Annotated in this window: 47 protein-coding genes and 1 pseudogene (1 of these 48 running past the window's edge); 32 read left to right on the top strand and 16 right to left on the bottom strand. The window is 60.7% G+C overall.

Going from position 1 to position 57,671, the window contains the following annotated elements:
* The 4 genes in view from PMI24_RS09180 to qhpG are tightly spaced (each overlapping or abutting the next) and all read left to right on the top strand, a layout consistent with a single transcriptional unit that may run on beyond the window.
* Positions 1 to 314: the end of a sigma-54-dependent Fis family transcriptional regulator gene (locus PMI24_RS09180; RefSeq protein ID WP_007953106.1), read on the top strand. It extends 1,591 nt beyond the left edge of the window; the window shows 314 of its 1,905 coding nt (coding positions 1,592-1,905); the start codon falls outside the window, past its left edge; the stop codon is at positions 312 to 314.
* Positions 314 to 2,032, top strand: a complete 1,719-nt coding sequence (locus PMI24_RS09175; RefSeq protein WP_007953104.1) for an ABC transporter ATP-binding protein — start codon at positions 314 to 316, stop codon at positions 2,030 to 2,032. The genes PMI24_RS09180 and PMI24_RS09175 overlap by 1 nt, the downstream gene beginning before the upstream one ends.
* The gene (gene qhpE, locus PMI24_RS09170; RefSeq protein ID WP_007953102.1) at positions 2,022 to 2,699 is read left to right on the top strand and encodes a subtilisin-like serine protease QhpE; all 678 of its coding nucleotides are present in this window, start codon (positions 2,022 to 2,024) and stop codon (positions 2,697 to 2,699) included. The genes PMI24_RS09175 and qhpE overlap by 11 nt, the downstream gene beginning before the upstream one ends.
* Complete coding sequence (gene qhpG / locus PMI24_RS09165; protein ID WP_007953100.1) at positions 2,696 to 3,991, top strand: flavin-dependent monooxygenase QhpG; 1,296 nt, start codon at positions 2,696 to 2,698, stop codon at positions 3,989 to 3,991. Before qhpE ends, qhpG begins: the two co-directional genes overlap by 4 nt.
* Before the next feature lie 16 nt (positions 3,992 to 4,007).
* Here the strand turns inward: qhpG and PMI24_RS09160 are convergent, their stop codons facing one another.
* Complete coding sequence (locus PMI24_RS09160) at positions 4,008 to 5,498, bottom strand: aldehyde dehydrogenase family protein (RefSeq protein WP_007953099.1); 1,491 nt, start codon at positions 5,496 to 5,498, stop codon at positions 4,008 to 4,010.
* 356 nt (positions 5,499 to 5,854) lie between these two features.
* On the opposite strand from PMI24_RS09160, the gene PMI24_RS09155 reads away from it, so the two are divergent.
* The 5 genes from PMI24_RS09155 (at position 5,855) to peaD (ending at position 11,217) form a co-directional block, all read left to right on the top strand.
* Positions 5,855 to 6,052 carry a hypothetical protein gene (locus PMI24_RS09155; protein WP_007953098.1) on the top strand — a complete coding sequence of 66 codons (198 nt, stop codon included), beginning with the start codon at positions 5,855 to 5,857 and terminating at the stop codon, positions 6,050 to 6,052.
* Between the two features lie 602 nt (positions 6,053 to 6,654).
* Positions 6,655 to 8,235: a quinohemoprotein amine dehydrogenase subunit alpha gene (gene peaA / locus PMI24_RS09145; protein WP_007953096.1), complete on the top strand. Its 1,581-nt coding sequence runs from the start codon at positions 6,655 to 6,657 to the stop codon at positions 8,233 to 8,235.
* 81 nt (positions 8,236 to 8,316) lie between these two features.
* Entirely contained in the window at positions 8,317 to 9,747 is a 1,431-nt protein-coding gene (gene peaB / locus PMI24_RS09140; protein WP_007953095.1) for a quinohemoprotein amine dehydrogenase maturation protein, read from the top strand.
* A 1-nt stretch (position 9,748) separates the two neighbouring features.
* Positions 9,749 to 10,072 (top strand): quinohemoprotein amine dehydrogenase subunit gamma, encoded by a 324-nt coding sequence (gene qhpC / locus PMI24_RS09135; protein WP_007953094.1) that lies wholly within the window; start codon positions 9,749 to 9,751, stop codon positions 10,070 to 10,072.
* Between the two features lie 23 nt (positions 10,073 to 10,095).
* Complete coding sequence (peaD, locus tag PMI24_RS09130) at positions 10,096 to 11,217, top strand: quinohemoprotein amine dehydrogenase subunit beta (protein WP_007953092.1); 1,122 nt, start codon at positions 10,096 to 10,098, stop codon at positions 11,215 to 11,217.
* Between the two features lie 122 nt (positions 11,218 to 11,339).
* Here peaD and PMI24_RS09125 read toward each other — a convergent pair whose 3' ends face one another.
* A complete protein-coding gene (locus PMI24_RS09125) occupies positions 11,340 to 11,744 on the bottom strand; it encodes a lysozyme inhibitor LprI family protein (protein ID WP_007953090.1) in 405 nt (134 codons plus the stop codon).
* 58 nt (positions 11,745 to 11,802) lie between these two features.
* Positions 11,803 to 12,720 (bottom strand): ADP-ribosylglycohydrolase family protein, encoded by a 918-nt coding sequence (locus PMI24_RS09120; RefSeq protein WP_007953089.1) that lies wholly within the window; start codon positions 12,718 to 12,720, stop codon positions 11,803 to 11,805.
* Positions 12,721 to 12,916: 196 nt separating this feature from the next.
* Between PMI24_RS09120 and PMI24_RS09115 the strand changes: the two genes are divergently transcribed.
* Together PMI24_RS09115 and PMI24_RS09110 are read left to right on the top strand one after the other, a co-directional pair.
* Complete coding sequence (locus PMI24_RS09115; protein ID WP_007953087.1) at positions 12,917 to 13,405, top strand: SRPBCC family protein; 489 nt, start codon at positions 12,917 to 12,919, stop codon at positions 13,403 to 13,405.
* Positions 13,398 to 14,213, top strand: coding sequence for an aminoglycoside phosphotransferase family protein (locus PMI24_RS09110; protein ID WP_007953084.1), 816 nt, complete (start codon positions 13,398 to 13,400; stop codon positions 14,211 to 14,213). The genes PMI24_RS09115 and PMI24_RS09110 overlap by 8 nt, the downstream gene beginning before the upstream one ends.
* A gap of 289 nt (positions 14,214 to 14,502) precedes the next feature.
* Here PMI24_RS09110 and acnA read toward each other — a convergent pair whose 3' ends face one another.
* Positions 14,503 to 17,244 carry an aconitate hydratase AcnA gene (acnA, locus tag PMI24_RS09105; RefSeq protein ID WP_007953083.1) on the bottom strand — a complete coding sequence of 914 codons (2,742 nt, stop codon included), beginning with the start codon at positions 17,242 to 17,244 and terminating at the stop codon, positions 14,503 to 14,505.
* Positions 17,245 to 17,466: 222 nt separating this feature from the next.
* Between acnA and rlmM the strand changes: the two genes are divergently transcribed.
* Both rlmM and tusA read left to right on the top strand, forming a co-directional pair.
* Positions 17,467 to 18,540: a 23S rRNA (cytidine(2498)-2'-O)-methyltransferase RlmM gene (gene rlmM / locus PMI24_RS09100; RefSeq protein ID WP_007953081.1), complete on the top strand. Its 1,074-nt coding sequence runs from the start codon at positions 17,467 to 17,469 to the stop codon at positions 18,538 to 18,540.
* A gap of 65 nt (positions 18,541 to 18,605) precedes the next feature.
* A complete protein-coding gene (gene tusA, locus PMI24_RS09095) occupies positions 18,606 to 18,857 on the top strand; it encodes a sulfurtransferase TusA (protein ID WP_007953079.1) in 252 nt (83 codons plus the stop codon).
* A 50-nt stretch (positions 18,858 to 18,907) separates the two neighbouring features.
* On the opposite strand, the gene PMI24_RS09090 is transcribed toward tusA, so the two are convergent.
* Positions 18,908 to 20,317: an MATE family efflux transporter gene (locus PMI24_RS09090; protein ID WP_007953077.1), complete on the bottom strand. Its 1,410-nt coding sequence runs from the start codon at positions 20,315 to 20,317 to the stop codon at positions 18,908 to 18,910.
* Between the two features lie 179 nt (positions 20,318 to 20,496).
* Between PMI24_RS09090 and pdxB the strand changes: the two genes are divergently transcribed.
* The gene (pdxB, locus tag PMI24_RS09085; protein WP_007953072.1) at positions 20,497 to 21,639 is read left to right on the top strand and encodes a 4-phosphoerythronate dehydrogenase PdxB; all 1,143 of its coding nucleotides are present in this window, start codon (positions 20,497 to 20,499) and stop codon (positions 21,637 to 21,639) included.
* Between the two features lie 57 nt (positions 21,640 to 21,696).
* On the opposite strand, the gene PMI24_RS09080 is transcribed toward pdxB, so the two are convergent.
* Positions 21,697 to 21,876 (bottom strand): PA1571 family protein, encoded by a 180-nt coding sequence (locus tag PMI24_RS09080; RefSeq protein ID WP_007953070.1) that lies wholly within the window; start codon positions 21,874 to 21,876, stop codon positions 21,697 to 21,699.
* Positions 21,877 to 22,134: 258 nt separating this feature from the next.
* On the opposite strand from PMI24_RS09080, the gene PMI24_RS09075 reads away from it, so the two are divergent.
* A complete protein-coding gene (locus PMI24_RS09075; RefSeq protein ID WP_007953068.1) occupies positions 22,135 to 23,940 on the top strand; it encodes an ABC transporter transmembrane domain-containing protein in 1,806 nt (601 codons plus the stop codon).
* Positions 23,941 to 24,081: 141 nt separating this feature from the next.
* Here PMI24_RS09075 and PMI24_RS09070 read toward each other — a convergent pair whose 3' ends face one another.
* Positions 24,082 to 26,010, bottom strand: a complete 1,929-nt coding sequence (locus tag PMI24_RS09070; RefSeq protein ID WP_007953066.1) for a transglycosylase SLT domain-containing protein — start codon at positions 26,008 to 26,010, stop codon at positions 24,082 to 24,084.
* A gap of 215 nt (positions 26,011 to 26,225) precedes the next feature.
* Here PMI24_RS09070 and PMI24_RS09065 point away from each other — a divergent pair, with 215 nt between their 5' ends.
* Positions 26,226 to 28,148: an ATP-binding cassette domain-containing protein gene (locus PMI24_RS09065; protein WP_007953064.1), complete on the top strand. Its 1,923-nt coding sequence runs from the start codon at positions 26,226 to 26,228 to the stop codon at positions 28,146 to 28,148.
* Between the two features lie 75 nt (positions 28,149 to 28,223).
* On the opposite strand, the gene PMI24_RS09060 is transcribed toward PMI24_RS09065, so the two are convergent.
* Positions 28,224 to 28,661, bottom strand: coding sequence for a universal stress protein (locus tag PMI24_RS09060; protein WP_007953063.1), 438 nt, complete (start codon positions 28,659 to 28,661; stop codon positions 28,224 to 28,226).
* A 103-nt stretch (positions 28,662 to 28,764) separates the two neighbouring features.
* On the opposite strand from PMI24_RS09060, the gene PMI24_RS09055 reads away from it, so the two are divergent.
* The 7 genes from PMI24_RS09055 (at position 28,765) to PMI24_RS09025 (ending at position 37,212) form a co-directional block, all read left to right on the top strand.
* Positions 28,765 to 29,202 carry a hypothetical protein gene (locus tag PMI24_RS09055; protein WP_007953062.1) on the top strand — a complete coding sequence of 146 codons (438 nt, stop codon included), beginning with the start codon at positions 28,765 to 28,767 and terminating at the stop codon, positions 29,200 to 29,202.
* Between the two features lie 540 nt (positions 29,203 to 29,742).
* The gene (fadB, locus tag PMI24_RS09050; protein WP_007953061.1) at positions 29,743 to 31,890 is read left to right on the top strand and encodes a fatty acid oxidation complex subunit alpha FadB; all 2,148 of its coding nucleotides are present in this window, start codon (positions 29,743 to 29,745) and stop codon (positions 31,888 to 31,890) included.
* Positions 31,891 to 31,919: 29 nt separating this feature from the next.
* The gene (gene fadA, locus PMI24_RS09045; protein ID WP_007953060.1) at positions 31,920 to 33,095 is read left to right on the top strand and encodes an acetyl-CoA C-acyltransferase FadA; all 1,176 of its coding nucleotides are present in this window, start codon (positions 31,920 to 31,922) and stop codon (positions 33,093 to 33,095) included.
* 99 nt (positions 33,096 to 33,194) lie between these two features.
* Positions 33,195 to 33,431 carry a DUF1653 domain-containing protein gene (locus PMI24_RS09040; RefSeq protein ID WP_007953059.1) on the top strand — a complete coding sequence of 79 codons (237 nt, stop codon included), beginning with the start codon at positions 33,195 to 33,197 and terminating at the stop codon, positions 33,429 to 33,431.
* Positions 33,432 to 33,545: 114 nt separating this feature from the next.
* The gene (gene topA / locus PMI24_RS09035; protein ID WP_007953057.1) at positions 33,546 to 36,176 is read left to right on the top strand and encodes a type I DNA topoisomerase; all 2,631 of its coding nucleotides are present in this window, start codon (positions 33,546 to 33,548) and stop codon (positions 36,174 to 36,176) included.
* Between the two features lie 171 nt (positions 36,177 to 36,347).
* Positions 36,348 to 36,872 carry a DUF6586 family protein gene (locus PMI24_RS09030; protein ID WP_007953055.1) on the top strand — a complete coding sequence of 175 codons (525 nt, stop codon included), beginning with the start codon at positions 36,348 to 36,350 and terminating at the stop codon, positions 36,870 to 36,872.
* A gap of 106 nt (positions 36,873 to 36,978) precedes the next feature.
* The gene (locus PMI24_RS09025) at positions 36,979 to 37,212 is read left to right on the top strand and encodes a hypothetical protein (RefSeq protein ID WP_007953047.1); all 234 of its coding nucleotides are present in this window, start codon (positions 36,979 to 36,981) and stop codon (positions 37,210 to 37,212) included.
* 86 nt (positions 37,213 to 37,298) lie between these two features.
* On the opposite strand, the gene sulA is transcribed toward PMI24_RS09025, so the two are convergent.
* Both sulA and lexA read right to left on the bottom strand, forming a co-directional pair.
* The gene (sulA, locus tag PMI24_RS09020; RefSeq protein ID WP_007953046.1) at positions 37,299 to 37,772 is read right to left on the bottom strand and encodes an SOS-induced cell division inhibitor SulA; all 474 of its coding nucleotides are present in this window, start codon (positions 37,770 to 37,772) and stop codon (positions 37,299 to 37,301) included.
* A 10-nt stretch (positions 37,773 to 37,782) separates the two neighbouring features.
* Positions 37,783 to 38,391 (bottom strand): transcriptional repressor LexA, encoded by a 609-nt coding sequence (gene lexA, locus PMI24_RS09015; protein ID WP_007953044.1) that lies wholly within the window; start codon positions 38,389 to 38,391, stop codon positions 37,783 to 37,785.
* A 230-nt stretch (positions 38,392 to 38,621) separates the two neighbouring features.
* Here lexA and PMI24_RS09010 point away from each other — a divergent pair, with 230 nt between their 5' ends.
* From PMI24_RS09010 to PMI24_RS09000, 3 genes are all read left to right on the top strand, one after another.
* Positions 38,622 to 39,329, top strand: a complete 708-nt coding sequence (locus tag PMI24_RS09010; RefSeq protein WP_007953037.1) for a TetR/AcrR family transcriptional regulator — start codon at positions 38,622 to 38,624, stop codon at positions 39,327 to 39,329.
* A 170-nt stretch (positions 39,330 to 39,499) separates the two neighbouring features.
* Positions 39,500 to 40,498, top strand: coding sequence for a beta-N-acetylhexosaminidase (gene nagZ, locus PMI24_RS09005; RefSeq protein WP_177323241.1), 999 nt, complete (start codon positions 39,500 to 39,502; stop codon positions 40,496 to 40,498).
* Between the two features lie 12 nt (positions 40,499 to 40,510).
* A complete protein-coding gene (locus PMI24_RS09000) occupies positions 40,511 to 41,248 on the top strand; it encodes an S-methyl-5'-thioinosine phosphorylase (protein ID WP_007953033.1) in 738 nt (245 codons plus the stop codon).
* Positions 41,249 to 41,362: 114 nt separating this feature from the next.
* Here the strand turns inward: PMI24_RS09000 and PMI24_RS08995 are convergent, their stop codons facing one another.
* From PMI24_RS08995 to mfd, 3 genes are read right to left on the bottom strand one after another with little or no spacing between them, the layout of a single operon-like run.
* Positions 41,363 to 44,053 (bottom strand): DEAD/DEAH box helicase, encoded by a 2,691-nt coding sequence (locus PMI24_RS08995; RefSeq protein ID WP_007953031.1) that lies wholly within the window; start codon positions 44,051 to 44,053, stop codon positions 41,363 to 41,365.
* Positions 44,054 to 44,064: 11 nt separating this feature from the next.
* Positions 44,065 to 44,631 carry a CsiV family protein gene (locus PMI24_RS08990; protein ID WP_007953029.1) on the bottom strand — a complete coding sequence of 189 codons (567 nt, stop codon included), beginning with the start codon at positions 44,629 to 44,631 and terminating at the stop codon, positions 44,065 to 44,067.
* 10 nt (positions 44,632 to 44,641) lie between these two features.
* Complete coding sequence (gene mfd, locus PMI24_RS08985) at positions 44,642 to 48,091, bottom strand: transcription-repair coupling factor (protein ID WP_007953027.1); 3,450 nt, start codon at positions 48,089 to 48,091, stop codon at positions 44,642 to 44,644.
* A gap of 354 nt (positions 48,092 to 48,445) precedes the next feature.
* Here mfd and PMI24_RS08980 point away from each other — a divergent pair, with 354 nt between their 5' ends.
* Positions 48,446 to 49,909 (top strand): glyceraldehyde-3-phosphate dehydrogenase, encoded by a 1,464-nt coding sequence (locus PMI24_RS08980; protein WP_007953026.1) that lies wholly within the window; start codon positions 48,446 to 48,448, stop codon positions 49,907 to 49,909.
* A 65-nt stretch (positions 49,910 to 49,974) separates the two neighbouring features.
* Here the strand turns inward: PMI24_RS08980 and PMI24_RS08975 are convergent, their stop codons facing one another.
* Positions 49,975 to 51,267 carry an MFS transporter gene (locus PMI24_RS08975; RefSeq protein ID WP_007953024.1) on the bottom strand — a complete coding sequence of 431 codons (1,293 nt, stop codon included), beginning with the start codon at positions 51,265 to 51,267 and terminating at the stop codon, positions 49,975 to 49,977.
* A gap of 53 nt (positions 51,268 to 51,320) precedes the next feature.
* Between PMI24_RS08975 and PMI24_RS08970 the strand changes: the two genes are divergently transcribed.
* Both PMI24_RS08970 and sthA read left to right on the top strand, forming a co-directional pair.
* A complete protein-coding gene (locus PMI24_RS08970) occupies positions 51,321 to 52,370 on the top strand; it encodes an FAD:protein FMN transferase (protein WP_238553814.1) in 1,050 nt (349 codons plus the stop codon).
* Positions 52,371 to 52,567: 197 nt separating this feature from the next.
* Positions 52,568 to 53,962 (top strand): Si-specific NAD(P)(+) transhydrogenase, encoded by a 1,395-nt coding sequence (sthA, locus tag PMI24_RS08965; protein ID WP_007953019.1) that lies wholly within the window; start codon positions 52,568 to 52,570, stop codon positions 53,960 to 53,962.
* A 42-nt stretch (positions 53,963 to 54,004) separates the two neighbouring features.
* Here the strand turns inward: sthA and PMI24_RS08960 are convergent, their stop codons facing one another.
* Positions 54,005 to 54,727, bottom strand: coding sequence for a glycerophosphodiester phosphodiesterase (locus PMI24_RS08960; protein WP_007953017.1), 723 nt, complete (start codon positions 54,725 to 54,727; stop codon positions 54,005 to 54,007).
* Positions 54,728 to 54,741: 14 nt separating this feature from the next.
* Complete coding sequence (locus PMI24_RS08955) at positions 54,742 to 55,323, bottom strand: PilZ domain-containing protein (protein ID WP_007953015.1); 582 nt, start codon at positions 55,321 to 55,323, stop codon at positions 54,742 to 54,744.
* 94 nt (positions 55,324 to 55,417) lie between these two features.
* Between PMI24_RS08955 and PMI24_RS08950 the strand changes: the two genes are divergently transcribed.
* The 3 genes and pseudogenes from PMI24_RS08950 to PMI24_RS08940 all read left to right on the top strand — a co-directional run.
* Positions 55,418 to 56,668, top strand: a complete 1,251-nt coding sequence (locus PMI24_RS08950; protein WP_007953013.1) for a lipoprotein-releasing ABC transporter permease subunit — start codon at positions 55,418 to 55,420, stop codon at positions 56,666 to 56,668.
* A gap of 7 nt (positions 56,669 to 56,675) precedes the next feature.
* Complete coding sequence (lolD, locus tag PMI24_RS08945; RefSeq protein WP_162831788.1) at positions 56,676 to 57,359, top strand: lipoprotein-releasing ABC transporter ATP-binding protein LolD; 684 nt, start codon at positions 56,676 to 56,678, stop codon at positions 57,357 to 57,359.
* Between the two features lie 63 nt (positions 57,360 to 57,422).
* Positions 57,423 to 57,671 (top strand): annotated as a pseudogene (locus tag PMI24_RS08940) (ABC transporter permease); the annotation flags it as partial.

Raw genomic sequence — 57,671 nt, 5'->3', positions numbered from 1 at the left:
ACGACGACCTCAATCGCCTGCTCGGCGCGTATCACTGGCCGGGCAACATCCGCCAACTGGAAATGGTCTTGCGCACTGCGCTGGCGATGCGCGAACCGGGGGAAACCGTGCTGACCCTCGATCACCTGCCCGACAGTATGCTCGACGAACTCTGCGCCACCGAGAAACCCCAGACCGGCAGCATTCGCGAGAACGAACTGGAGATGATCCGCCAGTCCCTCGACACCCATCAGGGCAACGTCTCGGCCGCGGCCGACGCCCTCGGCATCAGCCGCGCGACCCTGTACCGCAAACTCAAACAGTTGCGCTCGTGATGCAGCGCCTGTTCGTGCGACTGATCGACAGCCAGAACCCCGCCGCACTGCAAGCGGCGTTGCGTTGGTTATATGGTTTTGTGCGGCCGCAGCGGTTGGCGATTGCCGGCCTGCTCGGTCTTTCGGTGTGCGCGTCGCTGCTGGTGCTGGTGCAGCCGTGGCTGATCAAACTGCTGATCGACGACGGGCTGCTGGCGCGCAACTTTCCGATGCTGGTACTGATCGCGGTGTTGATGATCATCGCCGGCCTGCTCGGCACCGCGTTGTCGGGGATCAATCGCTATCTGCACACGCGCCTTTCCGGGCGGATTCTGTTTGCCCTGCGCGATGACCTTTACCGGCATTTGCAGAAGCTCTCGCCGAGCTTCTACGGTCAGCGCCGGATCGGCGATCTGATGTCGAGGCTCGACGGCGATGTGGCGGAAATTCAGCGCTTCGCCGTGGACTCATTGTTCTCGGCGGTGTCGAGTGTGATCGGCCTGGTGGTCGCGATCGCGATGTTGTTCACGCTGTCTTGGAAACTCTCGTTGCTGGCGCTGGTGCTGATTCCGCTCGATGTGCTGTGGCTGCGCTGGATGCGGCGCAAGGTCGAGCGTGATGTGCGGCAATTGCGTGAACGTTCGGCGGATATGTCGTCGTTCATGGTCGAGACTTTGCCGGTGATGAAATTCATCCAGTCTGCCGGCCAGCAACAGCGTGAAGCGAGGCGTCTGGAGAACCTCGGGCAGGGCTATATGAACCAGTTGCTGCGCCTGCAAGTCACCGAGTTTTTCACTCAGGCTGTACCGGGCACTTTGACGTCCCTGTCCCGTGCCTGCGCGTTTTTGATCGGCGGTTATTGGGTGGTTCATGGCACCTGGCAATTGGGCGCGTTGATTGCCTTTTCAACCTACCTGGGCATGGCGGTCGGGCCGGTGCAGAGCCTGCTGGGATTGTACGTGGCGATCCAGCGCATGACGGTCAGCCTCGGTCGGGTCATGGAGTTGCGTGGCGAAGAGCCCACCGTGTTTTCGCCGGTCGTGCCAAAACCGTTTCCGACCTCGGGCGAGCTGCGTTTCGAGGCTGTGCACTTCAGCCATCCTGGCCGTTCGAGCACGTTGAATGGTATCGAAGCAACGATTCCCTACGGTTTGAAGGTCGCCTTGAGTGGCGGCTCCGGCGTCGGCAAATCGACGTTGATCGATCTGCTGCAACGGCATCACGATCCACAGTCCGGGCGGGTGTTGCTCGGCGAAGTGGATCTGCGTGAACTGGAGCTGTTCGAGCTGCGCCGACGCATCGCCGTGGTCAGTCAGGACATCGTGCTGTTTCGCGGCAGCCTCGCCGACAACCTGGCTTACGCAGTGCCGGACGCCAGCCGCGAAGCCATCGCCGAAGTCGCACGGCTGGCGCAACTCGACAGCCTGATCGGGTCGTTACCCGAAGGCCTCGACAGCCCATTGGGCGAGCGCGGTCAGCAGTTGTCCGGCGGACAGAAACAGCGGATCGCGATTGCCCGGGCGCTGTTGCAGGATCCGCTGATTCTGGTGCTCGACGAGGCTACATCGGCCGTCGACGAAACTACCGAGCGCGAGGTGATCGAAGCCATCGACCGGTTGTTTGCCGGGCGCACGCGGATCCTCATAAGCCATCGTCCGTCGACCCTGGCCGATGCCGATCTGCGCTTTGAATTGCTCGACGGTGTGCTCATTTCGAAAACGGTGCTGCATGAAGCCTGAATTGCGGATTGGTGTGGTCGACAGCGGGCACTCGGCGGCGCAGCGGGTGCAAGTGATTGCCGGGCGGCGATTCTCGTTGCTGGAGGATGGACTGGCCGAATCCGATCTGCGCGATGATCCCCTCGGGCATGGCAGCGCGGTGATCGAAGCAATCAGCCGTCGTGCACCGGCCGCGCAAATCTGCGTGGCTCAGGTGTTCGATCAGCGCGGCGTTACCAGCGCCTTGCAGATCGCCTCGGCCATCGACTGGCTGGTGGCGCAGGATGTACGGCTGATCAATCTGAGCCTCGGCCTGCGCCAGGATCGCAGCCTGTTGCGCGAGGCCTGCGCGGCGGCGGTGGCCCATGGAGTGTTGCTGTGTGCATCGAGCCCGGCGCAGGGCGCGGCGGTGTTTCCAGCGAGTTATTCGCAGGTGTTGCGGGTGACCGGCGATGCTCGTTGCACCGATGAGCAATGGTCATGGCTCGACAGTGCGCAGGCGGATTTTGCCGCGTGTGTTCGCGGCACTTATCCGGGGCAGTCCGGGGCCAGTCTGGGGTGTGCCGCGTTGAGCGGGCATATTGCAGGTTATCTGCTGGAGCATCCGCAAGCGAGCAACGCTGAAGTTATCGATTGGCTGAAACAGCACGCTCGTTATCGCGGCCCGGAACGGCGTTTCGATCCATGACTTCGATCCTGATTCTCGGTGCCGGACCGGCCGGCGCGGCGGTGGCGTTGGGGCTGCGACGACTGGGTTACGCCGTGACGCTGGTCAGCGAATGGCGGCGGTTTGCGGCGTTTGAAGGTGTGTCGCAACGGGTGTTGGAGGCATTGCGCGGTGCCGGGTTGAATCATGCTTTGGCGAATGCCACGTTGCCGTCCCAAAGGCAGGTTTCATGGAACGGCCAGCAACATGCGCAGAACATCGAGTTTCTGCTGGATCGTCCGACTTTTGATCGCGGTTCGCGGGAAGACTTGCGAAGGGTCGGGGTCGAGGTGATTGAAGGGCGAGTCCTGAATGTTCATTCCTCAGTCGAAGGCCATCAGGTAGAACTTGATGGCGGACAGAGGCTGACGGCGGATTTTCTGGTGGAAGCCCGTGGGCGACAGGCGCCGGCGTCCGGTAAAGGTCTGCGCGGGCCGGAGACGGTCAGCCTGCTCAATCGCTGGCAAGGCGCGCCGGGTGTGACTTCCAGCGCCGTGGAAAGCCTTGAAGACGGCTGGGCGTGGATGGCCCGACGGGACGATGGCCAGTGTTATTGGCAGTGGACGGTGGATGTGGCCAGCGCCCAGTTACCGGGCAAGGCGCAGTTGCTCGACTACTGTCGCGCGCGGCGTAAGGCCTCGGATTTTGCTCAAGCCTTCTTTGCCGCCGGGCAGGAATTGGAGTTGCAACTGCACGCTCGCAGCAGCACCGCGATTCTTGCGCCCCAGGTCTGCGGTGATAACTGGATTCGTGTCGGCGATGCCGCGATGGCAGTGGACCCGCTGTCGGGTAACGGGATTTTTCAGTCGCTGTCCTCGGCGTTGCAGGCGCCGGTGGTGATCAACACGCTGTTGCGAAAACCCGAGCGGACGGCGCTGGCCCAGCGTTTTCACCGTCAGCGTGTGGAGCAACTATTCCTGCGTTTTGCGCGGATCGGCCGGGACTTTTATGCCGATGAACAGCGTTGGCTCGATCAGCCGTTCTGGCAGGCGCGGCGGCAGTGGCCGGACGCTGAAGTGACCCATGCGGCTGCGGATTTCGCCGCGTTGCGGATCGAACGAATGCCGGTGCTGCGTGACGGGTTTGTCGATGAAGCCGAGGTGGTGATCACGGCGGATCAGCCGCTGGGGATCTGGCATGTGCAAGGTGTCGAGCTGGCTCCGCTGTTGCGGCGCTTGCGCGATGAGCCGGCGGATAAGGTGTTGGCGGGATTGACGCTTGAGCAGGGGCGGGCGGTTCGTGGGTGGCTGTTGGCCCAGGGTTTCAAACCCTGAGCCGTGAGCGCAGTCATTACAACTTGATCAACACCGACTTCAGCTCGGTGTAATGCTCGATCGCCGCATACCCCATCTCGCGCCCGACCCCGGACATCTTGTAGCCGCCAAACGGCAGCGCCGGGTCCAGCGCACTGTGGCAGTTGACCCACACCGACCCTGACTTGATCCGCGGAATCATCCGGTGCACCGCCGCCAGGTCGTTCGACCAGATGCTCGCGCCCAAACCGTAAGGGCTGTCATTGGCCATGCGCAGCGCATCGGCCTCGTCATCGAACGGAATCGCCACCAGCACCGGCCCGAAAATCTCTTCCTGAACCAGCGAATGCCGCTGATCGACATCGACAATCACCGTCGGCTTGACGAAGAACCCCGGCCCGAACTGCTCGCCACCGCAGGCGATGGTCGCGCCGCTTTGGCGGCCCATTTCGATGTAGTTGTAGACCCGCTCCTGCTGCCGCGCGGAAATTAGCGGGCCCATATCGATGCTCGGGTCGAGGCCGTTGCCGAGTTTCATCGCATTGGCGATGTCGCTGATGTCGGCCACCACATTGTCGAAATGCTTGCGCTGCACATACAGCCGCGAACCGGCGCAGCAGACCTGGCCCTGGTTGAAGAAAATCGCACTGGCCGCACCCGCCGCAGCTGTTTTCAGGTCGGCGTCGGCCATGACGATGGTCGGTGATTTGCCGCCCAGTTCCAGGGTGACCCGGGTCATGGAGTCCATGGCGATCTTGCCGATTTGCTTGCCGACGGCAGTGGAGCCGGTAAAGGTCAGCTTGTCGACCAGCGGGTTGTGAGTCAGGGCGGATCCGGCGGTGATGCCGGTGCCGGTGACGACGTTGAACACGGCTTCCGGGTAACCCGCCTCCAGCACCAGTTCCGCCAGTTTCAGCGCGGTCAGCGGGGTTTCGTCGGCGGGTTTGAGCACCACGGTGCAACCGGTGGCCAGCGCCGGGCCGAGCTTCCAGCAGGCCAGCAGCAACGGGAAGTTCCAGGCGACGATGGCGCCGACCACGCCCACCGCCTCGCGCCGGATGAAGCTGTGGAACTGATCGCCGGGCATCAGCGGCAACGAGACGTCGACGCTGGAACCTTCGATCTTGGTCGCCCAACCGGCCATGTAACGCAGGAAGTCGATGGCCAGTTGCACGTCCATTACCTGCGCCACCGCCGCGCTCTTGCCGTTGTTCAGGCATTCCAGTTGCGCCAGCAGTTCGGCGTCGCGCTGCATCAGGTCGGCAAGTTTCCACAACAGGTTCTGCCGCTCGCGCGGGCGGGTGCGGCTCCAGGCCGAATCATCGAAGGCTTGCCGGGCGGCGAGCACCGCGCGATCGACATCTTCCGGGGTGGCGCGAGGCACCACGCACAGCACTTCGCCGGTGGCGGGGTTGTGCAGCGGCATGGTCTGGCCGTCGTTGGCTTCGACCCAGTCGCCGCCGATCAGCATGCGCGGCGGGCGCTGGATAAAGGCCGAAGTGGCAGGGAGCAGATAGGGCAGGGGCATGGCGAAACCTCTTGTTGTTCGATGGGATCGAGAGGGGCTTTCGCAATGGTTGTGCCAAATGCTCGAAGGAGGCACACGGCCCGGTTGCACGGGCGGAAGGAGGAAGAGTTTGAGTGGCAATGAAGGTGAATTTGTCTCAAAACGCGACACCCGTTGAGATGCAGGATACGCGTCCTACAAAGCCAACGCCGCTGTGACGGGGCTTGAGCAAAATCGGGCCGTTTCAGGTGTAGGAAAAGCCGCGCGTCTGACAGTTTTTACCGACTGGTGGAGGCATGAGGTACGAGCTAAGTTGCTTTGTGTATAGGGTTTTCCTGCCATGGATTTGGCGGGTCAGTGTCTTCACAGGGATGTCGATGAACAACTTAACCATTCGATGGCTAACCAATTTTACGATGGGCGTGGGGACTGGATTTCTGGTGACGGGGATTGCGGCGCTGTTGATCGGCGACCTGACCGATGTCGATACGATTCGGGCAGGTGCGTGGATGGCTTCAACCAGTTTTTTCGTAATCGTTACCTCATTCGGTGTTGCCATGATGGAGGGGAAATGATGGCGGCTTTAATTGTGGGACTGTGGTGTATGGGCGTCAGTTTGCTGCTCATGTATGCGTATCACCGGGATCGTCGAATTCAAGCGGCCCAGCGTGATTCCGCGGCATTGGCAGCCAAGGCCGGCGCCCACTGTGAATGCTCGATGGTTTGCAACCATTGTGGGCGTTACAAGGTTCACCCGGACAATTCCGTTCGCTAGGCGCGGGTAAACAACCAATACAAGAGCCCCGTCATTGGCGGGGCTTGTTTTCGTGTGGGTTCGACAGGCGTCCCCCTCCTGGGAGTTTTTCATGGGGATGCTGCCAGCTCCGGGTCATCTGTCGCGCGACGCAATGTCGCTGACGCCGCAACAACTATGCTTGTCTCAGACTGCAACAGCTGTCGCGAAATTGGACGCCGGCAAGCACCGCCGGCACCGCCACTTCGCTTTGATCTTCACGTAACTGCTTGATTGAAAAGCTTATCGGCAAGCTGGCACGCTCCGTGTATTGCTCACAGCAGACGTTTCGCTTGCCTCCGTTCGTGCATCGCCACGAACGGCAGAAACCATAAAAACGATAAGCCACAACAATAAGAAAGCACCGTGCGAGGTTCGACGTTGATGAAGAGAAAACTCCGATCAGGCATGAGCGCCAGCCTGCTGGCCGTGGCCGCTTGCGTGGCCCTGCATTCGCCGTACAGCCTGGCAGCCCGCGATGCCCAGACCATCCTCAAGGAAACCTGCCAGGGCTGTCACACCCCTGAAACCGGCGACCAGTTGAGCCGCATCAGCCACCAGCGCAAGACCCCGGAAGGCTGGCTGATGAGCATCGCCCGGATGCAGACCATGCACGGTTTGCAGATCAGCGATGACGACCGTCGCACGCTGGTCAAATACCTCGCCGACACCCAGGGCCTGGCGCCCAGCGAAACCGATGGCGTGCGTTACGCGCTGGAACGGCGGCTGAACACCGTCGAGCAGTTTGACGAGAAAACCGCGCAGATGTGCGGCCGCTGCCACTCCGGTGCGCGGATCGCCCTGCAACGGCGTCCGGCTCAGGAATGGGAACGACTGGTGAATTTCCACCTCGGTCAATGGCCGTCACTGGAATATCAGGCCATGTCCCGCGATCGTGACTGGTTCGATATCGCCCGCAAGGAAATGGTCCCGCTGCTGGCCAAACGTTTTCCGCTGGATAACCCGGCGTGGCAGTCCTGGATCAAAACCGCACCGAAAGCGGAAGCTTTGGTCGGCGACTGGAGCTTCAGCGGCCACTTGCCGGGCAAGGGTGAACTGGCCGGCACCATGAGCGTCACCGCCGATGGCAGTGACACCTTCAAGGTCGCCGTCAGAGGTCAGTACGCCGACGGCAGCCCGTTCAACGGCGACGGCAGTGCGATCCTCTACAGCGGCTACGAATGGCGCGGCAACGTGACCGTCGATGGCGTGACCATGCGTCAGGTGTTTGCCGCACAAGGCAACGCCATGCAGGGCCGGATGTTCGAGGCCGAGCACGATGAGCGCGGTTTGGATTTCGTTGCGGCTAAACAGGGTTCGCAGCGCTTGCTGGCGGTGCAGCCGGGTTATGTGAAGGCCGGCAGCGAAACCGAAGTGACCCTGATCGGCAGCGGTCTGAGCGGCAAACCGAACTTCGGCAAAGGCGTGGACGTGGTCGAAGTGGTCGAGCAGAACGCCGACCGGATCAAGGTCAAAGTCAAAGCGGCAGCCAATGCCCAGCCAGGTCTGCGCGCGGTCAGCGTCGGCAGCCTGAAAGGCCCGAGCCTGTCGGTGTACAGCAAGATCGCCTCGGTCAAAGTGGTGCCGGAATTCTCGGTGGCACGGATCGGCGAGGGTGGCGGTTCGACGCCGAAAGTCCAGGGCCGCTTCGACGCCGAAGCCTGGGGCAAGGGGGCCGACGGCAAGCCGTATCGCATCGGCGTGTTCCCGGCGCAGTGGAAAGTCGAAGCCTTCGACGAGCGCGCCAAAGAGGACGAGGACGTCAAGTTCGCCGGCACCATGCAGGCTGACGCGGGCGTGTTTACTCCGGGCGATGCCGGGCCGAATCCGGCACGCAAGATGTCCACCAACAATGCCGGCAACCTCAAGGTGATCGCCGCCGTCGACGACGCGGGGAAATCCCTGACCGGCGAAGGCCACCTGATCGTCACCGTGCAACGCTGGAACAATCCACCCATTCCTTGAGTTGTCCTGAACCACAGCGATTCAGACACTTTTCGGAATGACCGCAAGTCCCCCAGGCGGGGCTTGCACAGGAGGTTTGCAATGGGCGCTATCTTGAATCTGGTCGAACGTAATCTGCACGAAGTGCACGTCGACGCCGACCGCATGCTGTTTCACATCCCCAGCAGTTCGCTGTTCGCCAGCGATGAACTGACCGGCACCATCATCGATGCGTTGCGCGGCCACGGCTGCTCCTCGGAAGACCTGATCCAGCGCCTCGGCGCGCGGTTCAACGGCGAGGAAATCAACGAGACCCTGCGCGAGCTGATTTCGCTGGAACTAGTCAGCGACGGCTCGCCGCTTACGCCGGACATCGCGGTCAAACGCGTCGAGCGCACGGCGATCAACACCGTGGTGCTCAACGTCAACACCGGCTGCAACCTGAGCTGCACCTACTGCTACAAGGAAGACCTCGACAAGCCGTCCGCCGGCAAGAAAATGGACGTCGAAACCGCCATCGCTTCGGTGGAAATGTTGCTGCGTGAGTCCCCCGACGAAGAACGGTTCACCGTGGTGTTTTTCGGCGGCGAGCCGCTGAGCAATCGCAAGCTGATCGAGTACATGGTCGATTACTGCGAGAAGCGATTTGCCGAGGCCGGCAAGTTTGTCGAATTCGTGATGACCACCAACGCCACGCTGCTTACCGAAGAAACCGTGGACTACCTGAATGCCCACCGCTTCGGGTTGTCAGTGAGCATCGACGGGCCGAAAACCGTGCACGACCGTAATCGCATCACCGTGGGCGGTCAGGGCACTTATGACGTGGTGCGGCGCAAGGCCGAAATGCTGCTGTCGCGCTACAACAGCCGTCCGGTCGGCGCGCGGGTGACCCTGACCACCGGCGTCACCGACGTTGAAACCATCTGGGATCACCTGTTTAACGAACTGGGGTTTGCCGAAGTCGGATTTGCTCCGGTCACGTCCGGTGATATCAGCAGCTTCAACCTGACCACTGACGAGTTGATCGAAGTGTTCGCCAGCATGAAACGCCTCGGTCGGCGTTATCTGGAAGCCGCGCTGGAACACCGCAATATCGGTTTCTCCAACCTGCATCAACTGATCACCGACATCCACGAAGGCCATAAAAAGGCCCTGCCGTGCGGCGCCGGATTGAAGATGCTGGCGGTCGATCACAAGGGCGAACTGAACCTGTGCCATCGTTTCACCGGCTCGTCGCTGCCGACCTTTGGCAACGTCCACAGTGGCGTTAAACAGGTCGAGTTGAACGACTTCCTGTCCCAGCGCCTGGATCGCACCAACACCGGTTGTCATGACTGTCAGATCCGCAACCTGTGTTCCGGCGGCTGCTACCACGAGAGCTATGCCCGCTACGGCGATCCGGCCCATCCGACTTATCACTACTGCGAACTGATGCGTGACTGGGTCGACTTCGGCATCGAGGTCTACACCCGGATCATGGCCAACAACCCTGCGTTCATCAGCAGCTACATCACTCCGCGCAAGGCTCACTGATATGAAACATCTCAAGGCAATCAATAACAAAGCGTTGAAGCTGGATCAGGCCGCGATTGATAACCGCATCGAAGAAGTGGTGGCGATGAGCTCCGTCGCCGGCTGTGCCTCGACCACCGACCCGGGCTGGGAAATCGATGCGTTCGGCGGGGTGTCGTCGCTGTGCCAGCCGATGGAAGCTGACCTCTATGGCTGCTCCGATCCGTGCTGGTGGCCGGCCCAGGTGCCGGACATGATGAGCACCTACCCGGACTGGAACAAGGATGCCCAGGCGTCCAACGACAACTGGCGCAACCTCGGCACTGTCTTCCCGAAAGACAAGTGATCCCCAAGAAGAAGGATTCCAGCATGCCTAGCCTCAACAAAGCCTGCGGCCTTGCCGCATTCGCGGTTCTGAGCGCCTGTTCGCTTCCGGTTCTGGCCGATGAAAACACCGCGCTGCAAGACGGTCACGAGTACATGTTGACCACCAATTACCCGAACAACCTGCACGTCATCGACCTGGCGACCGAAAGTTTGTACAAGACATGCAAGATGCCTGACGCCTTTGGCCCCGGCACTGTGCAGCTTTCGCCGGATCGCAAGACCGCGTATGTGCTGAACAACCATTACGCCGATGTCTACGGTGTTGAACTGGACAGTTGCAAGCAGGTGTTCCACGCCAGCATCACCCAGCAGCCGGGGGAAAAGGCGCGGTCAATGTTCGCCTTTACCGTCAGCCATGACGGCAAGGAGCTGTACACCATCGCCAACCCGACCCAGATGCTCAATGACCGATACGAGGTCAAACAGCCGCGTCTGGACGTGTACGCCACCGACGCCGGGATGGACGCCAAACCGGTGCGCAGCTTCCCGGCGCCACGGCAGTTGACGATCATGCAGAGCGGCGATGACGGCACGCTCTACGTCGCCGGTGCCGATGTGTACAAGGTCGATGTGACGAGCGGCAAGTTCGACGTGCTGATCCCCAGCCGTCACTGGAAACGCCCGAACTACAGCGCGCCGGACGTGCTTTACGTGTGGAACCAGCAGACTTACCGCCACGATTTCTCTCTGCTGTACACCGCCGCCAAGTTCAAGGACAAGAAGCAGGATCCGGCCACCGCTGAATACCTGTACGGCTTGTTCAGCGTCGATCTGAAAACCGGCAAGACCGAAACCACCGATTTCGGCCCGCTGACCGAGATCTACTTCAGCGGCATGCGCTCGCCGAAGGATCCGAACCTGATGTTCGGCGTGCTCAATCGTCTGGCCAAGTACGACATCAAGCAGAAAAAGCTGATTCAGGCGGCGACACTGGACCATTCCTACTACTGCATTTCGTTCAACAAGGAAGGGAGCAAGATCTATCTGGCCGGGACGTTCAACGACGTGGCGATCTTTGATGCCGAGACCATGAAACAGACCGGCAGCATCAAATTGCCGGGTGGGGATATGGCGATTACTACGGCGCAGATTTTTGTTCGGTAATTAGCGGCGTCAGGGATGACGCCTTCGCGAGCAAGCTCGCTCCCACAGGGAATTTGTGAACGGCACAAAACCAATGTGGGAGCGGGCTTGCTCGCGAAGAGGCCTTCAAAAACTCTGGAAAATCAGGCCCCGGGCACCGGGCAGCTCATGTCACCTTCCTCACATTTCAAATACTGTTTGAGCGCTTCGGTTCGCGTCTTCGTCACCGATGCGATGCAATTGTTGTAGATCAACGGATAAACACTCCCGCCTGCCACGCCGGATGCCGAAAACTTGCACTCGGCATCACGAAAGCCAATCCACGCCCGTTGCGCGCTCACCAGCAGTTTCTTGCCATCAGGGTTGTCCTTCAACCGGGCGGTAATCTGCTGATAAACCGTGTTCAACTCCTTGTCCGCCGCTTTGTTTTCCTGCGCGGCGCACTGATTCATCGTCGCCTGATCGCTGGCATTGGCGCAGTCCACGGCAGCGTGAGCAACAGAAGTGAAAAGAAAGGGTGTCAGGGCCAGAAGCAGGCGTGGGGACATGAGTCATCTCGCTTTGATGAATGAACGTGCCGGGCAGTTTAGCGACTTCGTGGCGCCATCAGGGTTTGTGCTGTCTCGATGCGTTGAGCAAGCGTTCGGCGGTCGCGGCAATTTCCTCTCCGTCATGCAGTTTTTCCAGCCATCCGAACGGGATTCCCTGCACGCCGTAATGGGCGCCGGCCAACTGGCCGACGATGGCAGCCGTGGTGTCCGCGTCATCGCCCAGATTCGCCGCTTGAAGGACGGCCGCGGCAAAACTGTCGGTGTGCTGGAAGCACCATAACGCCGCTTCCAGGGATTCGACGCAGTAACCACTGCCGCGAATGTCGCGCTCGGTCTTGTGCAGGTACTCGCCCCGGGCAATTGCCGCCACCTTGGGCTGGCTGAAGGCTGTTGGCGGCAGGGTGCGCAATTCTGCTTTCGATGCGCCTTCCAGGGCCTTGCCGAGCAGTTCGGCAAACAGCTGGCAACATTCAACGGCCTCGGGCGCCGCGTGCGTGGTGCGCGAACTGTCGGCGGCGAATCGCCTGACTTTCCGGGCATCGGGGAAATAAAACAGAACCACGGGCACCAGTCGCATCAACGAGCCATTGCCGGCACTGTGCGGGTCAGTAGAGCCGGCAAACGGCTCTCCGGTGTGTTGGTAGCGATCCAGCGCCTGACTCACGGTCATGCCGACATCGAAACATTCGCCGGTCGAACTCAGATAACCCCATTGCCACCAGTTCAGGTAGCGGCCCATCTGGTCAGCGGCATCGAAGCCGTTTTTGTTCAGCAGACTTTCCGCCAGGCACAACGCCATCGAGGTGTCGTCGGTCCATTGACCGGGCTTGAGGCGAAACGGCCCGCCACCAACCATGTCGGTCAGGGGCTGGAAGCTGCCGCGCGGCTGGAATTCGACGGTGGTTCCCACGGCATCGCCGCAGGCCAGGCCGAGCAGGGCGCCACGGTAACGTTCGGGGAGAGAGAGCTGCATGATGACGTCCTTGTGTCGTTCAGTTCGCTGCGAACGTTATCAGTTTCGCCGCGCTTATCCGTGCGCATTCTGACGAACCGGCGCCGCAAAATACTGCCGGATATTTCAATCAGTCCCGACCGTTGCACTGGATTGATACAACTTCGGATTGGACATGTGGTCATACAAGCCTACTGTTCAAAACAGGAGGTGACGTATGAAACCAGTACCCAACAGCTTTGAACGTAAAATCATGCTCAGGTCGCCGCGCTCCCATGTCTGGCGCGCCCTGGTCGATGCCGAGGCGTTCGGCCAGTGGTTCGGCGTTGCGCTGGAGGGCCGGCGGTTTATCGCGGGTGAATGGACGCAGGGGCAGGTGACGTACCCCGGTTATGAACATGTGCTCTGGAACGTGCTGGTGGAACGGGTCGAGCCGCAGCAGCTGTTTTCCTTCCGCTGGCACCCGTACGCGGTGAACCCGAAAATCGACTACTCCCAGGAGCCGACCACGCTGGTCAAATTCGAACTGCAGGACTACGAGAACGGCACACTGCTGAAAGTCTCCGAGTCAGGTTTCGCGCACATTCCAGACGTGCGCCAGAAGGAGGCGTACTACATGGACAGTCGGGGATGGGAGGAACAGCTGAGTCGACTTGAGCACTTCCTCACGGAGAGCGACCGGGCCCGCGAGCGTGAAGGTGGCTGATCTCGACCTGTTCACGCCGTGGCTGGAACGCTGGGCGCTGGCGCCGGACGGCAAGCCGATCATCACCCCGGGCAGCCGTCTGTTGCCGGTGCGTCAGGGCGATGCACCGGCGATGCTGAAAGTCGCGGTGGACGACGAAGAAAAGTACGGCAACCTGCTGATGACCTGGTGGGACGGTGACGGCGCCGCCCGGGTGCTCGCTCACCACGACGAAGGCCTGTTGCTGGAGCGGGCGATGGGCCCGCGTTCGTTGATGCACATGGCGCTCAACGGTGAAGACGACGAGGCCACGCGGATCATGTGCCGAGCCTTGGCCCGGCTGCACGCACCGCGACCGACGCCGCCACCGCCGTTGGTGGAACTGGCACCGTGGTTCGCTTCATTACGAGTGGCGGTGGCCCGATACGGCGGCCAATACGCCGAATGCCTGCAAACCGCCCAAACCTTGCTTGCTGAACCGCAGGACGTAGTGGTGCTGCACGGCGACATGCACCACGACAACGTTCTCGATTTCGGCCCACGAGGCTGGCTCGCCATCGACCCCAAGCGGGTGCAGGGCGAGCGCGGTTACGACTATGCCAACCTGATCTGCAACCCGGAATTGCCCACCGCCACCGACCCTGAGCGCTTTCGGCGACAAGTCGACGTGATCTGCGAGGCAGCGGCAATCGAGCGAAAACGCCTGCTGCAATGGGTGCTGGCGTTCGCCGGACTGTCTGCCGCGTGGTTCATGGAGGATGACGAGCAAACCGCGGCAAAAGGACAGCTGAAAGTCGCGCAACTGGCGGCTTCTGCGCTCGATGCCTGACACGCCTAGGGGTTTTCGGAAGGCTCGCTATGGCGAATGTCTTACACGCGATGGTAGCTATTTCGACTATTGCCGATTGGATCCACAGCGTAATCTAGCCTCATCAACTGAAGCACAGGGAGTGTTTCAGGATCACGGATGATCGACCATTAGCAAGGATCGCTGCCGACAGGGAGTCGATAATGGTCTTGGGAAAAACCCGCTTCGGCGGGTTTTTTTTCGTCCGCAGAAAAGTGCCGTGCCCAAACAGAAACACCGCCAATCGGCGGTGTTTCTGCATCTGCAGGTTTTAAGAGGCGATCAACTGGCGCAACACGTAATGCAGGATCCCGCCGGACTTGAAGTACTCGACCTCGTTCAAGGTATCGATGCGGCACAGCACTTCGATTTTCTCCTGACGCCCGTTTTCACGGGTGATGACCAGGGTCAGGTTCATCCGTGGCGTCAGCTCGACACCGCTCAGGCCCTGAATCTCCAGGGTTTCCTTGCCGGTGAGGTTCAGGCTCTTGCGGTTCTGATCCAGCTTGAATTGCAACGGCAACACGCCCATGCCCACCAGATTGGAACGGTGGATGCGCTCGAAGCTTTCGGCGATCACCGCTTTCACGCCCAGCAAGTTGGTGCCCTTCGCCGCCCAGTCGCGGCTGGAACCGGTGCCGTATTCTTGCCCGGCAATCACCACCAGCGGCGTGCCCGAGGCTTGATAGCGCATGGCTGCGTCGTAGATCGCCAGTTTCTCGCCGGTCGGAATGTAGATCGTGTTGCCACCTTCTTCGCCGCCCAGCATTTCGTTGCGGATACGGATGTTGGCAAACGTGCCGCGCATCATTACTTCGTGGTTGCCCCGGCGCGAGCCGTAGGAGTTGAAGTCCCGTGGCTCGACGCCTTGCTCGCGCAGGTAACGCCCGGCCGGGCTGTCGGCCTTGATATTGCCGGCGGGGGAGATGTGGTCGGTGGTCACCGAGTCGCCCAATAACGCCAGCACTCGCGCGCCTTTCACATCGGCGATCACCGGCAAAGGCCCAGAAATGTCGTCGAAGAACGGCGGGTGCTGGATGTAGGTCGAATCCGCCTGCCAGACGTAAGTCGCCGCTTGCGGCACTTCGATAGCTTGCCACTGTTCGTCACCGGCAAACACCTCGGCATATTCCTTGTGGAACATGGCGGTGTTGACCTGATTCACCGCATCGGCGATTTCCTTGCTGCTCGGCCAGATGTCACGCAGGTACACCGGATTGCCCTGCTGGTCATTGCCCAGCGGTTCGCTGCTGATGTCGGTGCGTACCGTACCAGCCAAGGCATAGGCGACTACCAGCGGCGGTGACGCCAGCCAGTTGGTTTTCACCAGCGGATGCACCCGGCCTTCGAAATTGCGGTTGCCGGACAACACCGAAGCCACGGTCAGGTCGGCTTTCTGGATGGCTTTCTCGATCGGTTCCGGCAGCGGTCCGGAGTTGCCGATGCAAGTGGTGCAGCCGTAGCCGACCAGCGAAAAACCGAGCTGATCGAGGTACTGCGTCAGCCCGGCGGCTTTGTAGTAATCGGTGACGACTTTCGAACCCGGAGCCAGCGAACTCTTCACCCACGGCTTGCGGGTCAGGCCCTTTTCCACGGCTTTTTTCGCCAGCAGGCCGGCAGCCATCATCACGCTCGGATTGGAGGTGTTGGTGCAAGAGGTGATTGCGGCAATCACCACCGCGCCGTTTTTCAGACGATAGGTGTGGCCGTCGTACTCGTAATCTGTTTCGCCGACCAGATCGGCGTTGCCCACCGCGACACCGCCACCGCCTTCGCTTTCCAGACGTCCTTCTTCTTTGCTGGTAGGTTTGAATTGCAGGTCTAGGAAGTCGCTGAAGGCCTGGCCGACATTCGGCAGCGAGACGCGGTCCTGCGGACGTTTCGGCCCGGCGAGGCTGGCTTCGACGCTGCCCATGTCCAGCGCCAGGCTGTCGGTGAACACCGGTTCCTGACCGGGCAGGCGCCACAGGCCCTGAGCCTTGGTGTAGGCCTCGACCAGTTTCACCACTTCCGGCGGACGGCCGGACAGGCGCAGGTAGTCCAGCGTCACGTCATCCACCGGGAAGAAGCCGCAGGTCGCGCCATATTCCGGGGCCATGTTGGCGATGGTCGCGCGGTCGGCCAGCGGCAGGTCGGCGAGGCCGTCGCCATAGAACTCGACGAATTTGCCGACCACGCCTTTCTTGCGCAGCATCTGGGTCACGGTCAGCACCAGGTCGGTGGCGGTGATGCCTTCCTTGAGCTTGCCGGTGAGTTTGAAACCGATCACTTCCGGAATCAGCATCGACACCGGTTGCCCGAGCATTGCGGCTTCCGCCTCGATCCCGCCGACGCCCCAGCCGAGTACGCCGAGGCCGTTGATCATGGTGGTGTGGGAGTCAGTGCCGACCAGCGTGTCGGGGAAGGCATAAGTGCGGCCGTCTTCGTCCTTGGTCCACACCGTGCGGCCGAGGTATTCGAGGTTGACCTGGTGACAGATCCCGGTGCCCGGCGGCACCACGCTGAAGTTGTCGAAAGCGCTCTGGCCCCAGCGCAGGAAGGCGTAGCGTTCGCCGTTGCGCTGCATTTCGATGTCGACGTTCTGTTCGAAAGCGCTGGCGCTGGCGAATTTGTCGACCATCACCGAGTGGTCGATCACCAGATCCACCGGCGACAGCGGGTTGATCCGCTGCGGATCACCGCCGGCCTTGGCCATGGCGGCGCGCATCGCGGCCAGATCGACCACGGCGGGAACGCCGGTAAAGTCCTGCATCAGCACGCGGGCAGGGCGGTACTGTATTTCGCGCTCGGAGCGGCGCTCCTTGAGCCACGCGGCAATTGCCTTGAGGTCGGCGCCGGTGACGGTTTTTTCATCTTCCCAGCGCAGCAGGTTTTCCAGCAGGACTTTCAGCGACATCGGTAGCTTGTCGAGATCGCCCAAGGTCTTGGCGGCATCCGGCAAGCTGAAATAGTGATAAGTCTTGTCGTCTATTTTCAGGGTTTTAAGGGTGTTCAGACTATCGAGGGACGGCATTACGATCACTCCTTTGAATCCGCACGGCTACGGATAGAGGGGACGAATAGAGCTTTAAACCTAGCCCTGTTTTAGGTAGCTGGCTAATAACTGGACTCTATGGACAGAACCAAGGTTCCGACATGGGCTATCATGCGCCGGTTTTCGTGACAGGCTTTGCTTCAACGCAGGGTCTGGGCATCGCGCAGGGGATGAATGATCGCCCTCTGCCCAGGAGTAAGAATGAACACCCTATTCATGCATTGCCGGCCAGGCTTCGAAGGCGAAGTCTGCTCGGAGATTTCCGACCTCGCCGCCCAATTGAACGTGGCCGGCTACGCCAAGGCCAAACCGGCCACCGCTTGCGCCGAGTTTGTCTGCACCGAAGAAGACGGTGCCGAGCGCCTGATGCGCGGTCAGCGTTTCGCCGAGCTGATCTTCCCGCGCCAGTGGGCGCGCGGTTTTTTCATCGATTTGCCGGAAAACGATCGCATCAGCGTGATCCTCGCGCACATGGCTGAATTCCCGGTCTGTGGCAGCCTGTGGCTGGAAGTCGTCGACACCAACGACGGCAAGGAACTGTCGAACTTCTGCAAGAAGTTCGAAGGCCCGCTGCGCAAGGCGCTGACCGGCGCCGGCAAACTGGTGGAAGACGCCAGCAAGCCGCGTCTGCTGCTGACCTTCAAAAGCGGTCGTGAGGTGTTCCTCGGTCTGGCCGATGCCGGTAACTCGGCGATGTGGCCGATGGGCATTCCGCGCCTGAAGTTCCCGCGCGAAGCGCCGAGCCGTTCGACCCTGAAACTGGAAGAGGCCTGGCACCACTTCATCCCCCGTGATCAGTGGGAAGATCGCCTGCACAGCGACATGACCGGTGTCGACCTCGGCGCGGCGCCGGGCGGCTGGACCTGGCAACTGGTCAATCGAGGCATGCTGGTGACCGCCATCGACAACGGCCCGATGGCCGAAAGCCTGATGGACACCGGCCTGGTGCAGCACTTGATGGCCGACGGTTTCACCTTCAAGCCCAAGCAACCGGTGGACTGGATGGTCTGCGACATCGTCGAGAAACCGGCGCGCAACGCCGCGATGCTCGAAGAGTGGATCGGCGAGGGGCATTGCCGGGAAGCGGTGGTCAACCTCAAGTTGCCGATGAAGCAGCGTTACGCCGAAGTGACGCGCTTGCTCGAACGCATCGCCGATGGTTTCAAGGCCCGTGGGATCAAGGTCGACATCGGCTGCAAGCAGCTGTACCACGACCGCGAGGAAGTGACCTGCCATTTGCGCCGCCATGACGTGAAGAAAACCAAAGCCCGCTGAGCACGCGACAGGTGACCGAACACCCGGCATTGGGCGACAATGCCGGCCAGTTTCAGGAGTAAATCATGAGTGAAATGATTGATACGCCGGTCGACGGCACCCTCGACGCCACGGGCCTCAACTGCCCGGAGCCGGTGATGATGCTGCACCAGCACATCCGTGACCTGGTGCCCGGCGGCCTGCTCAAGGTGATCGCCACCGACCCGTCGACCCGCCGCGACATCCCCAAGTTCTGCGTGTTTCTCGACCATGAACTGGTGGGGCAGCACGAAGAGGCCGGGACCTATCTGTACTGGATCCGCAAGAAGTCCGGTTGATCGGAAGGCAAAAAAAAGACCTGCATGTGCAGGTCTTTTTTTATGGGCGATCAGCCCATCGAACGGCTGATGCGAATGCGTTTGCGTGCACTGCGCGTCAGGCGGATCGACAGCATCAGCGCCGCGCAGCTGAGGCCGACGATCAGGCCTTCCCACAAGCCGCTCGGGCCGCGTGGCTCGCCGAGCCAGTCGGTCAGGCCGAGGGCGTAACCCACCGGCAGGCCTATGCCCCAATAGGCGAACAGAGTCAGGATCATCGTCACCCGGGTGTCCTGATAACCGCGCAGGGCGCCGGCGGCGGTGACCTGGATCGCGTCGGAAAACTGGAACAGCGCCGAGTACACGATCAGCATCGCCGCGATGTGAATCACCATCGGATCCGACGTGTAGATCGCCGCAATGTGTTCGCGCATCAGCAGCATCATGCTCGCCGACAGGCAGGCGTAAGCCAGCGCGGTGCCCATGCCGACACCCGCAGCGAATCGCGCTTCACGGGGTTCTTCACGGCCCAGAGCCTGGCCGACCCGCACGGTCACGGCCATGCCCAGTGAATACGGAATCATGAACACCAGCGAGCTGACGTTCAGCGCGATCTGGTGCCCGGCAACGACCGTGGCGCCGAGGCTGCCGATCAGCAGCGCGATCACCGCGAAGATGCTCGACTCGGCAAACACCGCGATGCCGATCGGCAGACCGATGGCCAGCAAACGCTTGATCACCGCCCATTGCGGCCAGTCGAAACGGCTGAACAGTTCGCTCGACTTGTAGGCCGGCGCCCAGCGCTCGTAACCGGCCAGACCCAGTGCCATCACCCACATCACGATCGCCGTGGCCCAGCCGCAACCGACGCCGCCCATGGCCGGTACGCCGAAGTGGCCATAAATGAACACGTAGTTCAGCGGAATGTTCAGCGCCAGGCCGCACAGGCCCAGCACCATTGCCGGCCGTGTGCGGCCGAGGCCGTCACTGGTGCAACGCAACACATGGTAGAAGGCAACGGCCGGCAGACCGCTGGCGATGCCGTGCAGGTATTGCATGCACGGGCCGATCAGCTCCGGATCGACTTTCATCAAGTGCAGGATCGGTTCGGCGCTGAACAGCATGGTGGTCGCCATCAGTCCGACTACCAGAGCCAGCCACAGGGCCTGACGCACGATCGGGCCGATTTCACTGTGGGTGCCGGCGCCGAAGCGCTGGGCGACTTTCGGCGTGGTGGCCAGCAGGGTGCCGGTCATCAGCAGGAACACCGGCACCCAGATCGAGTTGCCCAGCGCCACGGCCGCCAGATCCTTGGGCCCCACGCGCCCGGCCATCACCGCATCGACGAAGCCCATGGCGGTGGTTGCCAGCTGCGCGATCATGATCGGCAGGGCGAGGCCGAGCAGATTCTTCAGCTCCAGGCGAACCCGGGCAGGGCGGTTGAGGGAAACGGCGGCAGGGCGGTCAGTCACGGAATTCACAGGCAAAGCGTCCACAGGGGTTGATGCGCAAGGCCGGGCATTCTACGCCGCTGACGTTATGGTCAGGAAAAATCCTCTGTTGCGGATTTGTAATCGCCGCGTCCCATCAAGAAATCACAGCCTGCTGGCTCATCGCAGTCCCAGCGCCTACACTGCCGATCCGCCCAAGGAGCCCCGCCATGCTGATTGTTGCCGACGAAAATATCCCGCTGCTCGATGCCTTTTTTGCCGGTTTCGGCGAGATCCGCCGGGTGCCGGGCCGTTCCATCGACCGGGCCACGGTCGAACAGGCCGACGTGCTGCTGGTGCGCTCGGTGACCAACGTCAACCGTGCACTGCTCGAAGGCAGCAAGGTGCGTTTTGTCGGCACCTGCACCATCGGCACCGATCATCTGGATCTCGATTACTTCAACGAGGCCGGGATCACCTGGTCCAGCGCGCCCGGCTGCAATGCCCGGGGCGTGGTCGATTACGTGCTTGGCAGCCTGATGACCCTGTCTGAAATCGAAGGCGTCGATTTGCGTGAACGCACTTACGGTGTGATCGGTGCCGGTGAAGTCGGCGGTCGCCTGATCAAGGTGTTGAAAGGTCTGGGCTGGAACGTGAAGGTCTGCGACCCGCCACGCCAAGTGGCTGAAGGGGGCGACTATGTCAGCCTGGAGCAGATCATCGCGCAGTGCGACGTGATCAGCCTGCACACCCCGCTGACCCGCACCGGCGATGGCGCGACCTGGCATTTGTTCGACGAGCAGCGTTTGCAGCAGCTCAAGCCCGGCGCCTGGTTGATCAACGCGGCTCGCGGTCCGGTGGTGGATAACACCGCGTTGCGCGAAGTGCTGCTGGAGCGTGAAGACCTGCAAGCGGTGCTCGATGTCTGGGAAGCCGAGCCGCAAGTCGATGTCGCGCTGGCCGAACTCTGCGTACTGGCGACGCCGCACATCGCCGGTTACAGCCTCGATGGCAAACAGCGGGGCACCGCGCAGATCTATCAGGCGTACTGCGAATTTATCGGTGAGCCCGCCAGCATTCAGCTCGGCGATCTGCTGCCGGCGCCGTGGTTGTCGGAAGTTTCCCTGCATGCCGACAGCGATCCGGCCTGGGCGCTGGCGATGTTGTGCCGTGGCGTATACGACCCGCGCCGGGACGACGCGGATTTCCGTCGTACGCTGCTGGGCAGCGTCGGTGAGCAACGTGCTGCGTTTGATCTACTGCGCAAGCAGTATCCGTCGCGACGCGAAATCGAAGGTTTGAAGGTGCGGATCGAGGGCGACTCGCCGGCCCTGCGCCAGATCGTGACCGCGTTGGGCGCTGTGGCTGTATAAACCGCAGGCAGAAAAAACCCGGCCTCTATGGGTCGGGTCAGGAAGACGGTGGCGATATCACTCTTGTTCGGCAGGCTTGACCAATCGCTTCTCCAGTTCGCGGCAGGCGTCCTGGATCATGTCTTCAGTGATCTCGATTTCACGCCCGTTTTCATCGATGATCGAGCAACCCAGAGGTTGGCCGGGCTTGGTGCGGATCACTTCAATCTTGTCTTCGCTGCTGTTTTGCAAGGACATGGCCTGTCTCCTCATCAGGTTGTGTGCCTAGATTAAAACCGTCAGGTGACCAGGCTGTGACAACTCCCTGCGGTCGGTCCGGAACGGCATCTCCACTCAAACAGAAATGACCGTCTGTCTCAACCCGGACCTTAGACCAATAGCATCTAGGGGGTAGTCTTGCCGGTCATATTTAACCTGACTCATTGTGATTTACAGAGTTCCACCCCATTGAGTGTCCAGGCTGGCCCCATTAATCAGCACACGACGTGAACCTGAATGATCCCGATGCTTTCCTCGCGCCACCGCCGGGCCCTGCGCCTGACCAGTCATTTCCTTGCCCCTTATCGCTGGCCGGCTTTCGGCGCACTGCTCGCGCTGATCGTCACGGCGGGCATCACCCTGTCGATGGGGCAGGGCATCAAGTTGCTGGTCGATCAAGGCTTCATGACCCAGTCGCCGCACCTGCTTAACCAATCCATCGGCCTGTTCATGCTGTTGGTGTTCGGTCTTGCGGTCGGCACCTTTGCGCGGTTTTATCTGGTGTCCTGGATCGGTGAACGCGTGGTGGCTGACATTCGCCGGCAGGTGTTCAACCATCTGGTGTACCTGCATCCCGGCTTTTACGAGGACAACCGCAGCTCGGAAATCCAGTCGAGGTTGACCGCTGACACCACGCTGCTGCAGTCGGTGATCGGCTCGTCGCTGTCGCTGTTCCTGCGCAATTTACTGATGGTTATTGGCGGTGTGGTGCTGCTGTTCATCACCAACCCAAAGCTCACCAGCATCGTGGTGATCGCACTGCCGTTGGTGATTGCGCCGATCCTGATTTTCGGCCGCCGCGTGCGTAACCTCTCCCGGCTGAGTCAGGACCGGATCGCCGACATTGGCAGCTACGTCTCGGAAACCCTCGGCCAGATCAAGACCGTGCAGGCCTACAACCATCAGGTGCAGGACGAGCAGCGTTTCGCCAGCACCGTCGAGCAAGCGTTCGAGACCGCGCGCAAACGGATTTTCCAGCGGGCCTGGCTGATCACGCTGGTGATCGTGCTGGTGCTTGGCGCCGTCGCGGTGATGTTGTGGGTCGGCGGCATGGACGTGATTGCCGGGCGGATTTCTGCCGGTGAACTGGCGGCGTTCGTGTTCTACAGCCTGATCGTCGGCAGTGCGTTTGGCACGTTGAGTGAGGTCATCGGTGAATTGCAGCGAGCAGCCGGCGCCGCCGAGCGCATCGCTGAATTGCTGCGTTCGGAGAACATCATCCAGCCACCGACCACGGGAATGGTGACGCTGCCGGAACGGGTCAAAGGCGAGCTGGAGTTGCAGGATGTGCGTTTTTCCTACCCTTCGCGTCCCGAAAGCCTTGCTGTCGATGGTTTGAGTCTGACGATTAATGCGGGGGAAACTCTGGCGCTTGTGGGGCCGTCCGGCGCGGGCAAGTCCACGGTGTATGACTTGTTGCTGCGTTTTTACGATCCCCGGGAGGGGCGGATCCTGATCGATGGCGTGCCACTGACGAGCCTCGATCCTCTGGACCTGCGTCGCTGCTTCGCGCTGGTCTCGCAAACCCCGGCGCTGTTCTTCGGCAGTGTCGAAGAGAACATTCGCTACGGCTGCCCGACCGCCACGCTGGAGCAGGTGCGGGAAGCCGCGAAAATCGCCCACGCCCATGATTTCATCGAACAGATGCCCGACGGTTATCAGACCCATCTGGGTGACGGCGGCCTCGGCCTGTCTGGTGGACAACGCCAGCGCCTGGCAATCGCCCGGGCGCTGCTGGTCGACGCGCCGATCCTGCTGCTCGACGAAGCCACCAGCGCCCTCGACGCCCAGAGCGAACACCTGATCCAGCAAGCGCTGCCGAGCCTGATGCAAAACCGCACCACACTGGTCATCGCCCACCGGTTGGCCACGGTGAAAAACGCCGACCGGATCGCGGTGATGGATCAAGGCAAACTGGTTGCGATCGGCACGCATCAGGAGTTGATTGCGAGTAATCCGTTGTATGCGCGGTTGGCGGCGTTGCAGTTCAATGATGGTCATCAGGCTTCGACCGACCAAGTAACCGACCAAGTAACCGACTAAGTAACCGACTAAGTAACCGACTAAGTAACCGACTAAGTAACCGACCTAGTAATCGACCTAGTAGAACGCCATAAAAAATGCCCGCATCTCTCGATGCGGGCATTTTTGTTTACGTCGATCTATCGGAGAAACACGCCCCGATCACTGATCGTCGAAATACCGCTCATGCCAGTCCACCAGCGGTTGCGGTGAGTTGAGTTTCTGGCCGTAGATCACCGAGTAGGACAGCACGTTCTGCACGTACTGGCGGGTTTCGTCGAACGGGATGCTTTCCACCCAGACGTCGAAGCTCAGGTGGTCGGCGCCGCGCAGCCACTGGCGCACACGGCCGGGGCCGGCGTTGTAGGCGGCAGAGGCGAGCACGCGGTTGCCGTTGAACTGGCTGTGCACCTGGCTCAGGTAAGCGGCACCGAGCTGGATGTTTTTATCCGGATCGAGCACCTGCTGTGGCGAGGCCAGCGGAATGCTGAACTTGCGCGCGGTTTCCTTGGCGGTGCCGGGCATCAGTTGCATCAGGCCGCTGGCGCCGACGCTGGAGCGGGCGTCGTCCATGAATGCACTTTCCTGACGGGTGATGGCGAATACCCAGCTCGAATGCAGGCCACGCACCTTGGCTTCGCGCACCAGAGTGTCGCGGTGGGCCATCGGGAAACGGATGTCCAGATCATCCCAGTACTGCGCCTGACTGATGGTGCGGATGGCCGGGAAGTACCATTTCAGGTCGTAGGCCAGTTTCGCCTGGGCGACCATTTCGTCGCGGCTGAAATGCCGGCTGACGTGATACCACTCGCGGCGACCGTCGACGATCTGCCCACGGGCGTGGAACTCCAGCGCACGACGCACGCCAGGGGTGTTGCGCACCTTGTTGATCAGCGCCTGACTGAGCACCAGCGGCTTGTTGTTCAGCGAGTAAGGCGACTGCGAGCGGTCGGCGGCGAGGAAACCGTAGAAATCACGCTCCCGCGACAGATTCTTGTACAGCGTCTGCGCTTCCGGGTTCTGCGGTTGCGCCAGTTCCAGACTGCGGGCCTGCCAGTAGCGCCAGCGGTTGGTAGTGGCCAGATCCTGCGGCAGACGGCGGGTCAACTGGTAGGCGTCGTCCCAGCGCGCCAGACGCAGCAGCAGGCGCAGGCGCCATTCGGACACCGTGTTGTCGCGCAGTTCAGGGTCGTATTTGGTCATCACGTCCAGCGCGCGGCTGTCGAAGCGACGGGCGAGGGTCAGGCCGATTTCCCGGGCGATCGCGACTTTTTCATCCCGTGAGAAATGCATGCTGCTGGCATAACCGTCGAGCAGGGCCATGGCCTTGTCCGGGTCCTGGCGCGCGAGGCGGCGCAGGCCGAGGCTGACCACGTCAGACATCGGTTCATCGGCCGGCGTGAAGCGCGACGGCTGGTTGAGCAGTTCCGGTTTCTGCGCCACGTCTACCAGCAGGCGACCGCGCGGGGCGAGGGTGGTCAGGCCGTTGACCAGGCTGTTGGCCAGCGGATAGTTGCGGTGCTGGGCGGCAAGTTTGGCGCGTTCCCAGCGTTTCTGTTCGGTCAGTTGACCCTCGGCGGCCCACATGCCGAACAGCGCATCACAGGCAGCGGGCTGGGATTTGCCGGTCAGCCAAAGCTTCTCGGCGTTGGCGTAGCCCTCGGCCTTCTTGTTGTGGCTGATCTGGTACTGCGCGTTCAGGCAGTCCAGTTCGGTGAAGTTCAGCTTGGGGTCGTAATACTTGACGAACGTCGCCCAATCGCCGCGATCGGCCAGCCAGCGCAGCCAGCGCAACTTCATCCAGTTGGCCTGGGGCAGGTCGCCGTGTTCGGCGAGGAATTTTTCGATCTCCGCGTTGCTGGCGGTTTTCAGCCGGGCGGTCAGCTCGTCGTAAGCCAGGTATGGCTCCAGCGGATAATCGGCGAGGGCCTGGCTGTAACGGAAATACGGGCCGGTGTCGCCCTTGGCCAGGGCGCGCTTGGCTTCATCGTAATACTGGCGTTGGGTGGACAGGTCCACCGCCTGGGCGGATTGAACGGCAGCGGCGGAAAGCAGCAAACATGACAAAACACTGAAGAGGCGACTGCGCATGAGACATCCGGGCAGAGAAATCATGACAAGTGCCGGCCCAAAACCCGCACTGAATTGTCTGTAGCTTAGCCTTTTGCCAGCAGGGGGCGAAAGCTTTGCCGGCCTTGCAGCACAAGTTCGCAACAATTGTTGTGCAGAGTGCGTCAGCGGCGAAATTGCCGGCCTGCTCGGGCCCCGATTCAGGTAGAATGCGCGCCCGGTTTTTGGAGAAGCTCATGACCCTGCTCAAATTCAGCGATGTGTCCCTTGCATTCGGCGCGATGCCGTTGTTGGACAAGGTGTCCTGGCAGATCGCCCGTGGTGAGCGGGTGTGCATCATCGGCCGCAACGGCACTGGCAAATCCAGCATGATGAAACTGGTCAAGGGCGACCAGAAGCCTGATGACGGCTCGGTGTGGCGTGCCCCCGGTCTGAAAATCGGTGAATTGCCACAGGAATTGCCGGTGGCCGACGAGCGGACAGTGTTCGACGTGGTTGCCGAAGGCCTCGACGGCGTTGGCGCCTTGCTCGCCGAATACCATCACCTGAGCCAGAACATCGTCACCGATGCCGATCTGGACAAGTTGATGCACGTTCAGCACGACCTCGAAGCGCGCGATGGCTGGCGCTTGCAGACCCTGGTCGACAGCACCCTGAGCCGCCTGCAACTGCCGGCCGACAAGACCCTCGCCGAACTGTCCGGCGGCTGGCGTCGTCGCGTGTTGCTGGCGCAGGCGCTGGTGTCCGAGCCGGATCTGCTGCTGCTCGACGAGCCAACCAACCACCTGGACATCGGTGCGATTGCCTGGCTTGAAGAAGCGCTGAAGGATTTCCAGGGCGCCGTGCTGTTCATCACGCACGACCGTTCTTTCCTGCAAAACCTCGCCACCCGCATCCTCGAACTGGATCGCGGTGGCCTGATCGACTGGAACGGCGACTACGCCAGTTTCCTCGTCCATAAAGAAGCCGCACTGGCCGCCGAAGAAACCGCCAACGCGCTGTTCGACAAGCGTCTGGCCCAGGAAGAAGTGTGGATTCGCCAGGGCATCAAGGCCCGTCGCACCCGTAACGAAGGCCGCGTACGTGCGCTGAAAGCATTGCGCGTGGAGCGCAGCGAACGTCGCGAGCGCACCGGCAAGGCCAACATCCAGCTGGAAACGGCGGAGAAGTCCGGCAAGCAGGTGATGGTGCTGGATAACGTGAGCTTCGCGCATCCGGGCGGCCCGTTCCTGATCCGCGACTTCTCCATGGTGCTGCAACGCGGCGACCGGATCGGCCTGCTCGGCGCCAACGGTACCGGCAAGACCACCCTGTTGAAACTGATGCTCAGCGGTCTGCAACCGACCAGCGGCAAAGTGGAAGAGGGCACCAAGATCGACGTGGCCTACTTCGACCAGTTGCGTCATCAGCTGGATCTGGAAAAGACCGTGATCGATAACGTCGCCGAAGGTCGCGACTTCATCGATATCGACGGCCAGAGCCGCCACGTGCTGAGCTACCTCGGCGACTTCCTGTTCAGCCCGCAGCGTGCCCGCACGCCGGTGAAGGCGTTGTCCGGTGGTGAGCGTGCGCGTCTGTTGCTGGCCAAATTGTTCAGCAAGCCGGCGAACCTGCTGGTACTCGACGAACCGACCAACGACCTCGACGTGGAAACCCTCGAGCTGCTCGAAGAAGTGCTGCTGACCTTCAACGGCACTGTGCTGATGGTCAGCCACGACCGGGCATTCCTCGACAACGTGGTTACCAGCACTCTGGTCTTTGAAGGTGAAGGCAAGGTTCGCGAGTATGTTGGCGGCTATCAGGACTGGATCCGTCAGGGCGGTTCGCCGCGTCTGCTGGGCGTGACCGAAAGCAAATCCGGCAAGGCCGACCTGAACTCGGCGGTGGTCACTGCCGAACCGGCTCCGGTTGCCGCACCAGTCGCTGCGGCCCCGGCTGCGAAGAAGAAACTGAGCTACAAGCTCCAGCGCGAGCTGGAAGCGCTGCCGGGCGACATCGACGCTAAAGAGCAGCAGATTGCTGCTGTCGAGGCTGAAATGGCTGAGGCCGGCTTCTATCAGCGTCCGCCGGCCGAGACGGCCAAGGTGATTGCTGCTCTGGAGCAGTTGCAGGCTGAGCTGGATGCGCTGGTGGAGCGTTGGGCCGAGCTGGACGCCTGATTGTTTCAAGGCATGAAAAAGCCCGGCGTCCAGTGATGGGCGCCGGGCTTTTTAGCTTTTCACAAGTGCCTGGGATCAGCGTTTGACCAAGTGCACTGCCAGCACATCGCAAGGTGCGCCGTGCAGCACGTCATTGGCGGTCGAGCCCAGCAACAGCGCCAGACCATGCCGGCCATGGCTGCCGACCACGATCAGGTCGCATTCCTGTTCCTTGGCGAAATGGTGGATTTCCTGACGCGGCTGGCCGTAGGTCAGGTGGCAGTTGGCGCCCTCGAGCTCGGTGTACTTGTGCTTCAGGCGTTCCAAGCGTTCCTTGGCCTGATCGAACTGTTGTTGTTGCAGTTGTGACAGATCCATCGGTACGTCACCGCCGAAGGCCATGGCCATCGGTTCAACGATATGCACCAGCGACAGCTTGGCGCCATTGCTCACCGACAGCTCTCGGGCGCGGTGGATCACAGGGTCGCACTCTTCGGTCAGATCTACGGCGACCAGGATATGGTGGTAGGGCATGAGGTGCTCCTCGTGAGGGATCAATATTGTTAAGTATGGCTGGTTTCAAGCGCATTGGTTCCAAAGTGACGCAATGGGCTCATGACAAAACGGGAGTAGAGATATGACGGTCTGGCTGGTGGTGTCAATCCTGCTGGTGGTGTTGAGTCCGCTTGCGTGGTTGCGTCCGTCCCGTGCACAGAGTGGCCGGATAGCCTTGCGCACCGAGGCTCGGCGCATCGGGCTGGCCATGCAGCTGGCGCCCCAGGAGTGGCCGCACTGGCTGAGCCAGGAGCCGCCAAACCCGTGCGCGCAATACCATCGGCCACGCCGTGGCAAGCAGCCGGCGTGCTGGACGTATTGGCAGAAATCCCCGGGGGTTTGGGTGAATCAGTGGCAGGAAGTCTGTGAGGATCCACAGCTGCTGAATCATTTCGAAAAATTGCCAGGCAACGTTTTCAAGGTCGAGGCGGATAAGCAGATGATCGCCCTCTATTGGGGCGAGAAGGGTGAGGCGTCGGTTTTGCTGGAGATTGATGCCACGCTGAAAGCGCTGGCATGACTTGCGGACTTTTCGCGCTGCAACGGTGCGAAACGTCTGGCAGACGCGCAATAAAAAGCCCGACATGATTCATCGGGCGGGGTTGGCCAGGCAGGCCGGAAATTCTTTTTGGCGTTGAACCGGGGTCATCCGGTCAGCAAATTTGCGCCTGTTTTCCTTCGTAGTCCAGCCAGCGTAGCCTGTTAAACAAGGCTTGCGGTGAATTAGGGCGACTTTTCTAACTATTAATCTTATGAATGCCCTCACATGCAAGCGTGTGTGGCCGGGCTGCGTCCTACAGAAATGACCGCAAAGTCGCATTTCAACCCGTATTTAGGGCGATTGACAATTGTCGGAAATTCCGTGAAGGTGGCGTACCCAAATCAAACGGGCGTATGAATTGAGCGTTTGTATTGCAGACTGCTCCTACAGAATCCCGACTATCGCGTTGGCGGGTGTGCCGGGTGGATGAGTGTCAGCATCGACGAAAAAACGTCCTGCCGAGCCATTTGCCTGCGTCCGACGTGTACTGTTCAGCTTCCATATCGTGGAGATCAGTTGATGATTTACGAAGGTAAAGCCATCACGGTTAAAGCTCTTGAAAGTGGCATCGTCGAATTGAAATTCGACCTCAAGGGTGAGTCCGTCAACAAGTTCAACCGTCTTACCCTGAACGAACTGCGTCAGGCCGTAGACACCATCAAGGCAGATGCTTCGATCAAGGGCGTGATCGTCAGCAGTGGCAAGGACGTGTTCATCGTCGGCGCCGACATCACCGAATTTGTCGACAACTTCAAGCTGCCGGATGCCGAGCTGGTTGCTGGCAATCTCGAAGCCAACAAGATCTTCAGCGATTTCGAAGACCTCAACGTTCCGACCGTCGCCGCGATCAACGGCATCGCCCTGGGTGGCGGCCTGGAAATGTGCCTGGCAGCGGACTACCGCGTCATGTCGACCAAGGCCAAGATCGGTCTGCCGGAAGTCAAGCTGGGCATCTACCCGGGCTTCGGCGGTACCGTGCGTCTGCCGCGCCTGATCGGTGCCGACAACGCCATCGAGTGGATTGCCGCCGGCAAGGAAAACCGTCCTGAAGACGCGCTGAAAGTCGGCGCCGTCGATGCCGTGGTTGCCCCTGAAAAACTGCAGGATGCCGCCCTTGAGCTGATCAAGCGCGCCGTCTCCGGTGAGTTCGACTACAAGGCCAAGCGCCAGCCCAAGCTGGAAAAGCTCAAGCTGAACGCCATTGAACAAATGATGGCTTTCGAAACCGCCAAAGGTTTCGTGGCTGGCCAGGCTGGCCCGAACTACCCGGCCCCGGTCGAAGCGATCAAGACCATCCAGAAAGCCGCGAACTTCGGTCGTGACAAGGCGCTGGAAGTCGAAGCCGCAGGTTTCGTGAAACTGGCCAAGACCTCTGCCGCGCAGAGCTTGATCGGTCTGTTCCTGAACGATCAGGAACTGAAGAAAAAGGCCAAGGCCTACGACGAAATCGCCAAGGACGTGAAGCAGGCTGCCGTACTGGGCGCCGGCATCATGGGGGGCGGTATCGCCTATCAGTCGGCTTCCAAAGGTACGCCGATCCTGATGAAGGACATCAACGAGCACGGCATCGAGCAAGGTCTGGCTGAAGCCGCCAAGCTGCTGGTCGGTCGCGTTGATAAAGGCCGCATGACCGCCGCGAAAATGGCTGAAGTGCTCAACGGCATTCGTCCGACCCTGTCCTACGGTGATTTCGGTCACGTCGACCTGGTCGTTGAAGCCGTGGTCGAGAACCCGAAGGTCAAGCAAGCCGTTCTGGCGGAAGTCGAAGACAAGGTCAAAGAGGACACCATCCTCGCGTCCAACACCTCGACCATTTCCATCAGCCTGCTGGCCAAGGCCCTCAAGCGTCCGGAAAACTTCGTCGGCATGCACTTCTTCAACCCGGTACACATGATGCCTCTGGTGGAAGTGATCCGTGGCGAGAAGTCCAGCGAGCTGGCGATTGCCACCACCGTTGCCTACGCGAAGAAAATGGGCAAGAACCCGATCGTCGTCAACGACTGCCCGGGCTTCCTGGTCAACCGCGTACTGTTCCCGTACTTCGGCGGTTTCGCCAAGCTGGTCAGCGCCGGTGTGGACTTCGTCCGTATCGACAAGATCATGGAAAAATTCGGCTGGCCAATGGGCCCGGCGTACCTGATGGACGTGGTCGGCATCGACACCGGTCACCACGGTCGTGACGTGATGGCCGAAGGCTTCCCGGACCGCATGAAGGACGACCGTCGTTCGGCCATTGACGTGCTTTACGAAGCCAAGCGTCTCGGTCAGAAGAACGGTAAAGGCTTCTATGCCTACGAGGCCGACAAGAAAGGCAAGCAGAAGAAAGTCGCCGATCCGTCGGTACTGGAAGTGCTCAAGCCGATCGTCTACGAGCAGCGCGAAGTCACTGACGAAGACATCATCAACTGGATGATGATCCCGCTGTGCCTGGAAACCGTGCGTTGCCTGGAAGACGGCATCGTCGAAACCGCCGCCGAAGCCGACATGGGTCTGGTCTACGGTATTGGTTTCCCTCCATTCCGTGGCGGTGCACTGCGCTACATCGACTCGATCGGTGTTGCCGAGTTCGTTGCCCTGGCCGACCAGTACGCTGATTTGGGCGCGCTGTACCACCCGACCGCGAAGCTGCGCGAAATGGCCAAGAACGGCCAGAGCTTCTTCGGTTAAGCGCCCCCAACTAGAGTGAGAGTGAACTTATGAGCTTGAATCCTAGAGACGTCGTGATTGTCGACTTCGGTCGTACTCCGATGGGCCGCTCCAAGGGCGGCATGCACCGCAACACCCGCGCCGAAGACATGTCGGCGCACCTGATCAGCAAATTGCTGGAACGCAACACCAAGGTCGATCCTGCCGAAGTCGAGGACGTGATCTGGGGCTGTGTGAACCAGACCCTGGAACAAGGCTGGAACATCGCGCGCATGGCGTCGCTGATGACCCAGATCCCGCACACCTCGGCCGGCCAGACCGTCAGTCGTCTGTGCGGCTCGTCGATGAGCGCGCTGCACACTGCTGCGCAAGCGATCATGACCGGTAACGGTGACGTGTTCGTGGTTGGCGGCGTCGAGCATATGGGTCACGTGAGCATGATGCACGGTGTCGATCCGAACCCGCACATGTCCCTGTACGCGGCGAAAGCCTCGGGCATGATGGGCCTGACCGCTGAAATGCTGGGCAAAATGCACGGCATCACTCGCGAACAGCAGGACGCCTTTGGCGTGCGTTCCCACCAGCTCGCTCATAAAGCGACTGTGGAAGGCAAGTTCAAGGACGAAATCATCCCGATGCAGGGTTACGACGAGAACGGTTTCCTGAAAACCTTCGACTACGACGAAACCATTCGTCCGGAAACCACCCTGGAAAGTCTGGCGGCTCTGAAGCCGGCGTTCAATCCAAAGGGCGGCACCGTGACGGCCGGTACTTCGTCGCAGATCACCGATGGTGCTTCGTGCATGATCGTGATGTCGGCGCAGCGTGCACAGGACCTGGGTATCCAGCCTCTGGCCGTGATTCGCTCGATGGCGGTAGCGGGTGTGGACCCGGCCATCATGGGCTATGGTCCGGTACCGGCTACTCAGAAAGCACTGAAACGTGCCGGCCTGGGTATCAACGATATCGACTTCTTCGAGCTCAACGAAGCGTTCGCCGCACAGGCCCTGCCAGTGCTGAAAGACCTGAAAGTGCTCGACAAGATGAATGAGAAGGTTAACCTGCACGGCGGCGCGATCGCCCTGGGTCACCCGTTCGGTTGCTCCGGTGCCCGTATTTCCGGCACCTTGCTGAACGTGATGAAGCAGAATGGCGGCACCTTCGGGGTGGCCACCATGTGCATTGGCCTCGGCCAAGGCATCTCCACCGTCTTCGAACGCGTTTAAGCGTCTCGTCGATGGAAGCCGGGGCCAAGTGCCCCGGTTTTTGTTTTTGCGGATTTATTTTTGTTTTTATTTTGAAAAAATTTGAGTGAGGGCCGAAGCATGCCGATACAACCTGGGCTCTACCAACATTACAAAGGTCCGCAGTACCGCGTATTCAGTGTTGCGCGGCATTCCGAGACCGAAGAAGAAGTGGTCTTTTACCAAGCCCTGTATGGCGATTACGGCTTCTGGGTACGTCCCTTGAGCATGTTCCTGGAGTCCGTCGAGGTTGACGGGGAGCAGGTCCCACGCTTTGCTTTGGTGCAAGCCGAACCGAGCCTTTTTTCGAAGCCGTAAGGCGAGTGCGCGCAAAACCCTGCGCTTGACCTCACCTTGTAGCCACTATATATAGCGGTGCCGCGTCAGGCGCCAACCGCCTTTCACTTCTAGAATTCAGGAATTTTCTGATCCATGGGCAAATCGCTGGTCATTGTGGAATCCCCGGCTAAGGCCAAGACCATCAACAAGTATCTGGGCAACCAATACGTGGTGAAGTCGAGTATCGGCCATATCCGAGACCTGCCCACCAGCGGTTCGGCTAGCGCCAGCAAGGAGCCTGCCGCCAAGCGCGGCAAGGCTGCTGCGGGCGAAGCGCCAGCGCTGTCGCCGAAAGAGAAGGCGCGCAAGCAGCTGGTCTCGCGCATGGGTGTCGATCCCGAGCACGGCTGGAAAGCCAAGTACGAGATCCTCCCGGGCAAGGAAAAGGTCATCGAAGAGCTGCGCCGGCTCGCCAAGGATGCTGACACCATCTATCTCGCAACCGACTTGGATCGCGAGGGGGAAGCCATTGCCTGGCACCTGCGCGAAGCCATCGGTGGTGACGACAGCCGCTATAAGCGCGTGGTGTTCAACGAAATCACCAAGAAGGCGATTCAGGAAGCCTTCTCGGAGCCGGGCGAACTCGACATCGATCGAGTGAATGCTCAGCAGGCTCGTCGTTTCCTCGATCGCGTTGTGGGCTACATGGTCTCGCCGCTGCTGTGGGCGAAGATCGCCCGTGGCCTGTCCGCCGGTCGCGTGCAATCGGTTGCCGTGAAGCTGGTGGTGGAGCGTGAGCGCGAGATCCGTGCGTTCAACCCGGAAGAATACTGGGAAGTGCATGCCGATCTCGGCACCGCCAAAGGCTCGACCGTGCGTTTCGAAGTGGCTCGCGAGAAAGGCGAAGCCTTCAAGCCGCTGAATGAAGCGCAGGCGACGGCTGCGCTGGAGAAGCTCAAATCCTCCAGCTACAGCATCGTCAAGCGTGAAGACAAACCGACCAGCAGCAAGCCGTCGGCACCGTTCATCACCTCCACACTGCAACAGGCCGCGAGCAACCGCCTGGGCTTCGGTGTGAAGAAAACCATGATGATGGCCCAGCGTCTGTACGAAGCCGGCTACATCACTTATATGCGTACCGACTCGACCAACCTCTCGGCTGATGCCGTGGCAATGGCGCGCGATTACATCGAAACCGAGTTCGGCAAGAAGTACCTGCCGGAATCGCCGAACGTCTACAGCAGCAAAGAAGGCGCACAAGAGGCTCACGAAGCGATTCGTCCTTCCGACGCCAACACCACGCCCGCCAAGCTGGCCGGCATGGAGCGCGACGCTGAGCGCCTCTACGAGCTGATCTGGCGCCAGTTCCTTGCTTGCCAGATGCTGCCGGCGCAATACCTGTCGACCACCGTCAGCGTCGCTGCCGGCGACTTCGAGCTGCGCGCCAAGGGCCGCATCCTGAAGTTCGACGGTTACACTCGTGTGCTGCCGCAGATCACCAAGCCTGGCGACGATGACGTTCTGCCGGACATGGCGCAGGGCGACGTGATGAAGCTGATCAAGCTCGATCCGTCCCAGCATTTCACCAAGCCGCCGGCCCGTTATTCGGAAGCCAGCCTGGTGAAGGAAATGGAAAAACGCGGCATCGGCCGTCCTTCGACCTACGCAGCGATCATCTCGACCATTCAGGATCGCGGCTACGTGACCCTGCACAACCGTCGTTTCTATTCGGAAAAGATGGGCGACATCGTTACCGAGCGTCTGTCGGAAAGCTTCTCGAATCTCATGGACTACGGCTTCACCGCCGGCATGGAAGAGAATCTCGATGACGTGGCCCAGGGTGAACGCGACTGGAAAAACGTGCTGGACGAGTTCTACGGCGACTTCAAGAAAAAACTTGAAGTGGCGGAGAATCCGGAAGCCGGCATGCGTGCCAACCAGCCGGTGATGACCGATATTCCGTGCACCACTTGCGGCCGTCCAATGCAGATCCGTACTGCATCGACCGGCGTGTTCCTCGGCTGCTCGGGTTACAGCCTGCCGCCGAAAGAGCGCTGCAAGGCCACCGTCAACCTGGTGCCGGGCGACGAAATCGCGGCGGATGACGAGGGTGAGTCGGAATCCCTGGTGCTGCGCGGCAAGCATCGCTGCCCGATCTGCAGCACAGCGATGGACGCTTACCTGCTCGACGAGAAGCGCAAGCTGCACATCTGCGGTAACAACCCGGATTGCGCCGGCTACGAAATCGAAGAAGGCAGCTATCGCATCAAGGGCTACGAAGGTCCGAGCCTGGAATGCGACAAGTGCGGCAGCGAGATGCAGCTCAAGACCGGCCGTTTCGGCAAGTTCTTCGGTTGCACCAACCCGACGTGCAAGAACACCCGCAAACTGCTGAAAAGCGGTGACGCGGCGCCGCCGAAGATGGATCCGGTGAAGATGCCTGAGCTGAAATGCGAAAAGGTCAACGACACCTACATCCTGCGCGACGGTGCGTCCGGTCTGTTCCTGGCAGCCAGTCAGTTCCCGAAAAACCGCGAGACCCGTGCTCCGCTGGTGATCGAGATTCTGCCGCACAAGGACGAGATCGATCCGAAGTACCACTTCCTGTGCGAAGCGCCGCAGAAGGATCCGGATGGCCTGCCAGCCGTGATCCGCTACAGCCGCAAGACCAAAGAGCAGTATGTTCAGACCGAAGTCGACGGCAAGCCGACTGGCTGGAAAGCGTTCTTTGACGGTGGCAAGTGGACGGTCGAAGACAAGCGTCCCGCGAAAGCCAAGGCTTGAGCAATCGCTGATCTGAAGGTGCCCTGACTGGGCATCTTCAACACAAAAGGCCGCATGACAACCTTCGGGTTTTCATGCGGCCTTTTTGTTTAATGCTTGCGGTCGGATCGGCTGATCCATGACACTGTCCGGCCTGTGTGAAGCAATTATTTCGTTGTGGAGAGTGCCGACATGGCCCACGAACTCTATACCCGTACCAATCAGAAGATCTATTTCGCGGGTTTGTCGCTGGAAGCGCTGGCCAGGGCCGAAGAGGGGCGGGCGATGAATTCGCTGGCGCTGATTCAGGCCGGGCGCGAATCCGCACTGTTTCATCTCTACGGTGCGTTGTTGGGGCTGTGTCATGAAATCGCCGGCTTCTATCGTTTGCCGCAAGCCAATGCGTCGCGGGCGGAAGCTCTGCTGACCCGCGAAGTGCTGGAGTCGATTGCCATTCCTGAGCTGGCGGAGATGATCGAGCTGGCAGGCAATCGGGAGACTTGGCTGGCTAAATTGCTGGCCGCGCACTCGGCGCTGTTTCAGCCGCCACGGGTGCCACACAAGCCGAAGGGCGATGTGACGCAGCCGTTGATTCAGGCGGTGAATCTGGATGAAGAAGAGGCGGTTGAAGAGCTGAGCCGCGAAGAGCTCGAGAGCTGGCGGCAGAACCTCAAGGGGCTGGCGATCCGTTTCCGCGAAGGCTTGAACGAGTGCTGAGGAACTGTGGACTGGCGGCGACGAGAGGCGTGCTGCTGGTCAAGATCCCGAGCGAAGCCTGAATGATGTCTATATAATCCCTGCCTTTCGTGGAGAACAGACCTATATGCCAACGTCCTTTCTAGAAATTGTCGAGCTACCAGACGGCCGAATCGAACTGCGCAGGGCCGAGGACGAGGGTTCTCTGGTAACTCTGGATTTCTCCGAGGATGCCAAGGCGTTTCTGCAAGGCCAGCACGTTGAAATTGCCAAGGCGATGTTGAGCGTCGGCGTGCAAATGGCGGGGCGTATGGTTGAAGGCGAATTCGATAAGGATGAGGGGCCGCGGGTTCTTCATTGATCCGCTGTCTGTCGGTTACTGCTTCAGATCGGCTTCTCTATCCCTGGAGAAGCCCTGCGCTTTACATGGCGCGCATTGTTGCTGAATCACCCCAAACGAATGTTCAGGCTTTGAGCGTCCCCGGTACGGGCGGCGCTGATCAGCTGTTGCCGTGATCCTGCGCTCAGTGGATTCAGCCACGTGACGACTGTATGGCTGCGGCCCAGGCGTAATGCTTCGCAGGCCAATTGCTGAGCGCTTTGGGCGCCGCGTGGTTGCAACAGCAGGATGCGTTCGCGATTCAATCCAGCGTCCCGCAGCCAGGTCTGGGTCAGGCTGGCAGGCGGTGCAATCAGGGTCAGCCAGCGTGCGTCCTGATCCTCGCTCAGTTCGCGAAGAATCGGTGCCAGCAGGTTCAGGCAGTTCCCGGCCGCACCGCGCAGTGACAGCTCGCTGAACGCTTCAGGTTCGGTATTCCACGGACGCTCGACGACATCCTTGAGGATGGGGGCGATGGGCTGCGCCAGAAACGCTTCGAACAACGGCAGTTGTGTTTGCTGAGGTGCGTGTGGGAACTGCATAAAGCCTCCTTTAGCGGCGGATGACGCCGACACTCAAGCCTTCGATGACCAGTTCCTGGTCTTTCAGGTTGACTTCGATAGGGGCGAACTCGGGGTTTTCGGCAATCAGCCAGACTTTGCTGCCGTCACGCTTGAAGCGTTTGACGGTGACTTCGTCGCCGATCCGGGCAACCACGATCTGACCGTTGCGTGCCTCGCGGGTGGTGTGAACCGCCAGCAAGTCGCCGTCGAAAATACCGATGTCCTTCATGCTCATGCCGTGTACGCGCAACAGGTAGTCGGCGCGCGGATGAAAGAAGGCCGGGTTGATGTTGCAGGACTCTTCGATGTGCTGCTGGGCGAGAATCGGCGCGCCGGCAGCCACTCGACCGATGATCGGCAGCGTGGATTCGTCGACCTTGGCTTCGAAGCCGGGGATGCGAATGCCGCGAGAGGCACCCGGAGTCATCTCGATCGCGCCTTTACGGGCGAGTGCCTTGAGGTGCTCTTCGGCCGCGTTGGGCGATTTGAAACCCAGTTCCTGAGCGATTTCCGCACGGGTCGGCGGGTAGCCGTTGTCTTCGAGGCAGCGTTTGATAAAGGCCAGAATCTCGGCTTGGCGTGGCGTCAGCTTAAGCATATTGATCGCTCTGTCTTTTTATACAGTGACTGGGATTATATACAGTGAAGCAGTCTTGGCAATGATCGTTTTTTGCCATGCCGCCGGACGGTCAGTGACGACGTCGATTAATGTGGCGTCCTTGTTGTGGTTAAATAACTGACCGACCATTCCCAAAACGAACTGGCAGGCTTGACAAGGCATAGGCTGAAACGTATGTTTCAAACAAGTGTTTGTCAGGCGGAGTAGCCATGGCCCAGTCGGAAACCGTTGAACGCATTCTTGATGCTGCAGAACAGCTGTTCGCGGAAAAAGGTTTCGCTGAAACCTCATTGCGTCTGATCACCAGCAAGGCAGGGGTCAACCTCGCTGCGGTGAACTATCACTTCGGCTCGAAGAAGGCGCTGATCCAGGCGGTTTTCTCACGCTTCCTCGGTCCGTTCTGCATCAGCCTCGACAAAGAGCTGGAGCGCCGCCAGGCCAAGCCAGAGAACAAGCCTTCGCTCGAAGAACTGCTGGAAATTCTCGTCGAGCAAGCGCTGGTGGTGCAGCCACGTAGCGGCAACGATCTATCGATTTTCATGCGCTTGCTCGGTCTGGCATTCAGTCAGAGCCAGGGCCACCTGCGCCGTTATCTGGAAGACATGTACGGCAAGGTTTTCCGTCGCTACATGCTCTTGGTGAACGAAGCCGCCCCGCGCATTCCTCCGATCGAACTGTTCTGGCGCGTGCACTTCATGCTCGGTGCCGCAGCATTCAGCATGTCGGGTATCAAAGCCCTGCGCGCGATTGCCGAGACCGACTTCGGCGTTAACACCTCCATTGAGCAGGTGATGCGTCTGATGGTGCCGTTCCTGGCAGCCGGCATGCGTGCTGAAACCGGCGTCACCGACACAGCCATGGCCACTGCGCAGTTGCGACCACGCAGCAAGTCCGCACCGGCACCTGCCAAGGTTTAACCGTCCATGGGTGGGCGCGGCAGCTGACATCCGCTAAGCTAGCCGCCCATGTCGACTCTCGTTCTGAACCCGTTTCTCATTGAAATCACCGACCCGCCGGGCAATGCCCCAGGTGGTGATTTTGTGGGTGACGGGTTTTTCGTTTTCAAGGAATCTCTATGACTGCTGGCCTGCAAGGCTCGTTGATGGTGGACGTCGCCGGTACCTGGCTGACGGCCGAAGATCGCCAATTATTGCGCCAGCCCGAAGTGGGCGGCCTGATCATCTTTGCCCGCAACATCGAGCATCCGCGCCAGGTGCGCGAGTTGAGCGCGGCGATCCGTGCCATTCGTCCGGACTTGCTGTTGGCTGTCGATCAGGAAGGCGGTCGCGTCCAGCGTCTGCGTCAGGGTTTCGTGCGTCTGCCAGCCATGCGCGCCATCGCTGACAACCCGAACGCCGAGTATCTGGCCGAGCAGTGCGGCTGGATCATGGCCACCGAAGTGCTGGCGGTCGGCCTCGACCTGAGCTTCGCGCCGGTGCTGGATCTGGATTACCAGCGTAGCGCCGTCGTCGGCACCCGTTCGTTCGAAGGCGACCCGGAGCGCGCCGCGCTACTCGCCGGCGCATTCATCAAAGGCATGAACAGCGCCGGCATGGCTGCCACCGGCAAGCATTTCCCCGGCCACGGCTGGGCGGAAGCCGACTCCCACGTCGCAATCCCCAACGACGAGCGCAGCCTAGAAGAGATTCGCGCCAACGACCTCGTGCCGTTCGCCAGACTCAGCAAGCAACTGGCCGCCGTCATGCCGGCCCACGTCATTTACCCGCAAGTTGATGCGCAGCCTGCCGGATTCTCACGGCGCTGGTTGCAGGACATCCTGCGCGGTGAGCTGCAGTTCGACGGCGTTATCTTCAGCGATGACCTGTCGATGGCCGGCGCGCATGTAGTGGGCGACGCCGCCAGCCGTATCGAAGCCGCGCTCAGTGCGGGTTGCGACATGGGCCTGGTGTGCAACGATCGTGCAGCCGCCGAGCTGGCCCTGAGCGCCGCGCAGCGCATGAAGGTCAAGCCGTCGCCGCGTATCGCACGCATGCGCGGTCAGGCATCCGCCAACACCGAATACCGTCAGGATCCGCGCTGGCTGACCGCTGTCGGCGCGCTCAAAGACGCTCAACTGATCGATTAAGGATTTTTCGCTATGACGGTTTACGCAATCATCGGCGGCACTGGCCTGACCCAGCTGGAAGGCCTGAGCATTCGTCAGTCGCTGGCGGTGGATACGCCTTATGGCGCGCCATCGGCCGAGGTTCAGATTGGTGAGTACGCCGGCAAGGAAGTGCTGTTCCTCGCTCGTCACGGTCACCCGCATCGCTTCCCGCCGCACAAGGTCAACTACCGCGCCAACCTGTGGGCGTTGAAGCAGGCCGGGGCCGAAGCGATCATCGCGGTCAACGCCGTGGGTGGGATTCATCCTGCAATGGGCACCGGACATTTCTGCGTGCCGCATCAGATCGTGGACTACACCAGCGGTCGCGAGCACACCTATTTCGCCGATGATCTGGAACATGTCACACACATCGACTTCAGCTTTCCCTACAGCGAACCGCTGCGTCAGCAATTGATTGCCGCGTTGGCCGCCGAAGGTTGCGAGTACAGCGATCAGGGCGTTTACGCCTGCACCCAGGGCCCGCGTCTGGAAACCGTGGCCGAGATCGTACGACTGGAGCGTGACGGTTGCGACATCGTCGGCATGACCGGTATGCCGGAAGCGGCGCTGGCTCGTGAGCTGGATCTGGATTACGCCTGCCTGTCGCTGGTGGTGAACCCGGCCGCGGGCAAGACCACTGAAGTGATCACCATGGCCGAGATCGAGCAGGCGTTGCACGATGGCATGGGCAAGGTGAAGTCGACGCTGGCGCGCGTACTCAAGGGCTGAGTCTGGCTCGAAACCGAGTCGAGCCTTTCGCGGGCAAGCCCGCTCCCACAGAGGTCACGCTAAACCTGTGGGAGCGGGCTTGCCCGCGAATCGATCTGATAGCCGACAAAGATCTCAGCGCTTTTCAAACTTGTCCGGCAACGGCGCAAACAGCGCCTCGATATCATCACTCTGCAGCTTCCAGTCCCCGGCCTTGCGCCCATCCAGCACACCGGCCGCCAGGTCGGACTTTTCCTTCTGCAAGTGCTGAATCTTCTCTTCGACCGTGCCCCGGGCAATCATCTTGTAGACGAACACCGGCTTTTCCTGACCAATGCGATACGCGCGGTCGGTTGCCTGATTTTCGGTCGCCGGATTCCACCACGGATCGTAGTGAATCACCGTGTCCGCTTCCGTCAGGTTCAAGCCCACACCGCCAGCCTTCAGGCTGATGAGAAAGATCTGACGCTTGCCGCTCTGGAATTCCTTCACAGGCGTTCGCCGATCACGGGTCTGTCCCGTCAGCAGCGCATACGCGACATTGCGTTTTTTCAGCTCGTCCTCGATCAGTGACAGCATCGAAGTGAACTGAGAAAACAGCAGAATCCGCCGGCCTTCCTCAAACAACTCCTCGAGCATTTCCATCAGGCTGTCGAGCTTGCCTGAGGTGCTGCCGCGAGCGGGCAGGGTAGCGTCGTTGACCAGGCGCAAATCGCAGCAGACCTGACGCAGCTTGAGCAACGCCTCGAGAATGATGATCTGACTGCGCGCCACGCCTTTGCGGGTGATCTCGTCGCGAACCTTCTTGTCCATGGCCAGACGCATGGTTTCGTACACGTCGCGCTGCGCTTCGTTGAGCTCGACCCAGTGGATGATCTCGGTTTTCGGTGGCAGCTCGGTCGCGACCTGTTCCTTGGTGCGGCGCAGCAGGAACGGTTTGATCCGACCGTTGAGGTGCTGAAGTCTGACTTCGCTCGCGCGCTTTTCAATCGGCACGCGGTAATCGGCGTTGAAGCTTTTGACGTCGCCGAGCCAGCCGGGCAGCAGGAAGTGAAACAGCGACCACAGTTCGCCCAGGTGATTTTCCAGCGGCGTCCCGCTCAGGCACAGGCGCTGACGCGCATTGAGTTCACGGGCTGCCTGGGCGGCTTTGCTGTTCGGGTTCTTGATGTACTGCGCTTCGTCCAGCACCAGTACGTGCAGCGGCTGCTGGGCCAGACGTTCGACATCCTTGGGCAGTAGCGCATAGGTGGTGAGGATCAGGTCGTAATCGGCCAGATGCTCGAAATGCTTTTTACGGCTGGCGCCGTACAGCGCGACAACCTTGAGCTGTGGCGTGAAGTGCGCTGCTTCGTCCAGCCAGTTGGGAATCAGGCTGGTAGGCATCACCACCATGCACGGCCGATCCAGACGCCCGGCGTTCTTCTCGCTGAGAATATGCGCCAGTGTCTGTAGGGTTTTGCCCAGGCCCATGTCGTCCGCGAGAATCCCGCCGACCTCAAGTTGCCGCAGCGACTGCATCCAGCTCAAGCCTTCGAGCTGATAAGGGCGCAGCGTTGCATTCAGTCCCTTCGGTGCTTTGGCGCTGTAATCGCGGATATCGCGCAAGCGCTGGGCGAAGCTGCGAATCTGCTCGCCACCTTCCCAGAGCAGGGGAATGCCTTCCAGCGAATTCAGGCGCGTGGCGTCGGCCTTGCTCAGGCGCAGGGTGGTTTCGCCCGGCTCTTGTAGATAGAACTCGCCAAGGGTCGCCAACACCGGTTTCAGCCGGCCGAGGGGCAGGGCGACTTGTAACGGTCCGTGCTCGCTGTTGCGTTGCGGAATGTTCACCAGAATCAGCTCATCATCGCGACGTCGGGCGAGACGTTCCGGGTTGAGGATTTCCGTGTGCGAACGCATCAGGTTGAGCAGGATCGGCAGCAGGCTCAGACGCTCACCGTTGACGATGATCCCCAGCTCCAGATCGAACCAGTCGCGTTCCGGCGTCTGCTCGACAGTGGCGTACCAGTCATCGACGGCGGTCAGGTCGAAACCGAACTCATCGTCGACCAACAGCTCCCAGCCTTGAGTGCGGAGCTTCGGCAGATCGTTGAGGGTGAACGTCAGCCAGGCGCTGTCGTTGACCATCTCGTAGAGTTCGCCGGCGCTTTCCGGCAGAGCCTTGCTCTGCCGGGTGGCGATGCGAAAACCGAGGATTCGCAGCTGCTCGCGGTAGCTTTGTTCGACGTCCGGGTGGCGTTTGACCCGCAGGGTCTGCGCTTCCTGACGAATCAGAATGTCACTGTTCTTCTGGCCGCTGACGTATTCGTCGAGGTAGCTGAAGGACAGCGCCGCACGGTGCTGGATGTAACGCTGCATCTTGCCGTTGCGCGGTTCGAACGCGCTGAATTCGACGCTCGCCAGCCACAGGCGCGGTACCGGCTGCACGTTGTCCACCAATACTTGTGGCGGCGCCTTCGGGCTACGGTTTTCCAGCACGGCCTGGAGTTTTTCCAGCAGTTCGGCGTCTTTGGCAGCGGCGGGGTATTCGAGGGTTTCCTGCACTTGCAGCAATACCGCCGCGCAATGTTTGCAGTTGCTGTGTACCGGGCAGGTGCAGGTGGCGTCGACCATCAGCAGCGTGCCTTTGGCTGACTCGCGCAAGTGAATCGTCTGACGGTAGACGTTGCCGCCAGAGCCTTCGCAACTGGCGGTGATGGTCGCGTCGCCGACCTGCACGAATCGCACCCGGTTTTCCAGCGCGTAGCGGCGGCCGCGCTCCAGGCTTTGTTCCTTGAATCGGCTGACCCAGGAGGAGGCCAGCGGTTTACTCAGTGGCGGGGGCATAAGGACTTCGATCAGTCCGGAACGACTTCAGGCGCTTCCCGAGGCGCGGGCGCCGTCAGTGAAGTGATCTTGATCAGCAGGGCCAGGTGGCCGTTATCGAGGTAGTTGAGTTGGCCGTTCTTGGTGTGGCTGTCCTGTTTCAGGCGCTCGCTGGCGGTGACCATGCCGTTGGCGTCGATCTGATTGACCCAGAAGTCGGCGTTCACATCGGTGAAGCGCCCGAGCTTCATTTCAATCGTGCCTTCGATCGGGAACTGGCCGAACTGCTCCTGACCTTCGCTGACTGCGACCTTGGCTGGCGTCTCGCCAAGGGTCTGCTGCCAGGCTTTATGCATCAGCACGCTGTACTCGCCGCTGGCGGTGAGTTTGGTCACAACATCGTTCAGCGCCGGGGTGCGTTTGCTGTCATCGCCCAAACGCTGAGCGCCGGCCGCCCAGTCTTCCGGTGCAGCGCGGCTGACAATCGCCGGCACGGCGTTCTGGCGCACCAGAATCATTTCGACCTGATACAGGTCATCGGCAAACGCCGTAGGTGCCACCAGAGTCAGTAGCAAAGTCAGAGAGCGAAACAGGCGCATGCGGCGTCCTTCAAGCAGTTTTCGGGATGAGGCGCTCGAACAGCGCCTCCACAGTATTAAAGCGCTCTTCCGGGCGCTCCATCGGCACCTGGAACTTGAACATCGTGGCGCCTTCGAATTTGTAGCGTTTTGGCTGGCTCTGGATCAGTTTGATCAGGGTCATCGGGTCGACCGGCGTCTGCGCCGCGAACTCTATGCGTCCGCCTTGCGGGCCGCCATCGACTTTCTTGATGCCCAGTTGCTCGGCCTGCAATTTCAGCGCCGTGATGCGCACCAGATTTTTGGTCGGCTCCGGCAGCAGGCCGAAGCGGTCGATCATCTCCACTTGCAGATCCTTCAGGCCTTCCTCGTCGGTGGCCGAAGCGATGCGCTTGTAAAGGATCAGGCGTGCATGCACGTCCGGCAGATAATCTTCCGGAATCAGCGCCGGCACCCGCAGATTGACTTCCGGGCCGCCGCCGAGCGGTTGGTCGAGGTTCGGCTGTTCGCCCTTGCGGATCGACTTCACCGCGCGCTCGAGCATCTCCATGTACAGCGTGAAGCCGACCGCCTGAATCTGCCCGCTCTGACCGTCGCCCAGCAGTTCGCCGGCGCCACGGATTTCCAGGTCGTTGGTGGCCAGCACGAAGCCCGCACCCAGATCCTGAGTATTGGCAATCGCCTCCAGGCGTTTTTCCGCATCGCCAGTGATTTGCTGGCGCGGTGGGGTCAGCAGGTAGGCGTAAGCCTGGTGGTGGCTACGGCCAACGCGACCGCGCAACTGGTGCAACTGCGCAAGGCCGAACTTGTCGGCGCGCTCGATGATGATGGTGTTGGCGCTCGGCACGTCGATGCCGGTCTCGATGATGGTCGAGGCGATCAGCACGTTGAAGCGCTTATGGTAGAAGTCGCTCATCACCTGTTCGAGTTCGCGTTCGCGCATCTGCCCGTGGCCGATGCCGATCCGCGCTTCCGGCACCAGTTCGGCCAGTTCGGCGGCGCATTTCTCGATGGTTTTCACGTCGTTGTGCAGGTAATAGACCTGACCGCCGCGCAGCAGCTCACGCAGCAGGGCTTCTTTGACCGTGCTCTTGTTCTGCTCCATCACGAAGGTGCGCACCGACAGGCGTCGCGCCGGCGGTGTGGCGATGATCGACAGGTCGCGCATGCCCGACACCGCCATGTTCAGCGTGCGCGGAATTGGCGTGGCGGTCAGCGTAAGAATGTCGACTTCGCTGCGCAGGGCCTTGAGCTGTTCCTTCTGACGGACACCGAAACGGTGCTCTTCGTCGATGATTACCAGCCCGAGGTTTTTGATTTTGACGTCGTCCTGCAGCAGCTTGTGCGTGCCGATGACGATGTCGATATTGCCTTCGGCCAGTTGGGCCACCGCAGCGTTCACTTCTTTGGCCGACTTGAAGCGGCTCATCACTTCCACGGTCACCGGCCAGTCGGCGAAGCGGTCGCGGAAGCTGTTGTAATGCTGCTGGGCGAGCAAGGTGGTCGGCACCAGAATCGCCACTTGCTTACCACCGTGCACGGCGATGAACGCGGCGCGCATGGCCACTTCGGTCTTGCCGAAACCGACGTCGCCGCAGACCAGTCGATCCATCGGTTTCGGCGCGAGCATGTCTTCGCGCACGGCTTCGATGGTGGATTGCTGGTCCGGGGTTTCTTCGAACGGGAAACCGGCGCTGAAGGTCGCATAATCGGCCTTCGGATCGGCAAACGCATAACCTTCGCGGGCGGCGCGACGGGCGTAGATGTCGAGCAGTTCGGCAGCCACGTCGCGGACCTGTTCTGCGGCCTTGCGCTTGGCTTTCTGCCAGGTCTCGGAGCCGAGGCGGTGCAAAGGAGCCAACGCATCGTCGCTGCCGGTGTAGCGAGCGATCAAATGCAGGTTGGCCACCGGCACGTAGAGCTTGGCGTTCTCGGCGTATTCGAGGGTCAGGAACTCAGCGGCCTGATTATCGATTTCCAGAATCGTCAGGCCGAGATAGCGACCGACGCCGTGGTCGATGTGCACCACCGGCGCACCTTCGCGCAGCTCGGTGAGGTTCTTGATCACCGCATCGTTGTTAGCGTCGGCGCGTTTTTCGCGGCGGCGACGCTGCATCACGCGCTGGCCGAACAGCGGACTTTCCGCAACCAGTGCCAGCGCCGGGTCGTCCAGCATCAGGCCTTCGTCGAGCGGGGCGATGGTGATCGCCAGGCGATCCTTGCTCGCGACGAAGTCCGGCCAGCTGTCGACGGTTTTCGGGCGCAGCTTCAGGCGATCCAGCAACTCCAGCAGCACTTCGCGACGACCGGCAGATTCGGCGGTAAACAGCACTCGACCTGGGAACTCGTCCAGGAAGGCGGAAAGCGCGGCCAGCGGCTGGGTAGCCTTGGCTTCGATCGCCAGATTCGGCAGCGCCTGCGCCGGGAAGCGTTCGCGGCCGGCACCGGTTTCCACGTCCTGCTGACTGGCGACCACGCGCGGCCAGTTCTTCAGGCGGGCAAAGCAGTCTTCCACCGGCAGGAACAATTCGGCCGGCGGCAATAAAGGACGCGATGGATCGACGCGACGCTCTTCATAACGATTGCGCACATCGTTCCAGAAGTTTTCCGCCGCCTGCTCGATGCCCGGCAGCGAAAACACTTGAGTGTCCTGCGGCAGGTAATCGAACAGGGTCGAGGTTTCCTCGAAGAACAGCGGCAGGTAGTACTCGATACCGGCCGGCGTGATGCCGCTGCTCAGGTCCTGAAAGATCGGGCATCGACGGAAGTCGACGTCGAAACGCTCGCGGAAACGCGCCTTGAAGCGGGTGACCGCTTCTTTCTGCAGCGGGAATTCCTTGGCCGGCAGCAGCTTGACCGAATCGACCTTGTCGATGGAACGCTGGTTTTCCGGATCGAAGGTGCGCAGGGTTTCGATTTCGTCGTCGAACAGGTCGATGCGATACGGCAGTTTGCTGCCCATCGGGAACAGGTCGATCAGCGCGCCACGTACCGTGAACTCGCCGTGCTCGTAGACCGTGTCGACGTAGCGATAGCCACTGGCTTCGAGCCGCGAGCGCATTTGCTCGACATCGAGTTTCTGCCCGACATCCAGCACCAGGCTGCTGCCGAGCAGGAATTTGGTGGGCGCCAGACGATGCAGGGCGGTGGTGATCGGCACCACCAGCACGCCATGTTCCAGCTCCGGCAGTCTATAAAGGCTGGCGATGCGCTGGGAGATGATGTCCTGGTGCGGCGAAAACAGGTCGTAGGGCAGGGTTTCCCAGTCCGGGAAATGCAGCACCGGCAAATCCGGGGCGAAGAAACTCAGCTCCTGCTCCAGCCGTTCGGCACTCTGGCTGTCGGCGGTCAAAAGCAGCGTGAAGCGCTTGGCAGCGCTGGCAGCCTCGGCAATCGCCAGGCTCAGGGCGGCACCGGGGAGGTTGCCCCAGTGCTGTTTACCTGCCGCGGCAGGGAGAAGCGGTAGACGCAGAACAGGCACGGAAGGTTGAGCTCCAGGCGTTGCGACAAAGTCGGTAATTGTAGCGGCGTCCGGTGCCGCCTGTCAGTTGCAGGATGCGTCTATCTGCGCTGTTTGGGAAAAATGTAGTGGTAACCATAAAAAGCAGCGCTTTTTTTACGGTTATGTAGTGCCAAATGTTGGTGGTGTTACGGAGGGTTACAGACATCGTCTAACAGTCGTCGAAAAAATGGCTGCGCTGGAAGCCCCGGTTTTACTGGGCTGGCGGGGAGCGTTATTTTTTTGGACGGATTTTTGTTACCGATTGCGCGACAAGCGCGCATTGCTACAAGAGGTTCTCGGCGGCATAATGTAGCCCCTTTTTTCTGCCCCTACATGTGGAAGGTTACCGTGACTCAGAAGCCCGACCAGTGTCTTGGTGAATGGATCGACCGTGAAGCACTCGCAGAAGCGATGATTCCGCTTATCGGTCAGCTCTACCGCAACAACAACGTGGTGAGCTCGATCTATGGCCGCAGCCTGATCAACCAGTCTGTCATCGCGATTCTCAAAGCTCACCGCTTTGCTCGCCACCGTTCTGCCGACGACAGCGAACTCTCCGTCCACGAAACATTCCCACTGCTCAAGGCCATGAGCGAGCTCAAGCTCGGCGCGGCCTCGGTAGATCTGGGCAAGCTGGCGTACAAATTCCGCAACGAAGGCAACGGCCGCACCGCCGAGCAGTTCGTTCGCGAAGAAATGGCTGACGTGGTTGGCCAGCAAAACGCTTCGGCACGCAAAGGCACCGACGTTGTGCTGTACGGCTTCGGTCGTATCGGCCGTCTGCTGGCGCGCATCCTGATCGAGAAAACCGGTGGCGGCGACGGCCTGCGTCTGCGTGCCATCGTGGTGCGCAAGGGCGCCGAAAACGACCTGACCAAACGCGCCAGCCTGCTGCGTCGCGATTCGGTACACGGTTCGTTCAACGGCACCATCACCATCGACGAAGAAAACAACACCATCACCGCCAACGGCAACCTGATCCAGGTTATCTACGCGAAGAACCCTACCGAAGTGGATTACACCCAGTACGGCATCAAAGATGCGCTGCTGGTGGACAACACCGGTGTATGGCGTGATGCCGATGGCCTGGGTCAGCACTTGCAGTGCCCGGGTATCGACCGCGTTGTTCTGACCGCGCCTGGCAAGGGCAAGCTGAAGAACATCGTTCACGGTATCAACCACAACGAAATCACTGCTGACGACAAGATCGTGTCCGCCGCTTCCTGCACCACCAACGCCATCGTGCCGGTGCTGAAAGCCGTGAATGACAAGTTCGGCATCATCAACGGTCACGTCGAAACCGTTCACTCGTACACCAACGACCAGAACCTGATCGACAACTTCCACAAGGGCGATCGCCGTGGCCGTAGCGCCGCGCTGAACATGGTGATCACCGAGACCGGTGCTGCCACCGCTGCTGCCAAGGCCCTGCCTGAGCTGGCCGGCAAGCTGACCGGTAACGCGATCCGTGTTCCGACGCCGAACGTGTCGATGGCCATTCTCAACCTGAACCTTGAGAAAGCCGCCTCCCGTGAAGAGATGAACGAGTACCTGCGCTACATGGCGCTGCACTCCGATCTGCACAAGCAAATCGACTTCGTCAATTCGCAGGAAGTGGTTTCGACCGACTTCGTGGGCTCGCGCCACGCCGGTGTGGTCGACGCTGAAGCGACCATCGTTCAGGACAATCGCGTTGTTCTGTACGTCTGGTACGACAACGAGTTCGGTTACAGCTGCCAGGTGATCCGCGTGATGGAAGACATGGCCGGTGTAAACCCGCCAGCGTTCCCGCGCTAAGCCTTAGCTGCAAATGAAAACGCCCCGACTTAGGTCGGGGCGTTTTTGTTTGTGCGCGATTTGCCTTAGCGGGGGATAGCCGCTTGTGCCGTGCGCAGTTCGTGCCTGTTGCCGCGGAACAGCACCAGCGTGGCGATCAGACCCAACACGGCTGCGCCGCTGAGCCAGATCCCCGGCGCTGCTTTGTTGTCCAGTACGTGAATCAGGTAAGTGCAGGCGGCTGGTGTGAATCCACCGAAGGTCGCAGTCGCCAGGCTGTAGGCCAACGAGAAACCGGTCGTACGAACTTCCACCGGCATGATCTCGGTAAGCGCCACCACCATCGCCCCGTTGTACGAGCCGTACAGGAACGACAGCCACAACTCGACGATCAGCAAATGGCTGAAGCTCGGGTTCGCCACCAGCCAGGACAACGCCGGGTAAGCGGTCAGGATCGCTAGAATCGTCGCCGCCAGCAGTAGGGGTTTACGCCCGACCTTGTCAGATACCGCGCCCATCACCGGCAGCCAGAAGAAGTTCGACAGGCCAATGCACACGGTCACCAGCAACGCATCGAAGTCTGACAGGTGCAATTCCGCCTTGCCGAACGTCGGGGTGTAAGCGGTGATCAGGTAGAACGACACCGTCGTCATGACCACCAGCGCCATGCCGGCGATGACGATGCCAAAGTTCTGACCGATCGAACGGACGATTTCCTGCAGGGTAGGGCGATGTTTGCGCGCCTGGAACTCCGGGGTTTCCTCCAGCGAGCGGCGGATGACGAAAATCACCGGCACGATCATGCAGCCGATCAGGAACGGCACGCGCCAGCCCCATTCGCCCATCTGTTCCGGGCTCAGCCAGTGGTTGAGGCCGACACCGAGCAGCCCGGCGAATACCACCGCCGCCTGCTGGCTGGCGGACTGCCAGCTGACGAAAAAGCCCTTGCGGCCCGGCGTGGCGATTTCCGCCAGATACACCGACACACCGCCCAATTCCACGCCGGCCGAGAAGCCTTGCAGCAATCGGCCGAACAGTACGATCAGCGGCGCGGCAACCCCAAGGGTGGCGTAGCCCGGCACGCAGGCAATCAGCACGGTGCCGGCCGCCATCAGGGCCAGCGTGATGATCAGGCCCTGGCGCCGGCCGTGACGGTCGATGTAAGCGCCGAGAAAAATCGCCCCCAGCGGACGCATCAGGAAACCGGCGCCGAACGTGGCCAGGGCGAGCATCAGGGAAGCGAAGGCGCTGTCGGTGGGAAAGAAGGTCTTGGCAATGGCCGTGGCGTAGAAGCCGTAGACCATGAAGTCGAACATCTCGAGAAAGTTGCCGCTGACAACGCGAAAAATCGCCTTGCCTTTGCCGGTCGTGGAGGACATGGGTAGGTACTCACTCTAAATCTTGTAAGAAAGCGTTGCGCTCGTAGCCCATAATGGCCGGCGCGGTTTTGCGGGGAGATGAAGAATTGTTAACTGGACGGTGGTGGATTCTCGTGCTGCTGGGCGGGGTTTTGTCCGGCTGCGGCAACGGCGATTCCCTGGAGACTTTCGGTGGGCCGACGATGGGCAGCACTTATTCGATCAAATACGTGCGCCACGCCAATCTGCCTGCCCCGCAGGAGGTGCGTGTCGAAGTGGAAAAAATCCTCGCGGACGTCGACCGACAGATGTCGACTTACCGCGCAGACTCCGACATCTCGCGCTTCAATGCATTGCCGGCTGATCGCTGTCAGATCATGCCTGTGCCGGTCCTTGAATTGATTCGGGTGGGCGAGCAACTGTCGCAACAAAGCGAAGGCTCCTACGACCTCACCGTAGAACCGCTGATGAATCTATGGGGTTTCGGCCCGCAGGGGCGTGAAGAAAAGGTCCCGGATGCGGCGGCGCTGGCCGAAGTGCGGCAGAGAGTCGGTCATCAACACCTGCGCATCGACGGCGACCGGTTGTGCAAGGATGCGGCGGTCGAGGTGGATTTCAACAGCATCGCCGCCGGATACGCCGTTGACACCATTGCCGCGCGGCTCGAGGCTCTTGGCATCCATGACTATCTCGCGGAAGCCACCGGCGAGCTCAAGGCTTCCGGCAAGAAGCTCGACGGTTCGCCATGGCGTATCGCTCTGGAAGAACCGCGTGACGATCAGCAGGTGGCAGAGCGCATCATTAATGTCGATGGCTATGGTCTGTCCACGTCCGGCGACTACCGCAACTATTTTCAGCAGGATGGCCGGCGCTATTCCCACACCTTGGATGCTCGGACCGGTGCGCCGGTCCTACACGATCTGGCGTCGGTCACGGTAATTCATCCTTCAGCGTTGATGGCCGATGGACTATCGACGCTGTTGCTGATTCTCGGGCCTGAAAGGGCCTGGGACTATGCCGAAAAACACGACATTGGTGCATTCTTTGTGATTCGTGCCGATACAGGTTTTGTCACACGCACCAGTCACGCTTTCGAACGGCTCAGTGGCGCAAAAGTTGACTGAGAACAGTACGAAAGCTGGCGTTGTAGTGCAGGCAAAAGTAGCCTACGACGCGACCAAGGGTTAATGTGCGCGGCGTTGACGCTTCTATAGACTGTGTCCGGGTTTTCTACTGGCCCCCAATTGTTCCTTCGCGCCGTCGTTCGGCGTGATTTAGCCGCCGGTGCTGCTGGCACCGCGGCCTGTTCTGAGGAGTACGCATGGCTGTCTACAACTACGACGTGGTGGTGCTGGGTTCCGGCCCGGCGGGAGAAGGCGCGGCAATGAACGCCGCCAAAGCAGGGCGCAAGGTGGCGATGGTCGACAGCCGTCGCCAGGTCGGCGGCAACTGCACCCACCTGGGCACCATCCCGTCCAAGGCCCTGCGTCACTCGGTGCGGCAGATCATGCAGTTCAACACCAACCCGATGTTCCGTGCGATCGGCGAGCCGCGCTGGTTCTCCTTCCCGGACGTGTTGAAAAGCGCCGAGAAAGTCATCTCCAAGCAAGTCGCTTCGCGTACCGGCTACTACGCCCGTAACCGCGTCGACGTGTTCTTCGGTACCGGCAGCTTCGCCGACGAGCAAACCATCGAAGTGGTCTGCGCCAACGGCGTGGTCGAGAAACTGGTGGCCAAGCACATCATCATCGCCACCGGTTCGCGTCCTTATCGCCCGGCGGACATCGATTTCCACCACCCGCGTATCTACGATAGCGACACCATCCTCAGCCTCGGCCACACCCCGCGCAAACTCATCGTTTACGGCGCCGGCGTGATCGGCTGTGAGTACGCTTCGATCTTCAGCGGTCTGGGCGTGCTGGTCGAGCTGGTGGACAACCGCGGTCAGCTGCTGAGCTTCCTCGACTCGGAAATCTCCCAGGCGTTGAGCTACCACTTCAGCAACAACAACATCACCGTGCGTCACAACGAAGAGTATGACCGCGTCGAAGGCGTGGACAACGGCGTGATCCTGCACCTGAAGTCCGGCAAGAAGATCAAGGCCGACGCCTTGCTCTGGTGCAACGGCCGTACCGGTAACACCGACCAGTTGGGTCTGGAAAACATCGGGGTCAAGGTCAACAGCCGCGGCCAGATCGAAGTCGACGAGAACTACCGCACCTGTGTGCAGAACATCTATGGCGCCGGTGACGTGATCGGCTGGCCGAGCCTGGCCAGTGCCGCCCACGACCAGGGCCGTTCGGCCGCTGGCAGCATCGTCGACAATGGCAGCTGGCGTTTCGTGAATGACGTGCCGACCGGCATCTACACCATTCCGGAGATCAGCTCGATCGGCAAGAACGAGCAGGAACTGACCCAGGCCAAGGTGCCGTACGAAGTGGGCAAGGCGTTCTTCAAGAGCATGGCGCGTGCACAGATCGCCGGCGAGCCGCAAGGCATGCTGAAGATCCTGTTCCACCGTGAAACCCTGGAAGTGCTGGGGGTTCACTGCTTCGGTTATCAGGCGTCGGAGATCGTGCACATCGGTCAGGCGATCATGAACCAGCCGGGCGAACTGAACACTCTGAAGTACTTCGTCAACACGACGTTCAACTACCCGACCATGGCCGAAGCCTATCGGGTAGCGGCGTACGACGGCCTCAACCGGCTTTTTTGACGGGCTCCGGCCGGTGGCCTGAGCCGGCCGGGGAGACCGATTTCAGCAATTCCCGAGGGTGGCAGTGGCCAAACCGGGAAAGTCTGTAATCAGGCTGTCAACGCCGAAGTCGGCGAGTCTGCGCATCAGCGCAGGCTCGTTGACGGTCCACACCGACACATGCAGCCCCTGACGCTGCGCCTTTTGCAGGCGTTCCGGCGTACACAGCGTCCAGTTCAACGCCAGAATCTCGCAACCGTAACTTTGCGCGACCTTCAACGGGTCGAGCCAGGCGTATTCGGCCACCAGGCCGCGTGACACGTCGGGCACCAGATCCAGTGCAGCCTTCAATACTTCCCGCGAGCTCGAGGTGATCGTCACCTTGTCGAGCAGCCCGTGCCTGACTGCCATTTCACGGATTGCCAGCACGGTGGTCGCGGCGCGGGTGCGCGAAGCGCTTTTGACTTCCAGCTGCCAGTGCTCGAAATCGCATTTCTCGAACAGTTCTTCCAGCGTCGGAATCGGGCACGGCTTGATCCAGCCCGGGCCGCCCTTGCGCGCGTCGTAGGTCACCAGATCGGCGGCGGTGTGCTCGACCACTTTGCCGCGCCGGTCGGTGGTGCGCTTGAGGGTCGGATCGTGGATGACCATCAGCTCGCCGTCCTTGGACAGGTGCAGGTCCAGCTCGCAACGGCGCACGCCGTGCTTGAGACATTCCTGAAAACTGCTCAGGGTGTTTTCCGGTGCTTCGCCCTTGGCGCCGCGGTGGCCGTAGATAAGGGTCACGGTTCTTCCTTAATTTAGATGCCTGATTCGTTCTGTTCGCGGGCCAGACGTCGTTCCTGGGCCTGCTTCTGCAAGATATAGCGGGCGAGCAACTGGCGCTGGGCATCGGTCAGGTGTTCGAACTCGGTGCCGACGTCGTAGCCGTCGCCCTTGCGGTCGCAATGGGTGACGCGGGCGCGCAGCAACAGGCCAAGCGCCTGGGGCATCAGCACCAGTTTCACCGACAGGTGGGCGCCGGTGGCGATCGGCGTCGGGTGCTGAAAGTCGATGCCGCCCTCGGAGATGATCACTGGCTGCGGCTCGCCGATATGGCCGAGCACGGTCAGGGCGACCACCTGGCTGAGCAGGTCGATGCGTTTGTTCTGGGATTTCAGGAACGCCGAGATGGCGCGGTCGCGTTCACTGATCTGGCGCAGCAGGTGCTGCGACTCGAATTCGCTCAAGTGCAATTCGCTGAGCAGGTTGAACAGTGGAGAAGCATCCTGCAACACTTCCTGGCCTGCGGCTTCGGGAGCGGACAGGGGCCGAATTTCCAGTGCGATCGTGTCCTCGATACGGTAGTATTCGCGGCGATCTTCTTCATCTAATGTCGACATGGCGAACCCATGGTAGCGGCGGTGGTCTGAGTGTAAAGCTGGTTATCGACCCCCGCCACAAGGACGTTCCTTTTCCCTCCGAACAAGCCCCGACATGTTCAGACCTCTCTTCGTATTTATCGGCACGCGTTATACCCGTGCAAAGCGTCGCAATCATTTTGTGTCATTCATTTCCCTGACTTCGATGATCGGGCTCGCCCTTGGCGTGGTCGTGATGATCGTGGTGTTGTCGGTGATGAACGGCTTCGATCATGAGATGCGCACCCGCGTGCTGGGCATGGTGCCCCACGCGACCATCGAGTCCGGTGAAGCCATCAACGACTGGCCGAGCCTGGCCGCCAAGGTCAAGCAGAACCCGCAGGTGGCGGCCGTTGCGCCGTTTACCCAGATGCAGGGGTTGCTGACCAACAACGGCCAGGTGTCCAAGGTGTTGCTCAATGCCATCGATCCGGCGCTGGAACGCAACGTCTCGATCATCGACAACTTCATGAAGCAGGGCAAACTCGACGATCTGACGCCGGGCAGCTTCGGCATCGTGATCGGCGACAAGGCCGCGACCAAACTCGGTGTGGGCCTCGGTGACAAGGTCACCTTCGTCGCGCCGGAGGTCAGCGTGACCCCGGCCGGGATGTTCCCGCGCATGAAACGCTTCACCGTGGTCGGCATCTTCCATGTCGGCGCCGGTGAACTCGACGGTTACCTGGGCGTCACCAACCTGCAGGATCTGGCGAAGATGCACCGCTGGAAGCCTGATCAGGTACAGGGCCTGCGCCTGAAGTTCGACGATCTGTTCCAGGCGCCGCGTGAGGCGTGGAACATCGCCCAGCGTCTCGGCGAAGACCGTTACTACGCCCGCGACTGGACCCGTACCCACGGCAATCTGTATCAGGCCATCCGCATGGAAAAAGCCATGATCGGCCTGCTGTTGCTGCTGATCGTCGCGGTGGCGGCGTTCAACATCATTTCCACGCTGGTGATGGTGGTGAACGACAAGAAGGGCGACATCGCCATTCTGCGCACACTGGGCGCCACACCGGGCACGATCATGCGCACGTTCATGGTGCAGGGCACGGTGATCGGCGTGGTCGGCACGGCCATCGGCGCCGTGGTCGGGATCTTCGCCGCGCTCAACGTCAGCGCCGCGATTTCGGCCCTCGAAGGCGTGATCGGACACAAATTCCTCAACGCCGACGTGTATTTCATCGATTACCTGCCGTCGCAGGTGCAGAGCCAGGACGTGGTCATGGTCTGCGCCGCTGCGTTGGTCCTGAGTTTCCTCGCCACCCTGTATCCAGCCTGGCGTGCCGCGCGCACCCAGCCGGCGGAGGCGCTACGTTATGAGTGAGTCGGGCATGAGTGAAAAAGCAATCTTGAGCTGCCGCAACCTGGGCAAATCCTACGAGGAAGGCCCGGAGTCGGTGGAAGTGCTGGCCAACCTCCAACTGGAACTGCATCCGGGTGAGCGGGTGGCGATCGTCGGCAAGTCCGGTTCGGGCAAAAGTACTTTGCTCAACCTGCTGGGCGGTCTCGACACGCCGACCAAGGGCGGTGTCTGGCTCGACGGTGAAGAACTGTCGGCGCTGAGCGAGAAGAAGCGTGGCCTGCTGCGTAACCGCGCCCTCGGGTTCGTGTACCAGTTCCACCACTTGCTGCCGGAATTCACCGCGCTGGAAAACGTCTGCATGCCGTTGCTGATCGGCAAGACCGCGATCCCGGAAGCGCGTCAGCGTGCCACGGCGTTGCTGGAGCGGGTCGGTCTGGGCCATCGCCTGGAGCACAAACCGGCGGAACTGTCCGGTGGCGAACGCCAGCGTGTGGCCATCGCCCGTGCGCTGGTGAACAATCCAGGGCTGGTGATGCTCGACGAGCCGACCGGCAACCTCGACTCCCACACCGCCGAAGGCATTCAGGATCTGATGCTGGAACTCAGCACTTCGATGCGCACGGCGTTTCTGGTGGTGACTCACGACATGAACCTGGCTCGCCAGATGGACCGCGTCCTGCAATTGCAGGAAGGTTGCCTGACCCCCATCTGACGGCTTGAAACCCGGTGCCTGAAAAGGCATCGGGTCTTTTATTTTTATACGGTGCCCCAGCGAATGTTCAGACCGTTATCGATCTTTATCGGCACGCGCTATACCCGCGCCAAGCGCCGCAATCGCTTTGTTTCGTTCATTTCGATGACCTCGATGATCGGCCTCGCCCTCGGCGTGCTGGCGATGATCGTGGTGCTGTCGGTGATGAACGGCTTCCAGCGCGAAATGAGCTCGCGCATCCTCGGCATGGTGCCTCACGCGACCATCGTCGGCGTCAAGCCGATCGACGACTGGCAGCCAGTGGCTGGCGCC

This window comes from Pseudomonas sp. GM25 (assembly GCF_000282255.1).
GTDB lineage: Bacteria > Pseudomonadota > Gammaproteobacteria > Pseudomonadales > Pseudomonadaceae > Aquipseudomonas > Aquipseudomonas aphyarum.
The sequence above is the reverse complement of the archived record's forward strand: the minus strand, read 5'-3'. Positions and strand labels throughout refer to the sequence as shown.

Bases quoted from the DNA above. Each gene is read 5' to 3' on its own strand.
- PMI24_RS09175 (WP_007953104.1), top strand. From the start codon at position 314: ATGCAGCGCCTGTTCGTGCGACTGATCGACAGCCAGAACCCCGCCGCA.
- qhpE (WP_007953102.1), top strand. From the start codon at position 2,022: ATGAAGCCTGAATTGCGGATTGGTGTGGTCGACAGCGGGCACTCGGCG.
- qhpG (WP_007953100.1), top strand. From the start codon at position 2,696: ATGACTTCGATCCTGATTCTCGGTGCCGGACCGGCCGGCGCGGCGGTG.
- PMI24_RS09160 (WP_007953099.1), bottom strand. From the start codon at position 5,498: ATGCCCCTGCCCTATCTGCTCCCTGCCACTTCGGCCTTTATCCAGCGC.
- PMI24_RS09155 (WP_007953098.1), top strand. From the start codon at position 5,855: ATGAACAACTTAACCATTCGATGGCTAACCAATTTTACGATGGGCGTG.
- peaA (WP_007953096.1), top strand. From the start codon at position 6,655: ATGAAGAGAAAACTCCGATCAGGCATGAGCGCCAGCCTGCTGGCCGTG.
- peaB (WP_007953095.1), top strand. From the start codon at position 8,317: ATGGGCGCTATCTTGAATCTGGTCGAACGTAATCTGCACGAAGTGCAC.
- qhpC (WP_007953094.1), top strand. From the start codon at position 9,749: ATGAAACATCTCAAGGCAATCAATAACAAAGCGTTGAAGCTGGATCAG.
- peaD (WP_007953092.1), top strand. From the start codon at position 10,096: ATGCCTAGCCTCAACAAAGCCTGCGGCCTTGCCGCATTCGCGGTTCTG.
- PMI24_RS09125 (WP_007953090.1), bottom strand. From the start codon at position 11,744: ATGTCCCCACGCCTGCTTCTGGCCCTGACACCCTTTCTTTTCACTTCT.
- PMI24_RS09120 (WP_007953089.1), bottom strand. From the start codon at position 12,720: ATGCAGCTCTCTCTCCCCGAACGTTACCGTGGCGCCCTGCTCGGCCTG.
- PMI24_RS09115 (WP_007953087.1), top strand. From the start codon at position 12,917: ATGAAACCAGTACCCAACAGCTTTGAACGTAAAATCATGCTCAGGTCG.
- acnA (WP_007953083.1), bottom strand. From the start codon at position 17,244: ATGCCGTCCCTCGATAGTCTGAACACCCTTAAAACCCTGAAAATAGAC.
- rlmM (WP_007953081.1), top strand. From the start codon at position 17,467: ATGAACACCCTATTCATGCATTGCCGGCCAGGCTTCGAAGGCGAAGTC.
- tusA (WP_007953079.1), top strand. From the start codon at position 18,606: ATGAGTGAAATGATTGATACGCCGGTCGACGGCACCCTCGACGCCACG.
- pdxB (WP_007953072.1), top strand. From the start codon at position 20,497: ATGCTGATTGTTGCCGACGAAAATATCCCGCTGCTCGATGCCTTTTTT.
- PMI24_RS09080 (WP_007953070.1), bottom strand. From the start codon at position 21,876: ATGTCCTTGCAAAACAGCAGCGAAGACAAGATTGAAGTGATCCGCACC.
- PMI24_RS09075 (WP_007953068.1), top strand. From the start codon at position 22,135: ATGATCCCGATGCTTTCCTCGCGCCACCGCCGGGCCCTGCGCCTGACC.
- PMI24_RS09070 (WP_007953066.1), bottom strand. From the start codon at position 26,010: ATGCGCAGTCGCCTCTTCAGTGTTTTGTCATGTTTGCTGCTTTCCGCC.
- PMI24_RS09065 (WP_007953064.1), top strand. From the start codon at position 26,226: ATGACCCTGCTCAAATTCAGCGATGTGTCCCTTGCATTCGGCGCGATG.
- PMI24_RS09060 (WP_007953063.1), bottom strand. From the start codon at position 28,661: ATGCCCTACCACCATATCCTGGTCGCCGTAGATCTGACCGAAGAGTGC.
- PMI24_RS09055 (WP_007953062.1), top strand. From the start codon at position 28,765: ATGACGGTCTGGCTGGTGGTGTCAATCCTGCTGGTGGTGTTGAGTCCG.
- fadB (WP_007953061.1), top strand. From the start codon at position 29,743: ATGATTTACGAAGGTAAAGCCATCACGGTTAAAGCTCTTGAAAGTGGC.
- fadA (WP_007953060.1), top strand. From the start codon at position 31,920: ATGAGCTTGAATCCTAGAGACGTCGTGATTGTCGACTTCGGTCGTACT.
- PMI24_RS09040 (WP_007953059.1), top strand. From the start codon at position 33,195: ATGCCGATACAACCTGGGCTCTACCAACATTACAAAGGTCCGCAGTAC.
- topA (WP_007953057.1), top strand. From the start codon at position 33,546: ATGGGCAAATCGCTGGTCATTGTGGAATCCCCGGCTAAGGCCAAGACC.
- PMI24_RS09030 (WP_007953055.1), top strand. From the start codon at position 36,348: ATGGCCCACGAACTCTATACCCGTACCAATCAGAAGATCTATTTCGCG.
- PMI24_RS09025 (WP_007953047.1), top strand. From the start codon at position 36,979: ATGCCAACGTCCTTTCTAGAAATTGTCGAGCTACCAGACGGCCGAATC.
- sulA (WP_007953046.1), bottom strand. From the start codon at position 37,772: ATGCAGTTCCCACACGCACCTCAGCAAACACAACTGCCGTTGTTCGAA.
- lexA (WP_007953044.1), bottom strand. From the start codon at position 38,391: ATGCTTAAGCTGACGCCACGCCAAGCCGAGATTCTGGCCTTTATCAAA.
- PMI24_RS09010 (WP_007953037.1), top strand. From the start codon at position 38,622: ATGGCCCAGTCGGAAACCGTTGAACGCATTCTTGATGCTGCAGAACAG.
- PMI24_RS09000 (WP_007953033.1), top strand. From the start codon at position 40,511: ATGACGGTTTACGCAATCATCGGCGGCACTGGCCTGACCCAGCTGGAA.
- PMI24_RS08995 (WP_007953031.1), bottom strand. From the start codon at position 44,053: ATGCCCCCGCCACTGAGTAAACCGCTGGCCTCCTCCTGGGTCAGCCGA.
- PMI24_RS08990 (WP_007953029.1), bottom strand. From the start codon at position 44,631: ATGCGCCTGTTTCGCTCTCTGACTTTGCTACTGACTCTGGTGGCACCT.
- PMI24_RS08980 (WP_007953026.1), top strand. From the start codon at position 48,446: ATGTGGAAGGTTACCGTGACTCAGAAGCCCGACCAGTGTCTTGGTGAA.
- PMI24_RS08975 (WP_007953024.1), bottom strand. From the start codon at position 51,267: ATGTCCTCCACGACCGGCAAAGGCAAGGCGATTTTTCGCGTTGTCAGC.
- PMI24_RS08970 (WP_238553814.1), top strand. From the start codon at position 51,321: ATGGCCGGCGCGGTTTTGCGGGGAGATGAAGAATTGTTAACTGGACGG.
- sthA (WP_007953019.1), top strand. From the start codon at position 52,568: ATGGCTGTCTACAACTACGACGTGGTGGTGCTGGGTTCCGGCCCGGCG.
- PMI24_RS08955 (WP_007953015.1), bottom strand. From the start codon at position 55,323: ATGTCGACATTAGATGAAGAAGATCGCCGCGAATACTACCGTATCGAG.
- PMI24_RS08950 (WP_007953013.1), top strand. From the start codon at position 55,418: ATGTTCAGACCTCTCTTCGTATTTATCGGCACGCGTTATACCCGTGCA.
- lolD (WP_162831788.1), top strand. From the start codon at position 56,676: ATGAGTGAAAAAGCAATCTTGAGCTGCCGCAACCTGGGCAAATCCTAC.